Raw genomic sequence first — 56,083 nt, forward strand, 5'->3', positions numbered from 1 at the left:
CTCTCGCGCCGGCTCGAGCACCCGAGCGAGGTCGGCGATCAGATCGGAGACGTCTTCTATGCCGACCGACAGTCGAAGGGTTCCCGGCTGCACACCGAGGATGTCGCGCTCTTCGGGTGTTCTGTGCGAGTGGCTGGTGGTCGCGGGGTGCAGCACCAGCGAGCGCACGTCGCCGATGTGGGTCATGTGCGTGAAGACTTCCACGCTCTCGACGAAGTCGCGTGCGGCGTCGAGCCCTCCGCGGAGGGTGAACGTGAAGATCGACCCGTACCCGCCGTGGAGATACCGCTGCGCGAGAGCATGGTCGGGGTGAGTCTCGAGGCCCACGTGATCGACGCTCTCGACCGCATCCTGAGCGGCCAGCCAACGGGCCACCTCGAGCGCGTTCCGGGACTGGCGCTCGACCCGGAGGCCGAGGGTCTCGGCGCCCTGTCCGATCAGGAACGCGTTGAGAGGAGACGGCGAGGCGCCGAAGCGGGGAGCCACCGACTCGCGGGCGTAGGCGATCCGAGCGTTGCCGCCGTGGCGGGCGAAGACGCTCGGGAAGCCCCCGCGGCCGGGGAGCACCAGGTGCGGTGCGTTGTGACCGGCCCTATCCGCGTCGAAACGACCGTCATCGAGGATCACACCGCCGAGCACGGACCCGTGACCCGCGAGGAACTTCGATGCGGAGTGCACGACCATGGCGGCACCATGCTCGATCGGACGCAGCAGGAAGGGCGTCGCGAGCGTGTTGTCGACGATGAGCGGGATGGCGAACTCATCCGCGACCGCGCTCACAGCGGCGATGTCGAGGATGTCGTTCCGGGCGTTCGCGATCGACTCCGCGAACAGCGCGCGCGTGGTCGGGCGGATCGCTGCCTGCCACGCAGCAGGGTCGGCGATCTCGTCGATGAACGTCGTCTCGATGCCGAGCCGTGCGAGGTTGTCGAGCAGGAGCCCTCGGGTGCCCTCGTAGATGTGCGTCGAGGCCACGATGTGGTCTCCGGCTCCGGCCACGGTCAGCAAAGCGGTGACGACCGCGGCCTGTCCGCTCGCGACGAGCACCGCGTCCGCGGCGGATTCGAGGGCTGCGAGCTGTCGCTCGACGGCGCTCACCGTCGGGTTGCCCGTGCGGGTGTAGCCGAAGCCGGCGCCGGTGCCGAAGTGGTCTGCGGCGTGATCGAAGTCATCGAACTCGAAGCCCGCAGTCAGATAGATCGGCGTCGCCCTCGACGACGCGGCGCCCTGATTCCGGGCGGCGTGGACCGCTCTGGTGGCGAAGCCGGTCGTGTCGTCGGTCATGCGGATGCCTCTCGAATGTGCGGGTGACAGTAGCGTGTCACGCGGCGACTCCGGTCGCTGAAGCGGTGGTAATCTGACGTCATGCGGATCGTGCTCCTTCTTAGCGGCCGCGACGAGACCTCGTTCTGAGCCCCTCCTCGTCGCGGAGTCCATCGTGGGCCGAACCGCCAGCTTCAGGAGAGACGCAATGAACATCCCCGCAGCAGACACTGCTCCCGCACGTCCGAGGACCCTCGCTGAGAAGGTCTGGGACGACCACCTCGTCGTCAAGGGCGAGAACGGCGAGCCCGACCTCATCTACATCGATCTGCACCTGGTGCACGAGGTCACGAGCCCTCAGGCGTTCGACGGACTGCGATCGGAGGGCCGTCCGCTGCGTCGCCTCGACCTGACGATCGCCACCGAAGACCACAACACGCCCACGTGGGACATCGACAAGCCCATCGCCGACCTCACGAGCCGCACTCAGATCGAGACGCTGCGCCGCAACGCCGCCGAGTTCGGCGTCCGTCTGCACTCTCTGGGCGATGCCGAACAGGGCATCGTGCACGTCGTCGGCCCGCAGCTCGGGCTCACCATGCCGGGGATCACCGTGGTCTGCGGAGACTCGCACACGTCGACTCATGGGGCCTTCGGCGCCATGGCCTTCGGCATCGGCACCAGCGAGGTCGAGCACGTGATGGCGACCCAGACGCTTCCGCTCAAGCCCTTCAAGACGATGGCCATCACCGTCGAGGGCACTCTGCGCCCCGGAGTCACCGCGAAGGACATCATCCTCGCAGTGATCGCGAAGATCACGACCGGCGGCGGGCAGGGCTATGTCCTGGAGTTCCGCGGCAGCGCGATCCGCTCGCTGTCCATGGAGGGCCGGATGACCATCTGCAACATGTCGATCGAGGCCGGTGCCCGTGCGGGCATGGTCGCCCCCGACGAGACGACGTTCGACTACCTGAAGGGGCGTCCGCATGCTCCCCAGGGCCAGGACTGGGACGACGCCGTCGCCTACTGGCGCACCCTGCCGACCGACGAGGGTGCGACTTTCGATGCCGAGGTCTTCATCGACGCCGACGATCTCGAGCCCTTTGTGACATGGGGAACCAACCCCGGTCAGGGCAGCTCGCTGTCGGCGTCGGTTCCCGACCCGGCTCAGATCGCCGACGCCAACGAGCGCGCCGCCGCAGAGCGCGCCCTCGAGTACATGGATCTGACCCCTGGTACGCCGCTCAAGGAGGTGCCGGTCGATGCGGTCTTCATGGGCTCGTGCACGAACAGCCGCATCGAGGACCTCCGTGCGTTCGCGTCGATCATCGAAGGCAAGAAGAAGGCCGACGGCGTGCGTGTCATGGTCGTACCGGGTTCGGCCCGCGTCCGGCTGGAGGCCGAGGCGGAAGGCCTCGACAAGATCATCAAGGACTTCGGAGCCGAATGGCGGTTCGCCGGCTGCTCGATGTGCCTCGGCATGAACCCCGATCAGCTCGCTCCGGGCGAGCGCTGTGCGTCGACGTCGAATCGCAACTTCGAGGGTCGGCAGGGCAAGGGTGGTCGCACACACCTGGTGTCGCCGCTGGTCGCCGCGGCGACCGCGATCCGCGGCACGCTGTCGAGTCCCAGTGACCTGAACGAGATGGCGGAGGTCTGACCATGGAGAAGTTCGTCACCCACACCGGTATCGCCGCTCCGCTGAAGCGCTCGAACGTCGACACCGACCAGATCATCCCCGCCGTCTTCCTCAAGCGGGTCACCAAGACCGGCTTCGAGGACGCGCTGTTCCACGGCTGGCGCCAGGACCCCGAGTTCGTGCTCAACCAGCCCGCCTTCCAGGGGGCGTCGGTGCTCGTCGCCGGACCGGACTTCGGCACCGGATCGAGCCGAGAGCACGCCGTCTGGGCGCTGCGCGACTTCGGGTTCGCGGTCGTCCTGAGCCCGCGCTTCGCCGACATCTTCCGGGGCAACTCAGGCAAGCAGGGGCTCGTCGCGGCGACCATCTCGGAAGAGGATCTCGAGCGGATCTGGGCCGAGATCGACCGGAATCCCGGGGCTTCCATCACGGTGGACATCGAGGCGCGGGTCGCGTCGATCGGTGAGATCCAGGCTGACCTCGGGATCGACGATTACACTAGATGGCGGCTCCTTGAAGGGCTCGATGACATCGGGCTCACGCTGCGCAACGAAGACAAGATCGCGCAGTTCGAGGCCCGTCGCGAGTCGTGGCGGCCCCGGACCCTTCCCGTTCAGTGAACGGCGGGGCGGGGGAGCCGAGGGCGACCCCGCCCCGATCTCCGTTGAATGAAGTGAGGCTCCGAATGACGACACCTGTGCGCGACGCTCTTCCGGACGGAGTCCCCCCACTCACCGGTGACGTCCTCGCCGTTCGTGGAGGCCGCCCGCTGCGCGGCCGCGTCGACGTCAAGGGAGCGAAGAACCTCGCGACCAAGGCGATGGTCGCCTCGCTGCTCGGTGAGACCGTCAGCGTGCTGCGCGACGTCCCGGCCATCAGCGATGTCGCGGTGGTGCGCTCGCTGCTCGAGGTGCACGGTGTCCGGGTCTCCGACGGCGATGAGCCGGGTGCACTCGTCTTCGACCCGAGCGATGTCGAGTCGGCCCACTTCGAGGAGATCGACGCCCACGCCGGTGCCTCCCGCATTCCGATCCTGTTCTGCGGACCGCTCCTGCACCGTCTCGGTCAGGCATTCATCCCGGACCTCGGCGGATGCCGCATCGGCGACCGGCCGATCGACTTCCACCTCGACGCACTGCGCAAGTTCGGCGCCATCGTCGAGAAGCTGCCGAGCGGCATCCGTCTCTCCAGGGGCGGAGCCCGCCTGCACGGCGCCAACATCCACCTGCCGTACCCGAGCGTGGGTGCCACCGAGCAGGTGCTGCTGACCGCGGTCAGGGCCGAGGGGACGACCGAGCTGCGCAACGCCGCCATCGAGCCCGAGATCATGGATCTGATCGCCGTGCTGCAGAAGATGGGCGCGATCATCTCGTACGAGCCGAACCGCGTCATCCTCATCGAGGGCGTCGAGACACTGCGCGGCTACGACCACCGGTCGATCTTCGACCGCAACGAGGCGGCCTCGTGGGCATCCGCGGCGCTGGCCACCGACGGCGAGATCTTCGTCGGCGGAGCCAAGCAGCAGGAGATGCTCACCTTCCTCAACATCTTCCGCAAGGCGGGCGGCTGGTTCGACATCCAGGAGGACGGCATCCTCTTCCGCCGCGAAGGCGAGCTCAAGCCCGTCGTCGTCGAGACCGACGTGCACCCCGGCTTCATGACCGACTGGCAGCAGCCGCTCGTCGTGGCGCTGACGCAGGCGAACGGCCGCTCGGTCGTGCACGAGACGGTCTACGAGAACCGTCTCGGCTTCACCGATGCACTCGTCAAGATGGGCGCCGACATCGTCGTGCACCCGCGAGGGCTGCAGGACGGGCCGCGGCGCGTGCCGCGTCGTGACCTCGAGCAGGCGGCCGTCATCACCGGGCCGACTCCGCTGCACGCCGCAGACATCGTCGTGCCCGACCTGCGCGGCGGGTACAGCCACGTGATCGCGGCGCTGACGGCCGAAGGCGAGTCGAAGGTGTCGGGAGTCGACATCCTCAGCCGCGGCTACGAGAAGTTCCTCGCCAAGCTCGATGCCGTGGGCGCCGACTTCGACGTCATCCGGTGAGCCCGATGGGTTCCCGATCGCGCGAGACGACGCGGCCCAGCGTGTTCTGGCCGCTCGCGGCGATCGCCGTGCCGTTGATCTCGCTGCTCGCGAAGATCCGCATCACCGGTGCCGAGAAGCTTCCTCGTGAGGGTGCCTATGTGCTGGCTCCCAACCACTACTCGGAGTTCGATCCCCTCATCGTGGCACTCGCGGTGTGGCGGATCGGACGCGCGCCCCGATTCATGGCGAAGGAGAGCCTGTTCAAGGTCCCTGTGCTCGGATGGATTCTGCGCCGCACCGGAATGATCCCGGTGGCTCGTTCGTCGTCGGCATCCGCTGCGAAGCAGACGCTGAAGCAGTCGGCCGAGCTGGTGGAACACGGACGCGGAGTGATCGTGTACCCCGAGGGGACTCTGACGCGCGACCCCGACATGTGGCCGATGCGCGGCAAGTCGGGCGCTGTGCGGCTGGCACTGACCGACGGCATCCCGCTGATCCCGATGGCACAGTGGGGCACCCAGAACATCATGGGTCGTTACCAGAAGGGTCTGAGCCTGTGGCCACTGCGCAAGCGCGTGGACGTCATCATCGGCGACCCGGTCGACGTGTCCGACCTGCGCGGTCGCGCCGGCGAGTCTGCGGCGCTGAACGAGGCCACCGACCGGCTGATGACCGCGATCACCGCGTTGCTCGAAGAGCTGCGCGGTGAGAAGGCGCCGGCCGAGCGCTGGAACCCCGCCTCGCACGGACAGAAGGAGACGGGTCGCCTTGACTCCTAAGCGCAGCACGCCCGCGGGCCCCAGAGTCGCCGTGATCGGCGCCGGCAGCTGGGGCACCACATTCGGGAAGATCCTCGCGGACGGCGGTGCGCAGGTCACGATGTGGGCCCGCCGAGCCGAACTCGCGCACGAGATCGACGAGGCCAAGCGCAACTCGCGCTACCTGCCCGGCATCAACCTGCCGCGCACGATGGCGGCGACGCATGAGCTGGCGATCGCATTGCGTGATGTCGACCAGGTCTACCTCTCGGTGCCGAGCCAGTCGCTGCGCGAGAACCTCAAGGCGCTGCGACCGCTCCTGTCCGACAACGACGCGAAGATCGTCAGCCTCATGAAGGGTGTCGAACGCACCTCAGGGCTGCGGATGAGTCAGGTCATCGAGCAGGAGCTGCGGTGTGATCCCGATCGCATCGCTGTCGCCTCGGGGCCGAACCTCGCGCTCGAGATCGCCCGTGAGCAGCCGACGGCTGCCGTGATCTCCTCACGCAGTCAGGAGACGGCCGAAGAGGTCGCACGCGCCGCGCGCAACTCGTACTTCCGGACGTTCGTGAACACCGACGTGATCGGCACGGAGTTCGGGGGAGTGCTGAAGAACCTCATCGCGGTGGCGATCGGCATCGTCGACGGCGTCGGATACGGCGAGAACACCAAGGCGTCGATCATCACGCGCGGACTCGTCGAGATGACCGACTTCGCGGTAGCGAACGGCGCCCACCCCGAAACGCTCCAAGGACTCGCGGGACTGGGAGACCTCATCGCGACGTGCCAGTCTCCACTGAGCCGCAACAACACGGCCGGGCGCCTGCTCGGCCAGGGATACAGCTTCCAGGACGTCGTCAAGCAGATGCAGCAGACAGCCGAGGGCCTCGCGTCCGTCGCGCCGGTGCTTCAGCTCGCCCGCGAGTCCGAAGTGCACATGCCCATCGTCGAGCAGGTGAAGATGGTGCTCGACGGCAAGATGAACCCGCGTGACATCGCACCCCACCTGACGACGGACGACGACACCCCGCAGGGTGAGAGGACCAACCATGGACAAGCAGACGGTGGTGGTGCTCTTCGGCGGGCGCTCCAGCGAGCATTCGATCAGTTCCGCAACGGCGGGCGGAGTCCTGGGCGCGATTGACCGCGACCGCTATGCGGTGATCCCGGTCGGAATCACCCGCGAGGGAGCCTTCGTCCTCGAGGACGACGACCCGTCGAAGTTCCCGCTGGATGCCGCACATCTGCCCGAGGTCGCCGACAACGGCACCAGGGTGCTGTGGCCCGAGCCCGGCGGCGACCGGACGCTCCGTGTCGTGCGTCAGGACGGGACTGTCGAGGGCTTCGGCGAGATCGACATCGTGCTCCCGATCCTGCACGGCACTCACGGCGAGGACGGGACGATCCAGGGCTACTTCGACACTCTCGAAGTGCCTTATGCGGGTGGTGGAGTTCTCGATTCGGCGCTCTGCATGGACAAGCACTTCATGAAGATCGCGCTGCGCGCGGCCGGCCTCTCGGTGGCACCGGGGATCACGGTCCGCTCGCGGGAGTGGGAGCGGGATGCCGCGTCGGTTCGCGCCTCCGCCGTCGATCTCGGGATGCCGCTGTTCGTCAAGCCGGCGCGCGCGGGTTCCAGCGTGGGCGTCTCGAAGGTCGAAAGGCCCGACGAGCTCGACGCCGCGCTGGCCATCGCCTTCGCGGAGGACGACAAGGTCCTCATCGAGAGCGGAGTGGTCGGTCGCGAGATCGAGGTCGCGGTTCTCGAGATCGCCGACGGCGTACGCGCATCGCTGCCCGGCGAGATCGTGCTGACGTCCCGCGGGTTCTATGATTTCGAGGGCAAGTACCTCGGTGGCGACGGCGTCGACGTGGTGTGCCCCGCGCAGCTCGAGGATTCCGAGATCGCGGCCATCCAGGACGCCGCCATCCGAGCGTTCGAGGCTGTCGACGGCCGTGGCCTCGCCCGAGTCGACATGTTCCTCACTGCCGAGGGAGAGCTCGTCGTCAATGAGCTCAACACGATGCCCGGATTCACGCCGATCTCGATGTTCCCCAAGTGCTGGGTGGCATCCGGACTCAGCTACGGCGACCTGATCTCAGAGCTGATCGAAGCGGGCCTGCGCCGCTGATCGGGCGGCGTCCGCTCAGCCTTCGGCCGATCCCTCGTCAGGGGATTCCTCGGTGGGCACCCGGTCGGTGCACCGAGCCGTCGCCGGTTCGAGGCCGGACTGGATGCTCGTCGAGAGACTCTCGACCACCGTGCGGAAGTCGATCTCCTCGCCCCGGCGGATGATCACCTCGACGGCCGGGTCACGACCGTAGGTCACCAGACGCTGTCGTTCTTCCTCCTGGTCGAGCACGAGCCAGTCGACGCTGCCGATCGTGGTGCAGACTTCGGTCGAGGGCGCCGGCGGTTCGACGCCGCAGCGCAACACGACCGTCGGGTCGCCCCAGGTGCCGGTGGCCTGGGCATCGGTCCAGACGCGGTCCAGATCGCCGACGGCATCCGGAAGCAGCACGGAGACCTCCGCGCACGCCGGATTGTTCGCATCGTCGGCCGGCTCCAGATGGATCGTGGTCGAGCATCCGGAGAGCGCTGCGACGAGGACCAGCGACCCCGCGATGACGGCGAGACGACGAGAGCGGGGCATGCATCCAGGCTACCTTTGACTGCATGCCCTCCCGACCTCGCGACGATGATCCGACCCTCGGCGATCTTTCGGAGGGGGAGATCCTGCGGGCCATCCTGGCGAGGACCGCGCGGGCCAGTCACACGATCATCGGACCCGGCGACGATGCGGCGGTGATCGCGGCTCCGTCGGGGTCCGTGGTCGCCACGACGGACACCCTCGTGCACGGTCCTGACTTCCGACTCGCGTGGTCGTCGGGCTATGACCTCGGGTGGAAGGCTGCGGCAGTCAACCTCGCCGACGTGGCCGCCATGGGTGCGCGCCCGACCGCGCTGCTCGTCGCGCTGGCTGTTCCGCGCGATCTGAGGCTCTCTTTCGTCGAACGCCTCGCCGACGGATTCCGTGAGGCGTGCGCGGCCCTGGCGCCGGGCTGCGCCGTGGTCGGTGGCGATCTCACCGTCTCGGATGTCCTCACCGTTGCGGTCACCGCTCTCGGCGATCTCGAGGGCCGGGCGCCGGTGACGCGCTCAGGTGCGCGGGTCGGTGATGTGGTCGCGGTGGCCGGAGAGCTCGGACACGCCGCCCACGGACTCTCCGTCCTCTTCGGCAGGTTCCGTGATGGTGACACACCGGTCGCCGTCGATCCATCCGCGCTCGGACGGGGTGAGAGCGCGGCGCTGGCCGCCCAGCTCCGTCCGTCGCCCCCGATCGGCCTCGGACCCTTCGCCGCCACAGCCGGAGCGACCGCGATGATGGACGTCTCGGATGGTCTCGCCCTCGATGCGCGACGGATGGCGGCGGCCTCGGCCGTCACGATCGCCCTCGACAGCGCGACGCTCGGAGACTCTCCGCAGCGTGCCCTCGCCGGTGGCGAGGATCATGCGCTGCTCGCCACCTTCCCTCCGGGGACGCTGCCGTCGGGGTTCCGCGTCATCGGGACTGTGGCCCCGCGGGGCGAGCACGATCTGCTGGTCGACGACGCACCCGCAGACGTGAGCGGCTGGGACCCCTATCGCGACTGGGATTCGGCCTCGGGCTGAGGCGTCTCTGAGGCGAGAGCCGGCTCGGCCCACCAGAGAGCGGTGTCGCCGTATGCCTTCTCACGGATCAGCTCCAGGCCGGCGGCCTGCAGATCAGGAGGCGTGGAGCGGCGCGCACGCTCGATGATCACGAGGGCGTCAGGGGCGAGACACGGTGCGAGCGCGATGAGATCCGCGGTCATCGCGTCGTCCTCGAGGTCGTAGGGCGGGTCCGAGAAGACGAGGTCGTACGGACCTGAGGCTCGCAGCAGGAACGACCGGACCGTGCTCTGGTGCACCTTCGCGCCGTTCGCGCCGGCCTTCGCGACGGTGGCGACGTTGCGACGCACGACGGCCGTAGCCTCTCGGCCGTGCTCGACGAGGTCGGCGCTTGCCGCGCCGCGGCTGAGCGTCTCCAACCCCAGTGCACCCGATCCGGCGTAGAGATCCAGCACTCGGGCTCCGGCGATCGCGTCGGCCGATTCCAGCGCTCCGAAGAGCGACTCCCGTACGCGGTCGCTGGTGGGTCGCGTCCCCGCGTGGGGAACGTCGAGCCGCGCGCCGCGTGCCTTTCCGGCGATGATCCTCGTCACCCGTTCACGATACGACAGCCGGGGCGCACGTCGTGTCCGTGCGGCCTCCTAGACTCGGATCATGTCGCTCACGCTGGATTCGTCGCTCGAGGAGGCGCTGGGCTCCACGCCGGCGAAGTCTCTCGATCGGGCGTTCGGCATGAAGACGGTCGGCGATCTCGTGTCGCACTATCCCCGGCGGTATGCCGACCCCGGCGAGCTCACCCCCATCCGTGAGCTTCCGCTCGGTGAGACCGTGACGATCGTCGCCGAGGTGCTGTCGTCGAGTGCCAGGGCGATGCGCAATCGACGGGGCGCGATGGTCGACGTCGTGATCGGCGACGGCATCGGCAAGATGTCCCTGACGTTCTTCGCGAAGAATCTCGGGGCTGCCAAGTGGCGCTCCGAGGATCTCGCGGTCGGTCGGCGAGGCGTCTTCTCGGGCAAGGTCGGCGAGTTCAACGGGATGACGCAGTTCGCGCACCCTGAGTACGAGCTCTTCGACGACGAGGATGCGGCCAGGCGGCGTGCGGACGCCCGCGCAGCCGTGCTGATCCCCATCTATCCCGCGACGTCGACGCTGCAGACCTGGCAGATCGCGAAATTCATCACTCGCGTGCTCGACGGCCTCGGTGACGTGCCCGAGCCTCTGTCGGCGGACGTCCGTCAGCGGGAGGAGCTGCTGACCGCGAGAGAGGCGCTCGAGCAGATCCATCGACCGAAGACCCGCAACGACATCGATCCTGCAGTACGCACGCTGCGGATGCATGAGGCGCTCACGCTGCAGACCGCACTCCTGCAGCAGCGCGACGCGGTGCGATCGCTCTCGGCCACGGCGCGTGCGGCGAAGCCCGGAGGTCTGCTCGAGCGGTTCGACGCCTCGTTGCCCTACGATCTCACGCCCGATCAGCAGACCGTCGGCGAGCAGGTCGCGAAGGATCTCGTCGGCTCGTGGCCGATGAACCGGCTCGTGCAGGGAGAGGTCGGCTCGGGCAAGACGCTCGTCGCCCTGCGTGCGATGCTCCAGGTCGCCGAGTCCGGCGGCCAAGCCGCGCTGATCGCGCCGACCGAGGTCCTGGCGGGCCAGCACCTGCGGTCGATATCGAAGATGCTCGGGCCGGAGCTGGCTCCGCTCGTGATGCCCACACTCCTCACCGGGCAGATGCCGGCTGCGGCGCGGCGCAAGGCCGCCCTGCGCGTCGCCTCCGGGCAGGCCCTGATCGTCGTCGGCACCCACGCGCTGCTCGGCGAGAAGACGACCTTCGCAGATCTCGGGCTCGTCGTGGTCGACGAGCAGCACCGGTTCGGCGTCGAGCAGCGCGAGGCTCTCCGCGCCAAGGGCTCCAGCCCGCACGCCCTCGTCCTCACCGCCACGCCCATCCCTCGCACCGTGGCCATGACGGTCTTCGGAGATCTCGACACCTCGGTGATCCGCACGATGCCGAAGGGACGGGCGGGAATCGAGTCGTTCGTCGCCCCACTCGCCGAGCATCCCGGGTGGTTCAATCGCGTCTGGGAGCGCGCCGCCGAGGAGATCGCCCAGGGGCGCCAGGTCTTCGCAGTGTGCGCCGCGATCGACACCACCAAGAAGACGGCCGAGGCGGGTGAGCCCGCGCTCCTGCAACCCGAGGGCGCATCCGGTCCACGCTGGGGAGTGGTGCAGCTCGACGAGGCGCTGGCGACGCACCCGAAACTCGGCGGTCTGCGCCGAGCGGTTCTCCACGGACGCATGCCGTCCGACGAGAAGGATGCGGTGATGCAGGCCTTCGCGCGAGGCGAGATCGACCTGCTTCTGGCCACGACCGTCATCGAGGTCGGGGTCGACGTGCCCAACGCCTCGACCATGATCGTCCTCGATGCCGATCGCTTCGGCGTCTCCCAGCTGCATCAGCTGAGAGGCCGGGTGGGTCGAGGCGGTGTTCCGGGGCTGTGTCTGCTCGTGACAGAGGCGGAAGCCGGCTCGGTGGCGCGCGAGCGAGTCGACGCGGTCGCAGCGACCCTCGACGGTTTCGCCCTCGCCGAGGTCGATCTCGAGCTGCGCGGTGAAGGAGACGTGCTCGGCGCAGCACAGGCGGGCGTGCGGTCGTCGTTGAAGCTGCTGCGCGTGGTCAAGGACTCCGGTCTGATCGTCAGAGCTCGCGAGCTCGCCGAGGTGATCCTCGCAGCCGACCCCGGTCTCGACGCGAACCCGGGGCTCAGATCCGCCATCGAGCGACGAGTGAGCGACGACGATCGCGCGGCCCTGGCGAAGAACTGACCCGAGCACGGCGTGCCCTAGGCTGGTGGCATGAGCAGCCGGATCGCCGTCGTCCCGGGTTCCTTCGACCCGCCGACCCTGGGCCACCTCGACGTCATCCGTCGGGCCGCCAAGCTGTACGACGAGCTGCATGTGCTCGTCGTGCACAACCCCGGCAAGGAGGCGATGCTGCCCATCGCGGCGCGGCTGTCGCTCATCGAGCAGTCGATCGCCGATGAGGGCATGGACGGCAACGTGATCGTCGGATCGTGGAGCATGGGCCTTCTGGTCGACTACGCGCGCGATGTGGGTGCCGGCGTGCTGGTCAAGGGGATCCGCTCCCAGATCGACGTCGCCTATGAATCGCCGATGGCGATCGTCAACAGGCACCTCGCAGACATCGAGACGGTCTTCCTGCTGCCCGACCCGGCGCATGCTCTCGTGTCCAGCTCCCTCGTGCGACAGGTGGCGGGGCTCGGGGGCGATGTATCGCCTTTCGTCCCTCCTGCGGTCGCCGCATTCCTCGACACCGGGTCTCGCGGCATCTGACGTCGCGCTCCTGAGAGCCGCGCTCAGCCCGAAGCCAGCCTCCCACCGCATGTAGCCGGTACCATTGCTGGGTGCGTTCCCGAATGAGTGGTCCTTTCGTCCTCCCCGTCCGCGACATCGTCCGCAAGCCGGGAGAGATGCGCGAACACGAGTTCTCCGTGACCCTGAAGGATGCCTGGGGCGAGGGGATCGTGTCCTACGAGACAGGCTCCGAGCTCGACCTGGATGTCCGTCTCGAGTCGGTCCATGAGGGCATTCTGGTGTCGGGAATCGTCGACGCGGACTACTCCGGCGTGTGCGGTCGCTGCCTCATCGACATCGTTCGGCCCGTCGAAGTCGAGTTCCAGGAGCTTTTCGCGTATCCTGGTGAGGAAGAAACTGACTTCGAGGTTCAAGACGACCACGTGGATCTTGAAACTCTAGTCAGGGATGCGGCCGTATTGGCGCTTCCATTTCAGCCGGTGTGTCAGCCGGATTGCCCCGGGCTCGACCCGGAGACGGGCGAGAGGCTGACAGCGAGCACCGACAAGGAGCATGCGGCTCCCATCGATCCTCGGTGGAGCGCGCTCCAGAACATCACAGACCAAGACGGCACGGAAGAATCTCGTGCCGCCGAGAAAGAAGAGAGCTAGTCATGGCTGGTAACCCCCCGAAGCGCAAGGTATCCCGTTCGAACACCCGCTCGCGCCGCGCGCAGTGGAAGGCGGCGCCCATCGCTCTCGTCAAGACCGTCGAGAACGGCAAGACCGTCTACAGCCGCCCCCACCAGGCGAAGGTCGTCACCGACTCGCAGGGCACCGAGCTGTTCCTCGAGTACAAGGGCCGCAAGGTCGCCGACGTCTGAGTCGCGACTTCACTTCCGTGACTGAGGTCCCTGGGGGGACGAGACCACTCCCAGAGAAGCTCCGCGTCGATATAGACGCGGAGCTTCTGGAGTTGGCGCTCACCCATCGCTCATATGCGTATGAGCATGGTGGCATCCCTCACAACGAACGTCTCGAGTTCCTCGGCGACTCCATTCTCGGCCAAGCCGTCACCGTGATGCTCTTCACGACCCATCCAGGGCTCGATGAGGGCGAACTCGCCAAGCGGCGCGCCAGTGTCGTCTCGACGGTCGCTCTCGCAGAGGTGGCGAGAGGCATCGATCTGGGCAGCCACCTGCGGCTCGGTCGAGGCGAGGAGCAGACGGGCGGACGCGACAAGGATTCGATCCTCGCCGACACGATGGAAGCCGTCATCGGTGCGACCTACCTGTCGGCGGGTCCTGAGGCGGCCACTGAGCTCGTGCTCCGTCTGACCGCGCCGCTCCTCGCCGACCCCGAGCGCTATGGCGCCGCCATGGATCCGAAGACCAGTCTTCAGGAGCTTGCGGCGCGGGTCGGTGCCACCCCACCGCAGTACTCGGTGGAGGCGAGCGGTCCCGATCACGATCGTCGCTTCCTGGCGACCGTGAGCGTCGGCGATGTGGCGATGACGGGCAAGGGCAGCAGTAAGAAGACTGCAGAGATGGCGGCCGCGCTCAGTGCGTGGCGCTTCCTCAACGAGCGTGCCTGAGCTCCCCGAGGTCGAGGTGGTGCGAGCCGGTCTCGCTCCTGCCGCGGTCGGTTCGGTCATCACGGGGGTGAGCGTGTTCGATGAGCGCGCCCTGACACGTCATGCCGCGGGGGCATCGGACTTCGTGTCGCGCCTGGAAGGGCGCGTGTTCACCGCCGCCGAGCGTCGAGGCAAGTTCCTCTGGCTTCCGCTCGACGCGGAGGGTTCCGCTTTGATCGCGCACCTCGGGATGAGCGGGCAGATGCTGCTCCGCGCGCCGGATGCCGAAGCGGAACGCCACGAGCGCATTCGCATCGGCATCGAGCACCCGCAGCACGGAGAGCTCGCCATCGTGTTCGCCGATCAGAGGACCTTCGGGTCGCTGGCGGTCGACAGCCTCGTGCCGGACGGGCCGACGATGATCCCCACCCAGGTCGTGCACATCGCGCGCGATCCCCTCGACCCTCTCTTCGACGACGGCATCCTGGTGCGCACGCTCCGAAAGCGGGGCAGCGCGGTCAAGCGCGTGCTGCTCGATCAGCAGGTGATCAGCGGGGTGGGCAACATCTACGCCGACGAGGCGCTCTGGGCGGCGCGCATCCACCCCGAGACTCTCGCGAGCGCGCTGTCGACACCCGCGATCGGTCGGCTCCTCGCTGAGATCCGCGTGGTGCTCGCGAAGGCGCTGGCCGAGGGAGGCACGAGCTTCGATTCCCAGTACGTCAACGTGAACGGCCAGGCCGGCTACTTCGCGCACTCCCTCAACGCCTACGGTCGCGGCGGTCAGCCATGCCCCCGGTGCGGAACGCTGATCCGCCGACAGGCTTTCATGAACCGGTCGAGTCACTTCTGCCCGCGCTGCCAGCGCCGACGCTGAGGCTCATGCCGTCTCAAACGACCGGGCGAGCAGAGGCCGGGTCGCCCGCGTACTCGCCCACACGATGCCGATTCCCACCGCGAGCACGATGCCGATCGTCAGCAGCGACTCGGGAGCGGTGATCAGGGCGATCCCGAGCAGGGGGAACACGAGCACGGCCGCGCAGGTCGCCGATCCGATCGCGGTGACGAGCAGCGGTGACATGATCGCGCGGCGACGTGCGCTGTCGACGGTGTCGAGGGGCATCCCGAGGTGGTGGAGGCTTCGGTGCAGATCGCGCTGATCGAGCACGGAAGCGGCCTGATTCACCCCCACGGATGCCGCGACCATCACGAAGGAGGCGACCAGCGTGATGACGAGACCGGTGCGCATGTCCACGGCGAGTGCTGCATCGGCATCCGTCGCCTCTCCGCTGTTCATCACGTTCATCAGTGCGACGCCGGTCCCGGCGAAGACGGCCATGAAGCTCGCCATCGCGATCCCGCTCACCTGACGCCATGCGGCCTTGGGTGAGTCCAGCACCAGACGGGCGGCGAGCAGCCGGTCGGCCCGCTCGGCCCGGCGGAGCTGACGTGATGCGCTGACCTTGAGTACCCACGGCCCGATCACGTTGAGCACGGCGAGCGCCACCGCGAACAGCGCTGCGAGAACGGTGATCGTCACTGCGAGCCCCGCGACGGACGGGAAGACCTTGACGAGGACGAAGACCAGAGCGAGCACCGAGATGCCGATGATCGCCCGGAACCAGTGCACGGTGGAGACCGTCGTCCGCATGCGCACCCCGAGCGGTGAGACGATCACGCGTCGGAGACCGAGCACGGCGCTGCCGGCCGCCACGAGAAGGACCCCGCCCACGACCGCCAGGATGCTGAGGGGAGACAGCATCACGGCGTCGGTGCCGAGAGCAGTTCCACGGAACGGGATGAGCCCGACCAGGGGAGCGGTCGCGAGATGGACGAGCACTCCGGCGACGGCACCTGAGGCCGCCACGAGCACGGATTCGATCACGGTGGCCACGCTGACACCCATCGGAGTCACGCCCAGAAGTCGCAGTGTCGAGAGTCGCTCGTCGCGACGGCGGGCTGAGAGGCGAGCAGCCGCCCCTCCGAGATTCGTCAGCGGTACGACGAGGAGGACGAGAGCGATCGCTGCCAGTGCCTGGTAGACCGGAGCGTAGTCGTCGGTCCAGGTCCAGAACGACTGTGCTCCGCCCACGACTGTCAGCACCAGAGCCGTGACGACTCCGAACGCGACCACAGGAAGCGCCAGGACGGCGTTCTCACCCTTCGCGGGTCGGAGAAGGAGGGTCAGGACGCGGGCGTTCATGCCGTCACCGCCGGCGAGACGATCTGTCCGTCGCGAACCGCCACGACTCGCGAGCATCGAGCGGCGACGTCGGCGTCGTGGGTGACGACGAGGAGCGTCCGCCCCTGCCCGGTCGTCGACCAGAGCAGTGCGTTCATCACGTCCTGCGAGGTGTGCGAGTCGAGCGCTCCGGTCGGCTCGTCGGCGAAGACGAGATCCGCGCCGGTGGCCTGGGCCCGTGCGATGGCGACGCGCTGCGCCTGCCCGCCGGAGAGCTCGCCGATGCGGCGGTCCTCCATCCCGGCGAGCCCCAGCGCGGCGAGCCAGGACGCCGCGTGGGCCGTGGCATCCGCTCTCTTCACGCCGTTGATCATCGATGCGAGCGCCACGTTCTCGACGGCGGTGAGCTCAGGGATGAGGAGTCCCTGCTGGAAGACGAACCCGAAACACTCCCTGCGCAGCCGGGAGCGAGCACCTTCCCCGAGCCCCGCGACCTCCACAGGCTCCCCGGTCGAGGGCTGGAAGGTCACGGTGCCGGAGTCCGGCGTGACGATACCGGCGAGCACATGGAGGAGAGTGGTCTTGCCCGATCCGGAGGCGCCCATGATCGCCACCGACTCGCCGCGGTGGATCGTGAGATCCACCCCGGCGAGTGCGCGGGTCGTGCCGTAGGACTTAGTCAGGGAGCGTGCGTCGAGGACGGAGTCGTTCATGCCTCCAGCCTCGCGATTCGGCCAGGGGCGCTGCGTCGGCCGGGCGGATGATCCGCTCGCGTCCGCGTACACCGATCGGATGATCTCGTTCAGATCCGTTTTTGCCACGCGCCGGCGTAAGAGACCGGCACGAACCCGATCGACTCGTTGATGCTCAGCATCGGGCGGTTCTCCTCGGCGTTGAACGTGGAGACTGCGGGGGAGAACGTCATGAGCTCTCGCCAGTGCAGGAGGTTCGCGCACTTGACGACGGTGCCCAGCCGGTGCCCGCGGTGCTCGCGAGACACCAGCGTGCCCAGCTGGTGGGTGATCCCTGAGCGGTCCGCTCCGACGAGCAGCTCGTTGTATGCCACGATGTCCCCGCTCGGCACGTGCTGCACCGCGACGATCGACAGTGCCTGACCGGCTCCGGTGAGCCGTCGCTCTCGGCGGACGACACGCTCCGCGTCCCACTCCTCAGCGACGAAGTCCATCTCGCCGCTCGGGGCGTCGGTCGACAGGCGAGCGAGGATCGACGCATAGCCGTCGCGGAACTCCGGCGGTGTCGGAGCCATCCACTGGAGCACTCGATAGTCGTCGCCCGCGGCCGCCTGCGCAGATCGCAGAGCGACCTGAAGCGGAGCGGGGTCCGAACGCAGATCGAGCTCGCTGTTGCGCTCGACCTGCTCGAGATCGTATCCGCGGGCCTCCAAGGCGTCCGACAGCGGGATCGCCGGGATGCGACCCCACCCCGTCCTCGGCGAGATCATCCGCTCGGACTCGATCGGTCGGTGCAGCGTCCACATCTGCACCAGAGACCGACCATGGGCACGAGCCTCCGACTCGGCGAGCGTCAGGAGGGCATCCTCGACGCCGATTCCCCAGTGCTTCTCGGGCACGAGGAGGTCCGCCTCCGCCGCCTTCGCATCCGCCTCCTGGGCATAGGCGATCGTGATCATCCCCACGATCTCGTCGCCGTTCCTGGCCACGAATCCGGTCTGCAGGGTGTCGGTGGAGTCCTGCCACGACGCGAGCAACTGGGCGGCGTCGGGTGCGATGTCGGGCAGACCCACCATCTCATCGCAGATCTGCCGGTTGAGCTGACCGTAGGCGCGGAAGTCCGCGCCGTCGGGGGCGTCCAGCGCGACAGGGACGATGAGCGGCTCGATGGTCAGTGCGGTGGTCGTCATGACAGTTCCTTCTTCCAGGCTCCTTCATAGGCGATGGCGGTGAACCCCATCGCCTCATTGATGGAGAGCATGGGCCGGTTCTCCTCGGCGTTGTACGTGATCACGTCGCGGGATTCGGGCGCGAGGCCCGTCCACGACAGGAGAGCGTCGCACTTCACGAGCTGTGCCAATCGGTGTCCGCGATGCTCTTTGAGCACCAGAGTGTCGTGCTGATGGGTGGTCGCGCCGAGATCGGGTCCGATGCGGAGCTCGGTGAACGCACTCAGCTCGCCGGTCCCGACGTGCTGGGCGACGGTGACCTGGATGATCTGGCCCATCTCCGCCACGCGTTTCTCGGACTCGATCAGGCGTTCTGCATCCCAGACCTCCTCGTCCGCCTCGAGATCGGCAGACGGTGCATCGGTCGACATGCGCGATTTGAGCCACGCGTAGCCATCGACGTGCTCGGGGGGCGTCGGCAGCATCCACCTGATCACGCGATAGTCCTGAGACGACGCGCGTGCCTCGTCGCGCAGCTGCTCGGCGTGACGAACCGTCTCGGGATCGATCTTGAGTCGACTCACCCGGCAGACCTGCTCGAGGCTGAACCCATGGCGGACGAGGAATCGCGCGACATGATCGTCGGGAACGCTGCCGAAGCCGGTCCGGGCCTGGAGTCTCGGACCCTCGCTCGCCGGTTGTTCCGTCCAGTTCTGGATGACCGTGCGGTCGTGGAGCCTGGCGAAGGCTTCGACGTGCGGGAGGATCGCTGTTCCGATTCCCCGACCCCAGACCCGAGGGTGGAGCTCGATCGAGGCGATGGCCACACGCGAGCCTTCTTCGTGCGGGATGTCGATGACCGTGCGTCCGACCATCTCTCCTTCGACGCGCACCGTCCACACCGCGGTCGTGCGCTCCWTGCGGGAGCGCAGGATCGGGAGCAGCGCCTCCGGCGTGAGGTCCTGTTCGGTGCGGCCGGTGAGCTCGCGGTAGACGGCGTTGCGCACACGGGCGAGCTCGCGGAACTCGACGGCGTCGGCCGCATCCGCCCGTGCAGGCAGCACGAGCGGATGCAGCGACGCATCTGCGGTGAGCGGAATGCTCATGGTGATCTCCAGGTCAGCGCAGCTGACGCTGCAGGTCGTACGTGAGCAGGGCATATGTCTCGCCCTCGCTGCGGGTCCGCCGATCGAGATGCAGCGCGTCCGCCTCGAGGGCGGTGACGCGGTGCGTCGGGCGAGGGCGCTGAGCCCGCTGGAGAAGCCAGAGGCCGATCCTGAGCGATAGACGATCTGCCAGCGCCAGGCGCCGCAGTTCATCAGGTGCGGGAATATGAAGGACCTGCTGGTCCTCGGTATCCGGAGGGTGGGGGATGCTGCGATACAGCGTGGTGTTCACGGTGATTCCTTCGAGATGGGTGGTGGTGTTCGGTGAGGAGAGCGCTGTCGCGGCGCGCCGAGAAGACGGCCGGCGGAGCGCGGCGAGAGTCGAGAGCCCAGCGCGCCGGAAGGCGATCGCCGGGGTCGGCGGTGATCCGTGATCCGAGAAGGATCAGAGGGTGGGGCGCGGAGACACGCGAACGAGAAGCCCCGTCACCGATCGGAGACCGGTGGGTGAGTGGGGGGCAGAGTTCTCGGGCTGCGGTTCTACGAGAGAGCGCCGAGACGGACGCCGGTGGTTACCGAGTGCGCAAGGCGCGGCGCGAATGGCGCGGCGAGGCCAGTGGCCTGAGCGTTGAGCTGAGTGATCATCGGTAACCTCCTTTTCGTGTGGCGATCCGGAGGTTACCGTAGCGAAACCCGGGCGTGTCCGTCAAGCATCCCCGGCGTGGCCCGGCGTGTCGCGGCCGATTCCCGTTCGCTCCGCTCCCGCGCGGGATGCCGGTTCTGAGCCGTTATTCCGGTAGCGTATGGGCGTGAATCACCCGGAGAGCGCGGTAGCCGCATGCATCTGAAGAGCCTGACCCTCAAGGGGTTCAAGTCCTTCGCGCAGCCGACCAGTTTCGTGTTCGAACCGGGCGTCACCTGCATCGTGGGTCCCAACGGATCGGGCAAGTCGAACGTCGTCGATGCCCTCGCCTGGGTGATGGGTGAGCAGGGAGCGAAGACTCTGCGCGGCGGCAAGATGGAGGACGTCATCTTCGCCGGCACGTCCACGAGAGGGCCGCTCGGTCGGGCCGAGGTGCAGCTCACGATCGACAACAGCGACGGCGCCCTGCCGATCGAGTTCGCCGAGGTCACCATCAGTCGCACGCTGTTCCGCAACGGCGCCAGCGAGTACGCCATCAACGGCGAGAACTGCCGTCTGCTCGATCTTCAGGAACTGCTCAGCGATTCCGGTCTCGGACGCGAGATGCACGTCATCGTGGGGCAGGGGCGCCTGGACACGGTGCTCCAGGCGTCTCCGGAGGATCGGCGCGGCTTCATCGAGGAAGCGGCCGGCATCCTCAAGCATCGGCGTCGCAAGGAGAAGACCCTTCGCAAGCTCGATGCGATGGAGACCAACCTGACGCGTCTCAGCGATCTCGCCGGCGAGATCCGGCGCCAGCTGAAACCCCTGGGCAGGCAGGCGGAGATCGCGCGCGAGGCGCAGACGATCGCTGCGGTCGTGCGTGATGCCAAGGCTCGGATCTTCGCGGATGACGTGGTGGCGCTGCGCACGGCGCTGGCCGATCACACGCGCACCGAGCATGAGCGGCACACCGAACGGCTCGTGCTGTCGGATCAGGCAGAGGCGGTGCGGGCGAGCATCGCACGCCTTGAGCAGGATCAGAACTCGGCGGCGGTCGATCAGGCGAGAGGCGTGGCCTTCGGTCTCGAGCAGGTGCAGGAGCGGATGCGCGGGCTGTACACCCTCGCCAATCAGCGACTCGCGCTCCTCGGCTCGGAAGAAGACGATGCTGCCGTGACGGCCATCACTGTCACGCAGACCACGATCGACGAGGCGAAGGCGGAGATCACCGAGATCTCCGCCGGCCTCGGCGACGCTCAGGACGCGGCGAGCGTGGCGAGCCGCGAGGTGGTGAATGCGCGGGCGGAGCTCGACACTCTCGACGTGGACATCGCCGAGCAGAGCGCGCTCGTGTCGGAGTACGACATGCGGCTCAGCTCGTTGCGAGGCACGGCGGATGCGGCCGCGTCGGCCCTCGCTGCGGTGCGCGGTGCGGTCCTGCGCCAGGAGAACGCGCTCGAGGCGGCGAACGCGCGTCGCCGAGACGCCGCCGAAGCCCTCGAGGCGATCGACGACGCGGAGGCGCCGGAGGGCACGGCGGCAGAGCACTCCGCCGCATATGAGAGCGCGCAGCGTGCCGCGACGGCGGCCGAGGCCGAGCGAGAGACGCTCCGCGAGCGCCTGCACGCGGCCGAGCGCGAGGTCGACGCTCTCACGGCCAAGGCTGCGGCACTCGGAAGCGCGCTCGCGATCTCAGGAGGCGCCGCCGAGATCGTGAAGGCGGGAGCCACGGGTGTTCGTGGCCTCGTGGGTGACTCGGTGCAGGTCAAAAACGGGTTCGAGGCCGCGATCGCAGCCGTGCTGGGTTCGCTGGCCGAGGGCGTCCTCGTCGAGAGGGCCTCCGACGCCTTCGAGCTGGCACAGGACGCGTCCGACCAGCGCAGGGGAGTGGTGGATTTCGTCGTCGCCGATGCTGCGCGTCCGTCGATCGAGCTGCCCGCTCTCGAGGGCGTGACGCCCGCGATCGATACGGTCACGGCTCCGGACGGGGTCCTCGGAATCCTGTCGCACGTCGTCATCGCCGCGAGCCTGGACGCGGCGCGCAATGCACGACTCGCGCTCGACCTCGCGGGCGATACGACCACGACGATCGTCACGACGGCGGGCGATGTCGTCACCGCGCAGACGCTGCGCACCGGATCCGGCGGCGAACGCTCCCGTCTCGAGCTCGCCGCCGAACGGGACGCGGCGAACGAGCGCCTGGCAGAGGTGCAGGTCATCGTCGATTCACTGCGCGAGGCTCGCGCAGACGCGAACGAGGCCGTGGAGACATCACGTCGCCAGGCGAAGGACGCGCTCCGGGCGCTGCGCGAGCACGACGCCGCGCTGGCGACCCACGCGGAACAGGTGAACCGCGTCACTGTCACCCACGAGTCGGCTGTCGCCGAGTGCGAGCGGCTCGAATCAGGACTCGCGCAGGCACAGAGCGCGGTGCAGGATGCGGAGGCGAAGGCCGACGCGGCCAAGGCCGAGTTGGATGCGGCCATCGCCGCCCCCCGGCCGGTGCTGGACGCCTCGGCGCGTGACGGTCTGCTCGAGGCGCTCGAGACGGCGCGCGAAGGTGAGGTCCGAGCGCGTCTGGAGATCGAGACGCTTCGTGAGCGTGTTCGTGCTGCCCAGGCTCGCGTCGCCGGACTCGAACGGCAACGCGAGCAGGAGCGGGACGCCGCAGCCGAGGCTGCGCGCCGGGCGGTCATCCGACGCGCACAGCGCGAAGCGGCATCCGGAGTGGCTCAGGAGCTGCCCCGCATCCTGGACTCGATCGATCGGTCGGTCACCGAGGCGCGCGTCGCATTGGCCGAGGCCGAGGCCGCGCGATCGGCGCAGAACCAGGAGCTCACTGCTCTTCGAGCGCAGGAGACCTCCTTGCGCGAGCGGCTCGCCGGGCTCACCGAGAGCGTGCACGGCCTCGAACTGCAGATCCACGAGAAGAAGCTGCACCTCAACAGTCTGCTCGAGCGCGTGGCATCGGAGCTCGCGCTCGACGAAGATATTCTCGTAGCGGAATATGGCCCCGATCAGCTCGTTCCCCGTGATCCCGGAGCCGACCAGGCTGAGGACGACCTGCTCGACGACACGGCGATCCCGTTCGATCGGCGGATTCAGCAGCGACGGCTCGCCGAGGCCGAACGCAAGCTCGCTCAGCTCGGACGGGTCAACCCGCTCGCGCTCGAGGAGTTCGCGGCGCTCGAGCAGCGCCACGCGTTCCTCACCGAGCAGCTCGCCGACCTGACGCAGACGCGACAGGACCTGCGCACGATCATCGCGGACCTCGATGAGCGCATGCAGACGATCTTCGCGAGCGCGTTCGAAGACACGAGGGTCGCGTTCGGGGAGGTCTTCCCTCTGCTGTTCCCCGGCGGAACCGGAAGCATCTCGCTCACGGATCCCGAGAACATGCTCACGACCGGCATCGAGGTCTCTGTACGGCCGGTCGGGAAGAAGATCGAGAGGCTGTCACTGCTCTCGGGCGGTGAACGTTCCCTCGCTGCAGTCGCTCTGCTGGTCGCGATCTTCAAAGCCCGCCCGAGCCCGTTCTACATCCTCGACGAGGTCGAGGCGGCGCTCGACGACGCCAACCTCGGCCGCCTGCTCACCGTGTTCGAGCAGCTTCGCGAGAGCTCGCAGCTGCTCGTCATCACCCATCAGAAGCGCACGATGGAGATCGCAGATGCGCTCTACGGGGTCTCGATGCGTCAGGACGGGGTGTCGGCGGTCGTCGGACAGCGCGTGGGCGACCGCGCGGCGGCCGGCTGACAGCGCTACCCGTAGGCTGGAGTCATGGCGGAGAAGTCGTGGTCCCTCACTCGTGCGCTGCGCGGGATGTTCGTCAAGCCCACTATCGACGAGACGACATGGGAGGACCTCGAGACGGCCCTCCTCACTGCCGACTTCGGCCCCGACATCAGCGAGCGGGTCGTGGAAGAGCTTCGTGAGAAGGTCGAGCGCTACCGCACGACCGATCCGCAGGATCTCCAGCGGATGCTCCGCGAGACGCTCGAGGAGCACTTCGCGAAGTTCGACACGACCCTGAAGCTCACCGAGCGGCCGGCGGTCGTTCTGGTCGTCGGCGTCAACGGCGTCGGGAAGACCACCACGATCGGCAAGTTCACCAAGTTCCTTCGCGGGTTCCAGCGCAGCGTGGTCGTCGGAGCAGCCGATACGTTCCGTGCGGCCGCCGTCGATCAGCTGGCCACCTGGGCACAGCGCGGCGGAGCGGCGATCGTCCGCCCCCAGCAAGAGGGTCAGGATCCGGCATCCGTGGCCTACCAGACCATCGAGTTCGCCCAGCGCGAGGGCATCGAGATCGCGATCATCGACACGGCCGGCCGACTGCACACCAAGGGAGGGCTCATGGACGAGCTCTCGAAGATCCGCAGGGTGATCGAGAAGCAGGCTCCCATCAGCGAGGTCCTGCTCGTCCTCGATGCCACCACGGGTCAGAACGGTGTGATGCAGGCCGAGGCGTTCCTCGAGCATGCAGGGGTCACCGGACTCGTCCTGACCAAGCTCGACGGCTCGGCGAAGGGCGGCTTCGTCCTCGCCGTGCAGGAGCGCACCGGCATCCCCGTCAAGCTCCTCGGCCAGGGCGAGGGCATCGATGATCTGACCGGTTTCACCCCCCATGTCTTCGTCAAGTCGCTCGTCGGCTGATTACGGGACTACCGCCGCGAGCACGAGGCTGGTTTCATAGCGTTATGGCGATCGAACACGACTACTTCGGACTCCTGTCCTCAGGGCCCGACGGCTCGATCTTCTGGTCTGAGACGGTGGAGCTCGGTGACCAGAGCGTCACCGTCGATCTCACCGCTCCTGACCAGGACGATGTCTCTGCCGACGCGCTCGACATCGCCGCTTCGCTCATCGCGGGGATCGAGAACGTCGACGATGTGTCCCGGCGGGGCATGCTCGCGGAGGTCGATGACCGCACCAGCGAGGTCACCGAGTACATCCTGCAGCAGCAGGAGGCCTACGGAGACGAACTCGAAGAGGTGCTGGTCGACGTCAGCGGTGACGCCGCCGTCGACATCATCCGCTCGCTGCGACTCATGAGCATGACGATCCTCGCCGACGAACACGGCGGGTCGGAGCCGTTCGCGGTGCTGGAGTACGCGCTCGACGCGACCACCACCGACGATGTCCTGCTGGTGAACCTGGGTTCCGACGGCAGCGTGCAGTCGGTGATGAGCGCCGACTGACGCTCACCGCCTCGGTATCGCTCAGACTGCCTGAGCGAAGCCGAGATCCGCGCTCTCGGCGATGTGCGCCAGGTGCGGTGGTATCTCGCGCCCCTTCGAGACCATCGACTGCGCCCACAGCCGGCCGGCACGGTACGACGAGCGCACGAGAGGCCCGGCGAGCACGCCGAGGAAGCCGATCCGCTCCGCCTCCTCCTTGAACTCGACGAACTCCGCAGGCTTGACCCATCGGGCCACGGGCAGGTGGCGAGGAGAGGGGCGCAGATACTGCGTGATGGTGATGATGTCGCAGCCGGCGTCGTGCAGGTCGTTCAGCGCCTGGACGACCTCTTCAGGTTCCTCGCCCATCCCCAGGATCAGGTTGGACTTGGTGATGAGGCCTGCGTCCCGCGCCTGGGTGATCACATCGAGCGAACGCTCGTACCGGAACGCCGGGCGGATGCGCTTGAAGATCCGCGGCACGGTCTCGACGTTGTGCGCGAAGACCTCGGGACGGGCGTCGAAGATCTGCCCGAGGAAGGCAGGGTCGGCGTTGTGCTCGTTGGCGAGCAGCTCGACGCCGGTGTTCGGGTTGAGCTCGTGGATCTTCCGCACCGTCTCGGCGTTGAGCCAGGCTCCGGTGTCGGGCAGATCGTCTCGTGCGACGCTGGTGACCGTCGCATAGCGGAGGTTCATGCGCACGACGCTCTCGGCGACACGGCGTGGCTCGTCGGTGTCATAGGCATCGGGCTTGCCCGTGTCGATCTGGCAGAAGTCGCACCGTCGGGTGCACTGCGATCCGCCGATGAGGAAGGTCGCCTCCCGGTCTTCCCAGCACTCGAAGATGTTGGGGCAGCCGGCCTCCTGGCAGACGGTGTGAAGGTCTTCGCTCTTGACGAGCGAGTGGAGCGCCGTGTACTCGGGCCCCATCTTCGCCTTCGTCTTGATCCACTCCGGTTTGCGTTCGATGGGAGTCTCGGCGTTGCGGATCTCGAGGCGGAGGAGCTTGCGTCCCTCTGGTGCGGCGGTCATGCGTGTGCTCCTGCGTGTGCGGCTGTCGAGTATTCGGCGAGGAAGGCGGCGGACACCGAGTCGACGATGTCGGCGGGGGAGACGTCCGCTCCGACGACCTCGCTCACGGTGGTGACACCGGCGTCGGTGATCCCGCACGGGATGATGCCTCTGAATCCTGCGAGGCTGTTGTCGCAGTTGATCGCGAAGCCGTGCATCGTCACTCCCTGCTGCACGCGCACCCCGATCGCCGCGACCTTGTCCTCCGACAGGGGGCGGCGAACCCACACCCCGCTGCGCCCCTCGACCTGGTATCCGTCGACGCCGAGTGGCTGGAGCACGTCGATCAGGATGCGCTCGAGGCGACGCACGTGCGCGACGACGTCCATCGGCTCGGGCAGCCGGACGATCGGGTAGCCCACGAGCTGCCCTGGTCCGTGCCAGGTGATCTTGCCGCCGCGGTCGACGTCGATCACCGGTGTGCCGTCCGTCGGGCGTTCCTGCGGCTCGGTCCGCTTGCCGGCGGTGTACACCGCCTCGTGCTCGAGCAGGATGAGCGTGTCCGGGCGAGTGCCGTCGACGACGTCGGCGTGGATGCTGCGTTGCAGGTCCCACCCGGCGGGGTAGGGGACGAAGCTCGGAGCGAGTCCGGGGGTGAGGATGTCGAGCATGGGAGGCCCTCTCGATCAATTGATGGATTGCGTCTAAGAATACTCCTCCGTGACGGTCGCGGCGCGCAGGAGCGACGCGCGGTAGCGTGTCTGCATGAGCAGCACGAGCCGAGCAGGGCGCCCGAAGGCCTCTTCGCGCGAGACCCTCGCCGAGGCCGCCTGCGAGCTCTTCCTCGAGCGGGGCTACGACGCCACCTCTGTCGCCGACATCACCCAGCGTGCCGGAGTGAGCCGCTCGAGCTTCTTCAACTACTTCTCCTCGAAGAGCGATGTGCTCTGGTCCGGCCTCGACGACCGCATCGGCCGTGCGGTCGACGACCTGGTCGTCGTGCCCGAAGACCGCGACGGCACGCATGTGCGGCGCATTCTCTCGGAGCTCGTCGAGGACTTCGCACCGGACAGCCTGGCTCTCGCGATGACGAACTCGTCGGCCATGGGGCTCGACGACGAACTCGAGCAGGATGCCGCGCTTCGCCAGGCTCGCCTCGCGGCGGCGCTGGCCGATCTCGCTCGCCGGTCGGGGGTCACCGCTCTCACCGCGGACATCGCCGCGGCCACCTGGGCCGCCGCCGTGGTCGCCGCCGTGCGAGCGTGGGCGGAGAGCGGTGCGGGACGAGGTTCCGTGGGGGACCGATTCGCCGACGCTGTGCGGGCGATCGGCCGATTGCCGTGGGGTGGCACGGAAACCTGATCTCCCCGCGGACGAAACCGCGCGAGCCGGACAGGTCAGGAATGAGAGACCCCTTTCCCGACCGAGGAGACATGATGGCCACCGACCCGCTCGACGAGATGCTCGACTGTTCCGCACCGACGACGGCGAGACCGGAACCCGGAGACATCCGGGCCATGATCCTCGCGGCGCGCGAGGAGACGCGGCCACCTCGTCGCGGACGTCGGAGAGCCGTGCTGACCACGGCGCTGGCGCTCTTCCTCGTCGGCGGCGCCGGTGTGGCCGCGGCGTCATCGGATTGGCTCTGGAGCCCGGGCCTCGAGGATGCGGATCGGACCTACAGCTACACCTCGCCGACCTGGGGACAGTGCGAACTGCGATTCAGCGCGCTCGACACGCACGACATGTTCACGAACGACGAGGTCAACCGCATCGTCGACGACTGGTTCGCGAGCACGGATGTCGAAGCGGCGGCCGCGCCTCTCGTTCCGGGGATCCTCCACGAGCTGGAGGAGAGTCGTGCCGGCGACCCTGCGGTCGATCCCGACCCTCGGCAAGCCGATCTCGATGCCTGGACGGCGCACACACAGGCCGTCGACGAGCTCGTGCACGCGGAGCTCGCTGCGAACGGCTTCGCCAGCGAGGCGCTAGGGGGCACCGAGTCGCACAGTCAGGTGCACTGCGACGGCGAGGACTGGGGGGACGGGGAATGAGCCGCGACGCAGCCCTGACCCGGGTGCTGGAGGAGAGCGCGACCGACCTGCTCGCCTACCTCTCGCGTCGGGTGGGCCCCGACGACGCCGCGGACCTCCTCGGGGAGACCATGGTGATCGCGTGGCGTCGGTCATCCGACCTTCCCGATGAACCGGAACGCGCGCGGATGTGGGTCTTCGGCATCGCACGAGGCACGCTCGCCAACCACGACAGGGGGCAGCGGAGACGGTGGGCGCTCGCGGATCGGCTTCGGCTGCAGCGGCAGGAGCATCACAGCTCACCTGCCGCTGACGAGGGGCTGGAGGTGCGTGACGCGATCGCACGGCTCGATCCCGACCTTGCGGAGATCGTGCGGCTCGTGCACTGGGATCGACTGTCTCTCGTGCATGCGGCGGAGCTTCTCGGCATCCCTTCGTCGACCGCACGCGGCCGTTACGCGCGCGCGAGAGAACTGCTCCGGGCCGAGCTCGCGGTCGGCGCGGCTCCGAACGCGGAGAACGGTGCCGGATTCGCGTAAACTCGGTGTCACCATGGCTACCTTTGGCACGCTCTCCGATCGGCTCACCGAGACCTTCCGCAACCTTCGCACGAAGGGAAAGCTCACCGCGGCCGACGTCGACGGCACTGTGCGCGAGATCCGTCGCGCGCTGCTCGACGCCGACGTCGCACTGGCGGTCGTCAAGGAGTTCACCGCGAAGGTGCGCGAGCGCGCCCTCGGCGATGAGGTCAGCAAGGCGCTGAACCCCGCGCAGCAGGTCGTGCAGATCGTCAACGAGGAGCTGGTGCAGATCCTCGGCGGTGAGCAGCGTCGTCTGCAGTTCGCCAAGACCGCGCCGACCGTCATCATGCTCGCCGGCCTCCAGGGCTCGGGCAAGACCACCTTCGCCGGCAAGCTCGCTAAGCAGCTCGAGAGCGAGGGACACACGCCCCTTCTCGTCGCGGCCGACCTGCAGCGTCCGAATGCGGTGAACCAGCTCCAGGTCGTCGCGCAGCAGGCCGGCGCGACCGTCTACGCGCCCGAGCCGGGCAACGGAGTCGGTGACCCCGTCAAGGTGTCGCGCGACGGTGTGGAGCACGCGCGCCGCCACCAGCACGACGTGGTCATCATCGACACGGCCGGTCGCCTCGGCGTCGACGCCGACCTGATGAAGCAGGCATCCGACATCCGCAAGGCGACGGACCCGGATGAGGTCCTGTTCGTCATCGACGCCATGATCGGCCAGGACGCCGTCAACACGGCGAAGGCCTTCCAAGAGGGAGTCGACTTCACCGGTGTCGTCCTGACGAAGCTCGACGGTGACGCTCGCGGTGGTGCGGCGCTCTCCGTCGCCTCCGTCACCGGCCGCCCCATCATCTTCGCGTCCACCGGCGAGCGACTCGAAGACCTCGAGCCGTTCCACCCCGATCGCATGGCCAGTCGCATCCTCGACCTCGGCGACATCCTCACCCTCATCGAGCAGGCCCAGCAGGCCTTCGATGAGGAAGAGGCCGTCAAGATGGCCGAGAAGCTCGCGACCGAGCAGTTCACCCTCGAAGACTTCCTCGACCAGCTTCAGCAGATGAAGAAGATGGGCTCGATGAAGAAGATGCTGGGGATGCTCCCCGGCATGGGGCAGATGAAGCAGCAGCTCGAGGACTTCGACGAGCGCGAGATCGATCGCACCGAGGCGATCATCCGGTCCATGACACCGGGCGAACGACGCAACCCGAAGGTGCTCAACGGTTCGCGTCGTCTGCGCATCGCGCGCGGTTCGGGAATGACCGTCACGGACGTCAACCAGCTCGTCCAGCGCTTCGATCAGGCGGCCAAGATGATGAAGACCGTCGCACGCGGCGGCACTCCGAACATCCCGGGAATGGGTTCCATGCCCGGAATGGGCAAGCCTGGTGCGTCGTCGAAGCGCGGCAAGAAGGGCAAGTCCTCGGGCGGTTCCCGCTCGGGCAACCCCGCCAAGCGCGCAGCCGAGAACGCGGGAATCACCTCCGCGGCCGCCCCGACCGGCTCCGGTTTCGGTCTCGGCGGCACCAAGGCGCCGAGTGAAGCCGACCTCGCGGAGATCCAGAAGCTGTTCGGCAAGAGCTGACCGGACTCATCGGCGTGCCGCCGCGAGCGGCCCCCGCGTCGATGGAGCGACCTCTCTGCGAGGCTTCCGCAGCGCAGCGAGCTGCCCGGTGACGAGCGCGCTCAGAACGAGGGAGAGTCCGAGCGCCTGGACCGGGGCGAACGTCTCGCCGGCGAGCAGCGTTCCCAGTGTCGTCGCGACGACGGGGGAGAGCAGGGCGAGCAGGCCGGGGGCGATGACGGGCAGCTCCTGGATGCCGCGGAACCAGAGCGTGTACGCGATGAGACCGCCGACCGCGCCCAGCCAGAGGTAGCCGAGTATCGCGCCGCCGTCGATGGAGGGAGGGAATCCCTCGAAGACGAGTGTCAGTGGCAGCAGGAACAACCCGCCAGCCGTCAGCTGCCAACCCGCGTACGCGACCGGCCCGACACCGGCGGGGCGCCCCCAGCGCTTGGTGAGGATCATCCCGAGAGCCGTAGCGGTGACGCCGCCGACCGCTGCGATGATGCCGACGGGGTCGAGCTCCGCGGCCGGGCCCAGCACCACGAGAGCGACACCGCCGGCACCGACTGCGGCGGCGGCTGCCGTCAGAGGGCGGATCCTGTCGCGGAGCACGAGCGCCCCCAGACAGAGGATGATCAGCGGCTGCACGCCGGCGACTGCTGCTGCGACGCCGCCGGGCAGACGCTCTGCGGCCAGGAACAGCAGCGGGAAGAACGCTCCGATGTTGAGGATGCCGAGAGCCAGCGACTTCAGCCACCAGCCTCGCGGCGGCAGCGCGCGGCCCAGACCGAGAGCCACGAGACCCGCGGGGAGCGATCGGAGGAGACCTGCCAGCAGCGGATGACCGGCGGGCAGCATCTCGGTCGTCACGAGGTAGGTCGTGCCCCAGGAGATGGGGGCCAGGGACGTGAGGAGCAGCAGAGTCAGCCGGTTCATGTCTCTCAGCCTGATCCCGATGGACACATGAGTCCAACGCATGCTTGTCACGGGATCCATGAATGAGGATCATGGATACGTGGATCTGCAGCAGCTCAAATACGTCGTCGAGGTCGCGTCCTCGTCGAGTTTCACGCGCGCGGCCGAGCGCTGTTTCGTGACGCAGTCGGCCCTCAGCCACCAGATCGCGGCGCTGGAGCGCGAACTCGGCCAGCGCCTGTTCGTGCGTTCGAGTCGCAGCGTCAGGACGACGGAGGCGGGGGAAGCGTTCCTCGTTCATGCGAGGGCCGCGCTGGCTGCAGCGGACCAGGCGCGTGAGGCCGCAGCGGCGGCCGCGGGTCGGGTCGTCGGCACGCTTCGTCTCGGTGTGATCCCGACGGTCACCGCGGTCTCCGTGCCTGACGCGATCTCGCGGTTCAGAGCGGAGCACCCGGAGGCGCGGGTGCAGCTCAGCATGGGCAACAGCGATGCCTTGGCAGCCGCGGTGCGCCGAGGAGAGCTCGATGTCGCGATGCTGGGCCTGCACGAGGACGTCCGCCCCGGTGGCGTGGCCTCGCGAGAGCTCGCCCGCGAGCGCCTGGTGGCCGTCGTGCCGTCGACCCACCGACTCGCACGGCGCGAACACCTCGCGTTGGAAGACCTTGCCGAAGAGGTGTTCGCGGACTTCCCCGCGGGCACGTCAGGGCGCGCGCAGAGTGATGCCGCCTTCGGTGTCGCCGGTGTGCTTCGCGATGTGTCGTTCGAAGCGGACTCGGCCGAGCTGATTCTCGGACTCGTGTCGGCTGGGCTCGCGATCACGCTGTTGGCGCCGGGCGTCGCCGCCGCGGCTGCGCCCCATGCGGTCGCCGTGGAGATCGTCGGAGGACCGGTGCGCGTCGAGTACGTCGCCTGGGACGCACGGTCGCCGAGGGCGGTCGCCACCGCGTTCCTCCGGGTCATCGGGCCGATGACGCCTCGCGTCGAAGACGAAGCGGGCCCGGAGGAATCCTCCGGGCCCGCCTCCTCAGAGTCCTGAGGTCAGATCACGTCCTCGTCGACCCAGTCCATCGACTTGGTGACGGCCTTGCGCCACAGGCGCAGCTGGCGGTCACGCTCGCCGTCCTCCATCGACGGTTCCCAACGACGATCCTCCTGCCAGTTGGCGGAGAGGTCGTCGAGACCGTTCCAGAAGCCGACGGCCAGACCGGCGGCGTACGCGGCACCCAGCGCGGTGGTCTCCGCGACGACCGGGCGCACGACGGGCACACCGAGCACATCGGCCTGGAACTGCATGAGCGCATCGTTCGCGACCATGCCCCCATCGACCTTGAGTTCGGTGAGGTCGACGCCGGCATCCGCGTTGACCGCGTCGAGAACGTCGCGGGTCTGGAATGCGACGGCTTCGAGCGCTGCGCGAGCGATGTGGTTCTTGTTCGCGTAGCGGGTGAGGCCGACGATCGCACCGCGGGCGTCCGAACGCCAGTAGGGTGCGAACAGGCCGGAGAACGCGGGGACGATGTATACGCCACCGTTGTCGTCCACCTGCTTCGCGAGTTCTTCGACCTCGGGAGCGGAGCTGATGATCCCGAGCTGGTCGCGGAGCCACTGGATCAGCGATCCGGTGACAGCGATCGAGCCCTCGAGCGCGTAGTGGGTCGGTCCGTCCCCGAGCTTGTAGCCGACGGTGGTGAGCAGCCCGTTCTTCGAGTGGACGATCTCCTCGCCCGTGTTGAAGATGAGGAAGCATCCGGTGCCGTAGGTGTTCTTGCTCTCGCCCTGGTTGAACGCGGCCTGACCGAACGTCGCGGCCTGCTGGTCACCCAGGATGCCGGCGATCGGCGTCTCCCGGAGCAGAGACGAGTCCTCGGCGGCGCCGTACACCTCGGAGGAGGAGCGGATCTCCGGCATCATCGAGCGCGGCACTCCGAATGCCTCGAGGATGTCGTCGCGCCACTCGAGCGTCTCGAGATCCATGAACATCGTGCGTGAGGCGTTGGTGACATCGGTGACGTGCACACCGCCGTCGACGCCGCCCGTCAGGTTCCACAGCACCCAGCTGTCGGTCGTGCCGAAGACGAGGTCGCCCGCCTCGGCCTTCTCCCGTGCGCCCTCGACGTTCTCGAGGATCCAGGCGATCTTGGTGCCCGAGAAGTAGGTGGCGAGGGGGAGGCCCACGACGGGCTTGAACCGCTCGACGCCGCCGTCGGCCGCGAGGCGGTCGACGATCTCCTGCGTGCGGGTGTCCTGCCAGACGATCGCGTTGTAGACGGCCTTTCCGGTCGTCTTGTCCCAGACCACTGCGGTCTCACGCTGGTTGGTGATTCCCACGGCGGCGATGTCGTGACGTGTCAGGTCGCCGCGGCTCAGCGCGAGGCCGATGACCTCCTGCACGTTGCGCCAGATCTCCGCAGGGTCGTGCTCGACCCAGCCGGCCTTGGGGAGGATCTGCTCGTGCTCCTTCTGTCCGGTCGCGACGATGCTGCCCTTCTTGTCGAAGATGATCGCGCGGCTGGAGGTGGTGCCCTGATCGATGGCGATGATGTAGTCGGCCATTGTGTTCTCCTTTGAAGTCAGGTTCGGGTTCAGGCGAGGTTGAGCAGAACGGGCGCTGCGACGGCGGCGAGGACACCACCGAGCAGCGGACCGACCACCGGGACCCACGAGTACGACCAGTCGCTCGATCCCTTGCCCTTGATCGGCAGGATGGCGTGGGCGATACGGGGTCCGAGGTCGCGAGCAGGGTTGATCGCGTAGCCGGTGGGTCCACCGAGCGATGCACCGATAGCGACCACGACGAGCGCGACGGGCAGGGCGCTGAGTGGTCCGAGGCCTCCGGGGACGCCGATCTCGATGTCGCCGTAGTCGGCGAATGCGAAGATCGCGAACACCAGGACGAAGGTGCCGATGACCTCGGTGACGAGGTTCCAGCCGTAGGAGCGGATCGCCGGGCCGGTCGAGAAGACGCCGAGCTTGTTGGCGGGGTCGGGCTCCTCGTCGAAGTGCTGCTTGTAAGCCAGCCAGGTGAGGATCGCACCGACGATCGCACCCAGCAGCTCGGCGCCGGTCGCCACCGCGAACTGCGAGAAGTCGATCTTGCCGGCGACGAGAAGGCCGATGCCGACCGCCGGGTTGAGGATGGCGCCGGAGTACGCCGAGACGAGGACACCCACGAAGACCGCGAGACCCCATCCCCAGTTGACCATCAGGAAGCCGCCGCCGAAGCCCTTGTTCTTGGCAAGAGCGACGTTGGCGACGACACCACATCCGAGGAGGATCAGCATTGCGGTGCCGAYGAACTCCGAGAGGAAGTAGAGACCGAGATTCACTTCAGTCATGTCTTCATTGACCTTTCTTGAGTGCCAGAGCCCCATAGCTCTGGCACTTGTTGGGAGTTACGCCGCGTGGAGGGCGGCGTTCGGATGTCTCGTCAGCCGCGTGCGCGGGACGAGATCTGGAGTCCATGTCGTTCGTTGAGCATCCTGCGCGTCTGGTCGAGCTCTGCATCCTGGCGTGCACGATCCCAGTGGAGCAGAGGAGCCAGGGCTGCGGCAAGCTCTTCGAGCACATCCGCGTCGGCGTGACCGGTGAATGCGATGCTGGTGCGTCGCATGACGACATCCTGCAGACGCGCCACCATCTCGTTCTCCACCATCCAGGCGAGTTCCCGGGTGGAGAGGTCATCGCCCGCGAGGGGAGCGTCATCACCCTGCTCGATGAACTCCCAGACCTGAGCCGCACGTGTTCCGTAGCGGGCGAGAAGGCGCTCGGCGCGGTCGCCGGCACCCGAGAGGTTCTCCTGGATCCAGATTCGACGAGCCTTCTCGGTGCGCGGGAAGTCGCGGCCTCCGCCGATGGCCCGGCCGGCGGTCGACACCGTGCGAGTGCGGCCGATCAGATCGAGCACCACGTCGGACAGCGACTCGCCGAGCGCGCGGAACGTCGTCCACTTTCCGCCGACGAGGCTCACCAGAGGAGCCGCGCCCTTGTCGTCGACCTCGATGCGGTAGTCGCGGGACACGAATCCAGGGGCCGTGTCCTCGTGGCGAGGAAGCGGGCGGATGCCGGAGAAGTTGAAGACGATCTGCTCGCGCGTCACGTCGATCGTCGGGAACACGTGGTGGATCAGGTCGAAGAAGTAGTCGATCTCCTCCTCCGTGCACACGGCTGCCTCGCGCGGATCGGCGTCGATGTCCGTCGTCCCGACGAGCACGCGCCCCTTGAGGGGGTAGATCAGCACGATGCGGCCGTCAGAGTGCTCGAAGAAGATCTCGCGGCCACGCGTCGCCTCGAGAAGCTCGGGGTGATCCAGAACGATGTGAGACCCCTTGGTCCCGCCCATGAAGCGCGTGTCGTTGCCGAGCGCGTCGTTGGTGAGGTCTGTCCACGGCCCTGATGCGTTCACGACGACATCTGCGGCGACCGAGAACTCCGTGCCGCTCTCACGATCGCGGAGGACGATCTTCTTGCCGTCGCGGGCGATCGCCTCGACGTAGTTCAGGGCGACGGCGCCCGGATGAGCTGCGCGCCCGTCCTGCAGCACGTCGAGCGCCAGACGCTCGGGATCGTGCATGGAGGCGTCGTAGTAGGTGGCCGTGTACTTGATGTTCGGGTCGAGCGAGGGGAGTTCGGCGAGCGAGCGCTTGCGACCGAGGAAGCGGTGACGAGGGACCATGCCCCCATCGCGCGAGAACGTGTCGTAGATCGTGAGCCCGACCTTGATGAGGAACGCTCCCCGCTCCTGGGGCTTGCCGCTCTTGTGCGTGAGAAAACGCAGGGGGGCGGACAGGATGCCCGAGAAGGTCGAGTAGATCGGGATCGTGGTCTCGAGCGGCTTCACATAGTGCGGCGCGATCTTGAGCAGGCCGTTTCGCTCCTCGACGGATTCACGGACGAGTCGGAACTCGCCGTTCTCGAGGTAGCGGATGCCGCCGTGGATCATATGGCTCGATGCCGCGGAGGCGCCGGAAGCGAAGTCTCCTCGTTCGACCAGCAGGACGTCGACGCCCTGAAGTGCGAGGTCTCGGAACGTCGAGATCCCGTTGATCCCGGCTCCGATGACAAGGACGCTCGTGCGTCCGGACTCACGGACGGCGCGGACTTCGGCGCGTTCCGGTGATGAGTGTGTCGACTCGATCATCTTCGACCCTTCTCTGTGCGTGCCCCCAGCTTCGACCCATGTGGCCAGCGCGCGCAAGCCCGCTGCACATATGTGCAAAGATCGAGGCGAGGAGGCCCTCATGACCCAGCCTGACGCGGGATCCCGCGACTCCAAGCTGATCGCCGCGCTCACCGCAGCGCAGCTCTACTACATGCAGGACAAGACGATGGAGGTGATCGCGCAGGAGCTGAAGACCTCGCGATCATCCGTGTCCCGTCTGCTCAGCTTCGCTCGCGAGAGCGGGCTCGTCGACATCCGGATCAACTCTCCTCTGGAGCGATTGGGGATGCTCGAGCAGCGCATCAGAGACAGGTACCGCCTCGTCGCGCACGTCGTACCCATCCCCGAGATCGTCAGCGAGGTGGAGCGGCTCGAGCGTGTGGCCCTGACAGCGGGGCGGCTGCTCTCGCAGTTCGTCGACTCCAACATGATCGTGGGCGTCGCGTGGGGATCGACGATCAGCGCTGTGAGCCGCGGTCTCACGCAGAAGGAGACGCACAACACGACGTTCGTGCAGTTGAACGGCGCGGGCAACACGCAGACGAGCGGCGTCGAGTACTCGAGCGACATCCTGCAGCGCTTCGGCAGCGCGTTCGGCGCGCAAGTGCAGCAGTTCCCCGTGCCGGCGTTCTTCGACGATCCGTCGACGCGCGAGGCGATGTGGCGCGAGCGCAGCACCCGGAGAGTGCTCGATCTGCAGTCGAAGATGGACATCGCCGTGTTCAGTCTCGGCTCTCCCGCCGCGGAGGTGCCCAGCCGTGTGTACGTCGGAGGGTATCTCGGACGCGACGACTACCGGAGCCTCCGCGAAGACCATGCGATCGGCGACGTGGCGACGGTCTTCTTCCGCGCAGACGGCTCGTGGAGGGACATCCGTGTGAACGCCCGCGCCACCGGTCCGGGCCTCGACAGACTGCGAAGGGTGCCCAGGCGCGTGTGCGTGGTCTCGGGAGTTCCGAAGCTCGCGAGCCTCCGCGCAGCGATCGCCGCCGAGCTCATCACGGATGTGGTCCTCGACGAGGGGCTCGCGCGCCGACTCGTGGAGGACTGACCTCTACGGCTCGTCGGTCGACGATTCGGGGCCGGAACGGAACTCCCGGATCAGGTGCTGCACGACCGCACCGAGGTCGCCGCCCGTCGCGTTCGCGATCGTCAACTGCCGTTCGTAGCTCGCGCCGTTCGTGAGTATCGTCTCGATGCTGCCGAACTCTCGCCCGCAGCCGAGTTCGACCGCGACCGGCGCGAGCTCGTCGAGGACCTCGGACAGATGCTCCCGCACCGGCCGCTGGGTGCCCGCCGAATCCACGATCACCCTGGCGTCGAGGCCGTAGCGTGCCGCGCGCCATTTGTTCTCGCGGTGGTACCAGGCCGGCATCTGTGCGAGAGTGCGACCCTCGTCGAACTGCCGGGAGAGATGCTCCACCAGGACCTGGACGAGGGCGGCCACCGCTGCCAGCTCGGGCAGGGTCGAGAGGCCGTCGCAGGCCCGCACCTCGATCGTCCCCCACCGCGGAGCGGGGCGGATATCCCAGCGCACCTCGGTCGCATCGGCCATCACACCGGTGCGCACCATGTCGTCGAGATAGGCCTCATAGTCGGACCAGTCGTCGAGTGGCCAGGGGAGTCCGGCCGTGGGCAGCTGCTGGAAGACCAGGGCGCGGTTGGACGCGTACCCGGTGCGCTCACCGGCCCAGAACGGACTCGACGCGGCAAGCGCCTGCAGATGCGGGAGGTATGCCGCGAGGGCGTTGATGATGGGGATGACCTTGCGCTGATCCTCGACGCCGATGTGGACGTGGATCCCCCAGATCATCATGTTGCGGCCCCACCATTGGGTCCGCTCGATCAAGGTGTGGTAGCGGGTCTTGTCGGTCACTTCCTGCTGGTACCACTGTGCGAACGGGTGGCTGCCTGCGGAGAGCAGTTCGATGCCGGCGGGATCCGTGGCCGAGCGCACGGCAGAGATCGCGTTGGCGATGTCGTCGACCGCGTGCGCCACCGAATCGCCGATGCCGCTGGTGACCTCGATGGTGTTGGTGAGCAGCTCACCCGTCACCGTATGGCGTTCGTCGGCGCTTTCGTGCTCGAGTGCCGACAGCAGCTCAGGGGCGCGGCCTACGAGATCACCGCTCACCGGGTCGGCGAGCATGATCTCCCATTCGAGGCCTACTGTGGACCGGGCCGATGACGCGAAATCGAGCTTCACGAGCACAGTCTGACATGCGGTGCAGACGACACGGCAACCGCCGTGTCGTCCCGTTTCGCTCCTTGGCCGCGGATCTGGCAGAATAGAAGGTCGGACGACGTGCTCGACCCTCTATCCAGCACTTGTCCTCCCTATTTGAGCTTCCGCCGGGTGTGCACCCCACTCTCCAGGCGATCGGTTCGTTACCTTCCACACAATTCAGGAGAATCGTGGCTGTCAAGATTCGTCTCAAGCGCCTGGGCAAGATCCGTGCGCCGTACTACCGCATCGTCGTCGCCGACTCGAAGACCAAGCGTGATGGTCGCGTGATCGAGGAGATCGGCAAGTACCACCCCACCGAGGAGCCCTCGTTCATCGAGATCGACTCCGACCGTGCGCAGTACTGGCTGTCCGTCGGTGCTCAGCCGACCGAGCAGGTCGCAGCGCTGCTCAAGATCACGGGCGACTGGGGCAAGTTCAAGGGCGACAAGGACGCGAAGTCCACCCTCAAGGTCAAGGAGCCCAAGGTTCCGTTCGAGATCGACGCGTCCAAGAAGTCCGTCGTGAAGCCCAAGGTCGAGAAGAAGGCCGAGGCTCCGGCCAAGGCCGACGCGGAGGCCGCTGAGGCTCCCGCCGCCGACGCCGAGTAATTCGTCGTGCTCGCCGCCGCGCTCGAACACATCGTCAAGGGGATCGTCGATCACCCCGAGGATGTCCGCATCAACGCTTCCACCTCGCCGAGAGGCGATCTCCTCGAGGTGCGCGTGCACCCCGACGACCGTGGACGCGTGATCGGGCGCGGCGGCCGCACCGCGAAAGCACTGCGCACGCTCATCTCCGCTCTTGCAGACGGGCGTCGTGTGCGTGTCGATGTCGCGGATGACTGACGTGGTGTCGACAGACCGCAACCAGGGCAAGAATCAGCTGCGGGTCGGGCGCCTCGTCAAGGCCCACGGTCTCAAGGGCGCTCTGAAGCTGGAGCTCTACACCGACAATCCCGAGCGTCGTTTCACTCCAGGGGCCGAGTTCACGTTGCAGGTGCCTGAAGCATCTCCGTGGCACGGCAAGACGGTCGTCGTTCGCGAGTACCGGGTGATGAACGGCAACCCCGTCGTGTTCTTCAAGGACGTCGACGATCGTGAGGGTGCAGAGACCCTCGTCCGAGCGATCCTCTGGATCGATCAGGACAACGACGAGGTCGAGGACAACGCGTGGTTCGACCACCAGCTCACTGGGCTCGATGTCGTCCGTGATGGTGTCGTGGTGGGCAGAGTCGCTCGGGTCGAGCACTTCCCGGCGCAGGACCTGCTCATCGTCAGGTCAGGCGACCAGGACATCATGGTGCCTTTCGTCGAGGCGATCGTTCCGACGGTCGACGTGAGAGCAGGACGCGTCATCGTGACGCCGCCCGCTGGACTCTTCGAAGAGCTTCCCGACGCTTCCGAGGCGACGGAGGCGGGGGAGTCCTCGGACTCCGACGCCACCGAGTGACCACGGGTACGGTCTGCCCGTGCGCATCGACGTCCTCTCCATCTTCCCGTCGTACTTCGACGGCCTGACGCTCTCCCTGCTCGGGAAGGCGCAGAGCGCCGGCATCCTCGACCTGCGCGTCCGGGACCTTCGGGACTGGACCTCCGACCGCCACCGCACCGTGGACGACACCCCGTACGGGGGTGGAGCGGGGATGGTCATGAAGCCGGAGCCCTGGGGGCTCGCGCTCGATGAGCTGGCGTCGTCGGCTCCTTCCGATGAGGGCCGTCGGCCGACCATCATCTTCCCTTCTCCCGCGGGCGAGGTCTTCACCCAGGCCACGGCTCGTGACCTCAGCACCCGCGATCACCTCATCTTCGGATGCGGCCGGTACGAGGGCATCGACGAGCGGGTGTTCGAGTATGCGGCGTCGCTCGGCGAGGTGCGACTCGTCAGTCTCGGCGACTACGTCCTCAACGGAGGAGAAGTCGCGACCATGGCGATGATCGAGGCGATCGGACGTCTGATCCCCGGTGTCGTGGGCAACCCGGAGAGCCTCGTCGAGGAATCGCACGAAGACGGACTCCTGGAGTACCCGTCTTACACGAAGCCCTCGGTGTGGCGGGAACGGGCCGTACCCGAGGTGCTGTTGAGCGGCAACCACGCCGTGATCGCCTCCTGGCGTCGCGATCAGCAGATCGAGCGGACGCGTCGCCGTCGGCCGGATCTGCTGCCGGACGACGAGAACTAGAGCATCCGCTCGGTTCCGCGGTCGATCTCGAACACCACGTCCTGCGGGTGCCTCAGCGACAACGCGGAATGCGCGTCCAAGCCTCGGAGGTGTGCTCGCAGCAGCCGGCCGAGCATCTCGTGACTGACGAGCAGAGGAACGCCCCTCGAAGCCCATCCGCAGGATGTCAGCGCCCGGCGCGCGCGTCCTCTCGCCTGGGCATAGCTCTCGCCCCCGGGAAACGCCCAGCCGTATCGGTTCGCCGCGCGGTCTTCGCGCGCCCTGGGGAATCGCTGATCGATCTCGTCCCAGGTCAGGCCGGCCATCTCGCCGTGGTCGAGGTCGGCGAGCTCCGGCACTTCGATGAGGTCTGCGCCGATCCGATCAGCGATGATCGCTGCCGTGTGTCGTGCGCGGCCCAGCGGGCTGAAGCACACGGTCGTGATGCCGCGATCGGCGACCCGCTCCGCAACGCTCTGCGCCTGTCGGATGCCGTCCTCGGTCAGGGGCGAGTCGAGCTGCCCCTGCAGCCGATGCTCGAGATTCCATCGGGTCTGCCCGTGCCGAGCCAGGAACAGATGCTCTGGCACGTGGCGATCCTCCGGAATCATGCACTCAGGATGGCACAGTCGCACTGTCGCAGGACGGGTGAGATCGCGGGCGCCTGATAGCGTCGCAGCATGGTCGACGACGCGCTGGCGAAATCGTTCACCCTCACCGGTGCAGACTACGACCGTTACCGTCCAGGCTTCCCTCCTGCTGCAGCCGGCGTGGTGATGCCTCACAGCGTGCGCACGGCGCTGGATCTGGGTGCAGGCACCGGGAAGTTCACAGAACTGCTCGCGGGATGGGCAGAGCGTGTCGTCGCAGTCGAGCCGTCGGAGCCGATGCTCGAGATCCTGCGCTCGAAGCTGCCCGGGGTCGAGGCGCATCTCGGCAGCGCCGAGCGGATACCGATGGAGTCCGAGGTCGCTGATGTCGTGACGGTCGCGCAGGCCTTCCACTGGTTCGACGAGGAGGCCGCGTGTGCGGAGATGGCGCGAGTGCTCACACCGGGGGGAACCCTCGGACTCATCTGGAACCGTTTCGATCCGACGTGCGCGTGGGATCGCGCGGCGCACCGGATCGCGCACCCCGCGGTGGGGGATGCAGACGTCACCACGAGCACCTCGACACACGAGCTTCCCGGCTTCGACTTCGTGCGCCACGAGCAGATCCACTCGACGGAGCGGATTCGACGCGACGCGTACCTCGGTCGCTGGTCGACCGTGAGCACCTTCCTCGTCGCCGATGAGGCAGCGCGCGCGGAGATGTTCGCCGCCATCGAAGCGGTGCTGGATTCAGATCCCGAGACACGCGACCACGACGAGTACGACCTGCCCATCGTCACGGATGTGTTCGTCTACCGCCGCGCGTGAGGAACACGAGCGGAGCATCGGGAGTCAGCGGACGCCGAGGAACGACCTGTCGGTGAGGATGATGGGGCCATCCGCCGTCACTGCGACGGTGTGCTCCGAATGGGCGCCCCGGGATCCGTCGACGCTCCGAAGGGTCCAGCCGTCGGGATCGGTGACGAGCTCGTCTGTCGTCTCGAGCAGCCACGGTTCGAGAGCGAACACCAGGCCCTCGCGCAGCGGGAACCCGCGCCCGGCCCGGCCGTCGTTGGGAACGTGCGGGTCGCCGTGCATGATGCGCCCCACGCCGTGTCCGCCGAAGTCGGTGTTGATCGAGTACCCCTCGCCGCGCGACACCGCCGCGATGGCCGCCGAGATGTCGCCGATACGGTTGCCGACGACCGCTGCGCCGATCGCCGCATCGAGCGCGCGCTCCGTCGTGTCGATGATGCGCAGGTCTTCCTCTCGCGGGGTGCCCACGACGAACGAGAGGGCCGAGTCCGCCACCCAGCCGTCCACGGACACCGCGAAGTCCAGCGACACCAGGTCCCCGTCGCGAAGCGTGTAGTCATGAGGGAGCCCATGGAGCACCGCGTCGTTGATCGACGTGCAGATCACCTTGCCGAACGGGCTGGCACCGAAGGACGGGTGGTAGTCGATGTAGCACGACTCCGCTCCGGCCTTACGGATCATGTCGTGCGCTCGACGGTCGATCGACAGCAGATTCGTGCCGACCTTCGTCTCGTCGCGCAGGGTTGCCAGGGTCTCAGCCACGAAGCGACCGGCGGCGCGCATCTCGTCGATCTCGGCAGGGGTGCGCAGTTCGATCATCGGGTGTCCTCTCGTCCACTCCATTCTCCCCGATCTCCCGGACGCGGGCGTCCGCGCAGAGACCGCGCGCTCACAGCGAACACCGTGACGATGTCGAGCCCCGCGTCGTACGATTTGAGGCATGTGGTTGCGTCAGGCGTTCTTCCGGTGGCTGATTCCGGCCGCGTTCCTGCTGCCGCTCTGGCTGCTCGTGGGGTGGGGCGTCTTCCAGGGCGGATGGGCGATCCTGTGGGTGCTGTTCATCGCGGTGCCCTCGGTCTTCGTCGGTCAGCTGCTCCTCACGCTCCTGACCCGATCGCGTCCGTCGGTGCGCGTCGAGCGGGCGGTCTCCTGGTGGGATGTCGGCGGCTTCACGATCTGGCATGGGCTGACCATCGCGGTCGGGTGCTTCATCGACGGCGCCTTCGGCTGGCTGCTCGCGGCAGCGGTGGTGGTCGGCATCGGCCTGTTCTGGCTGCAGCTCTGGCAGCTGTGGAACGAGGCGAAGGGGAGCGGAGCACGGATCCGCGAGACCATCGCGTGGTCATCCGTGCCGGGTGTCGATGAGCCGGTGCCAGAGACCCGCGCACACGAAGTCATCGTGGTCCGCGAGAAGGACACACGGGACTGAGGACGCGGCGCACGGCGTTTTGGCCGTGTGCGGCATCCATGGCAGAATGAATGTTTGTGCCGTGACCGGTTCTGCCTCAGGGGAGCCCACGGACGCTTCGGCTCCGTTCAGCACACCTCTTCTTGTTCCTACTTACATCATGCAACCGACCTGAGGCGAGTGCAGAGAGAGACGATCATGCAGATCCTCGACGCCGTCGACGCAGCATCGCTGCGTTCAGACGTTCCCGTCTTCAACCCCGGTGACACGGTCAACGTGCACGTAAACATCACCGAGGGCACCCGCTCGCGTATCCAGGTCTTCAAGGGAGTCGTCATCGGCCGCCAGGGCGATGGAGTGCGCGAGACCTTCACCGTTCGCAAGATCAGCTTCCAGGTGGGCGTCGAGCGTACGTTCCCGGTGCACTCCCCGGTGATCGACCACATCGAGGTCGTCACCCGCGGTGACGTGCGTCGCGCGAAGCTCTACTACCTCCGCCAGCTGCGGGGCAAGAAGGCGAAGATCAAGGAGAAGCGCGACAACTGACGCGCAGGTTCTCCACAGCACCCCGGGACACGATGTCCCGGGGTGCTGTGTTATCCCCGGGGTGTGCGACCCTTGATGATGCCGTCTCCGTGCGGTGCGAGACTGTGAAGGAACCCTCATGACGACTGACTCCGCCGCCGCGTCCACTCCACCGACGAAGCGGCGTCGCGGGTTCCTCGTCTTCCTGCGAGACGTCCTCGTGATCGTCGTGATCGCGGCGCTCGTCTCCTTCGTCGTGAAGACTTTCGTCGTCCGCTCCTTCTACATTCCGTCGGCCTCGATGGAACGCACCCTGATGGTGAAAGATCGCATCCTCGTCGATGAGTTGACACCCCGGTGGAACGACTACGAACGCGGCGATGTCGTCGTCTTCAAGGATCCCGGCGGGTGGCTCGACGGGCAGCCGCAGACTCCGGCTCAGCCTCCGCTCATCGAAGCGTTCGACTGGATGCTCAACGTCATCGGGATCTCTGCCACGGACTCTCAGGATCACCTCGTCAAACGGGTGATCGGATTGCCGGGCGACCACGTCGTCTGCTGCAACGCGCTCGGGCAGATCACGGTCAACGGTGCGCCCATCGACGAGCTCGGCTACCTGAATCTCCCGGACGGCGACACCGCTGCGTCCAACGAACCCTTCGACGTGGTCGTGCCGGAGGGGTCCCTCTGGCTGCTCGGAGACAACCGGGATCGTTCGCGGGACTCGCGGGCGCATCAGGATCTCCCCAGCGGCGGATTCGTGCCGATCGAGAACGTCGTCGGCAAGGCGTTCTTCACGACATGGCCCTTCGACCGTATGGGAACGATCGACGGCCACCACGACAGCTTCAACGGCGTCCCGGATCCGGAATGAGCGTCGTCGCTCCGAAGCTCACTCTCGAGCGCAGGCTGCTGAGTGAGTGCGATCTCATCATCTCCCTCGACGAGGTCGGACGCGGCGCGCTTGCCGGGCCGGTGGCGGTCGGAGCTGCCGTGATGGATGCGGCCGGTGCGCGCCGTCGCGTGCCCGAAGGACTCCGGGATTCGAAGCTCGTCACTGAGAGGCGTCGACCTGACGTCGCTGCGAGGGCCGCGGCATGGGTGCAGGCATCGGGAGTCGGCTGGGCGAGTGCGGCCGAGGTCGACTCGGTGGGCATCATGCGGGCGCTCGGGCTCGCGGCATCCCGCGCCGTGCAGAGCGTGGTCGATTCGGGAGTGGTGCTCGACGGAGCGCTCGTGCTGCTCGACGGCAATCACGACTACGTCTCGCCCGTGCATCCGGTTCCGCTGCGCGTGCGGCCCGTGGTCAAAGGAGACCGTGACTGCGCGTCGGTCTCAGCGGCATCGGTGATCGCGAAGGTGGCGAGAGACACCTACATGGCCGAGCTCCACGAGAGCCACCCCGCGTATCAGTGGGACAGGAACAAGGGATATGCGAGCCTCGAGCATCGCGATGCGATCAGGAGCCTCGGGCTCTCCCCGCATCACCGATCATCCTGGGCCATCGCAGATGTCCCGACTCTGTTCTGAGCCTGCGTGCGGCATCGCAGTGTCGCCGACTCTAGGATGGAGGGATCATGGATGAGGAAGCCTTCGACGACTACGACCGCGAGCTCGAGCTCGCGCTGTTCCGCGAGTATCGCGACGTCGTCGCACAGTTCCAGTATGTGGTCGAGACCGAACGGCGGTTCTACCTCGCCAATGAGGTGAATGTCGTACGCCGCGATACCGAGCACGACTTCTACTTCGAGATCTCGATGAGTGACGTCTGGGTGTGGGACATCTACCGTGCCGACCGCTTCGTGAAGGCCGTGCGGGTGCTGACGTTCAAAGACGTCAACGTCGAAGAGCTGCAGCGCCGCGAGTTCGAACTGCCGCAAGAGCTGTCGCTCGACGGGGAGTGACCTCTTCTGCACGGCTCAGGTTTCTGACGGGCTGTCCCGAGGGACTGGGGCTGCGGCTCATTCGGAGCGCTGATCGGCGCGGGCGCTCGACAGGCTGTCACCATGGCAGCGAAAGACGAGCTCGGTAGACACGGTGAAGAGCAGGCGGTTCGATACCTGACGGGCATCGGATATGAGGTGCTCGACCGCAACTGGCGATGTGCGCAGGGCGAGATCGACATCGTCGCCTGTCGCGGCCGCCATCTGGCAGTCGTAGAGGTCAAGACAAGACGCACCATCGCTCACGGGCACCCGTTCGAAGCGGTGGACGCCCGCAAGGTACGCCGGTTGTGGCAACTGGCCCATGCGTGGGCCGCCGATCATCCCGACCAGGCCGGCGGCCTCATGATCCGGATCGAGGCGATCGGGATCATCGGCGCTGACCCCGCGCACAGCACCCTCGAACACCTCGTGGACGTGTCGTGAAGACGGCTCGCACCTGGGCGGTCGCGCTCACCGGGGTCGATGGACACATGGTCGAAGTCGAAGCGGACATCTCGAATCAGACGCCCGATTTCAAGATCATCGGGCTGCCCGACAAATCACTCGGCGAAGCTGTTCAGCGGGTCCACAACGCGTGCAAGAACACCGCGCTCGATCTTCCGCGTCGTCGACTGACGGTGAACCTCTCGCCCGCGAGCCTCCCCAAGCAGGGAGCGGGCTTCGACCTCAGCATCGCCGTCGCTGCGCTGGCAGCCGGGGGAGCGCTGTCGAGCCGGTCCATCGCCCGCGTGGTGCATCTCGGTGAGCTCGGGCTCGATGGTCGGCTCCGGCCCGTTCCCGGAGTGCTGCCGTCGGTGTTCGCTGCTGCACGCGCGGGTTTCGACACCGTGATCGTCCCCTGGGGCAACGAGGCCGAGGCGAGGCTCGTGCCGGGAATCGAGGTGCGCCCTGCGGCGAGCCTCTCGCAGGTGGCGGTGTGGCATGGTGCAGAGGTCGACGTGCTCGAGGCGGATCCGGTCGCGGCCGCAGCGATTGCGCGCGAGCGTCCCGAAGAGTTGGACCTCGCCGACGTCGTGGGGCAGGAGAACGCCGTGCGTGCGCTGATCGTCGCCGCGGCGGGAGGACACCACATGATGCTCAGCGGCCCGCCGGGGGCAGGGAAGACCATGCTCGCACGACGGCTGCCTGGCATCCTTCCGAGTCTTACCGAAGACGAAGCGCTCGAGGTGGCGTCGATCCRCTCGCTCACGGGCGAGTCGGTGCAGGCTCTCGACGTGATGCCGCCGCTGGAGTCGCCGCATCACAGTGCATCGGTCGCGGCGCTCGTCGGAGGTGGAACGAGGTCTGTGCGCCCCGGGGCGATCTCTCGGGCGCACAGGGGTGTGCTCTTCCTCGACGAAGCGGCGGAGTTCTCGAGAGTGGCGCTCGACGCGATGCGACAACCGCTCGAGTCGGGTGTGATCGAAGTGAGTCGAGCGGGGATCACGGCTCTGTTTCCAGCGAGGTTCCAGCTCATCGTGGCGCTCAATCCCTGTCCGTGCGGCAACTACGGGGTTCGTGGCGCGGAGTGTGTGTGCCCGTCGTTGGCGATCCGGAGATACTCGACGAGACTCTCGGGTCCGCTGCGAGACCGCATAGATGTCGAGCTGCACGTCTCTCGGGTTTCCGCCTCGCAGGCGATGGTGGGGGACCGCACCGGAATGACGAGCGAGATCGCTCGTGCGCTGGTCATCGAGGCGCGAGAGCGAGCCTGTGCGCGATGGCGGGGAACCCCATGGCTTCGAAACAGCGAAGTGCCCGGCGCTCGGCTGAGACAGCTCGATCTGCGCATCCCAGCCGATGCACGGGCGCCGCTGGACCGGGCTCTCGAGCGGGGGACGCYCACATTGCGCGGCTACGACAGGGTGCTGCGGCTGGCGTGGACGATGGCCGATCTCGCTGGACTCGACAGGCCGGGACGCGACGAAGTGGGCCAGGCGCTGTTTCTCAAGACGGGGTACGCATCATGATCGAGTCACTCACAGGTGACGCCGGTGTCCGAGAGTCGCTCGAACAGCTCAGGCCCTCCGGAGGTGCGGTGGAGGCGCTCGCCCGGGTGTCTTGGTCGGTCCTCACCGAGCCGGGCGATGGTGTGGCCGGGGCGCTCATCGAAGAGCTCGGTGCTTCGGACGCGCTCCGGCTCGCATTGGGCGCCGGGAACGCGGCGGGCCCAGAAGTCAGCAGCCGGGCACTCGCCGACGGGCGGGCGCGGTGGAAGACCCGAGCCGACGCGCGGAGCGTGGTCGATGCGCTGCGCGGCGCCAGGGACGTCGGAGCCCGACTTCTGATTCCGGGTGATGCTCACTGGCCGACTTCTCTCGACGACCTCGGGGTGCATGCGCCGGCCGTTCTCTGGGTGCGCGGTGACCCGCGGCTGCTGAGCGCGGCCCCCAGAGTCGCGATCGTCGGAGCCCGCGCCGCGAGCGCATACGGCGAGATGCTCGCGGGTGACTTCGCCGGCGAGCTGGCCGCAGGTGGCGCGGTCGTGGTGTCCGGGGGAGCGTACGGCATCGACGGCGCAGGTCACCGTGCCGCACTCGGAGTCGGCGGAAAGACGGTCGCGTTCCTCGCCGGTGGGGTCGACCGAGCGTATCCTCAGGGCCATCAGCAGCTTCTTCGCCGAATCGTCGAGACCGGCGCCGTGGTGAGCGAGGTCCCGTGCGGCACTGCGCCGACGAAGTGGCGGTTCCTGTCGCGCAACAGACTCATCGCTGCGGTGAGCGACGCGACGGTGGTCGTGGAGGCAGGATGGCGAAGCGGATCGTTGAACACTGCTGGACAACCTGGGCTGCTGAGAAAGTACTACCAAAGCTAGAGCGAAGTTTGCTTAGGCGAGACAGGTGCGCATGTATTGGTCAGCTTGAGCTCGTCGAGGCGTTGAAGGAAGGCGAGATGATCGCGGAGCTCTTCTGTCTCCGCGATCTTTTCCGCGGAGAGACCGTGATGGCGTAGCACGCGGTCTCCGATGTGCAGCTCGTCGCTGTCGACGAGGCCGACGAGGAACTCGATGGTCCGTTTGCGCGCGGCGAAGTTGCTTGAGAACTCGACAGTGACCTCAAGATCGGGGTTCGCTGACGTTTCTCCCAGGTCCAGCGAGAGACCTCCGTCGAGGGTGATGCGCGAGGTGACAGGCGTGAGGCGTTGTACGGTCGCCCTTTCGAAGACAGCGGCTCCTGACGAGATCCTGACGCGGCCGTCGCGGGGCATATAGTCCTGCGGCACCACTTCGATGCCCCCATCGACAGGCACTCGGTCACCGGTTTCTGTAGTGATTTCCATCGCGAAGACGGTGTCACCAGGGGTGAGGCTTCTGGGCTCGCGGAAGATCGGCTCCTCGACCGTAAATAGCGTGATCTTCTTCATCGTCTCGAAGACTCGCATGGTGTTGCGCTGCAGTGGATTCTGACGGGTTCCGGCTACCGCGACATCGACGATGCGCTCGATATCTTGAGGAAGCCTGGGAAGTTTCATGAGCGCGACTGACACGGTTTTTTGGTCCTCGGGCACAAGGTCCAGAATCCGTCGGATCTCGAACGGTGTGAGGACGGCGTACTTCGGGTCGTTCTTTTCGCTTCGTTGGTCGATGTCGACGACGAAGAGTAGGACCCCGTTGTTGTTCTGGTGTGCGCGGAGCACGTGAGTCTGCAGCGGATAGGACAAGGGTGCTCGGCGCGTAGCGACTCGACCCTTCACCTGGACCGGGACACGTGCGCGCCAGTTCGCGTTCGCCTTTCTCGCCGAGTCATACACATCGATGTGCCCATCAGTCAGCGGCACACGGTCGAAGCTCTCGATGATCGCCTCGAGGCGACTGCAGCGGTTCATGATCTTCGTGATCTCGGCGACGGCCTCAGACTCTGTGCTCACCGGCTCTGCCCGCCGCTCGCTGCCCCTGCGACGCGTGTCCGCTGGAAGCGAGTCTCCTGACGGAGTAGGTGCAGGAAGATGTTCGAGACCACTCCATCAGAGTAGCGTCGGCGAGCTACGCCGAGGGCCCCGCATCACTGAGAGTGCCGCCCCGGCGCCCCTCACGCGGATGTGCGACGTTAGGTGCTCGGGATGAGCGCAAGCCCGCTAACTAGATCCTTGTCATCGTCAGAGCTTGCGGTTCCAGTCCTCGAGAACGAAGTCTGAGCATGCGGGCCGTGCCTCCTTCTCGTAGCAATGCGAGAAAATGAAACCGGCCTTGATTTCCTCGCGACTCATCGACTCAACGTCAACGAGCGCCCAATCGGCATCCTCTCGGTGAGCGAAACCTCCTGCATACAAGTCCTCAACTCCGGAGCACGCGTCATAGATCGGATCGATCAGCGCAACGAATCGTGCTTCTTCGTCGGCGAGCATCGCGTCGAGGGTTACTTGCTCTTCGTCAGTGACGGCGCCGTCGGCATAGATCGCGTCGTACTCCGCACCAAACAGGGGATGCGTGGCGTAGTGCTGGTCCATTGCGCTGCTGGCCGCAGCGAATGCGTCGTCACACTTCGGAGTGGCAGCTTCCGGTGCTAACTCCCGGTTCAGGTTCACGATGAGGATGACACCGACGACTGCTGCCGCTAACCCAACAATGCTGAACAGCGGCCCCATGACGCGCTTCTTCGCTTGAAGGGGAGGAGCTTCATCCGCGGTGGCCAAGGCAGGTGAAGGCGGCGGCTGCAACGGTCGAGCAGCCGGACGTTGGTCGTAAGGGCGCTCTTCGTCCATCAGACCGTCTCCACGACCGCAGTCAGTGAATAGCCGTGCAAAATCCCTGACCCTGTCACACTCACAATCCGGCAGGGCGGATAGTTCGAGAGGGCTTCCTGCAGCTTCTCCGCCGCAGCCTGCACCGGCTCCTGACCGCGCTTGAGGTCGTACGGGCCCGTCACGACGACGATGGTTTGTTGTGGAATAAGTGGCACAGTTGAGCTCCTTCGGGCGGTCACCCTCATCTAACACCAGGGCAACCCGAGTCCGATGACGCTCTAGACGATGCGTGCGGTATCAACCAGTCGACCGAAGCGACGTAACCAGGCTCGATGGTAGTCGGGTGCGGAATGTCGACGCCCCACAGTCTCACCCGCGGCGACAATATCGGCATAGCGCGACAGCAGACCATCCCACTTGACGTCATGCGGACGACGCGTAATCACTGGAAGAGCATCAGCAGCGAGGCTCGACTTTCGCGTGTTGCACATCGCATGCAAGGTTGTGAGGTTCCCCGCCTCGCTCGACCCGCCACTGGAGTGGGCGACAACATGATCAGCCTCCGGCGCAAGCGCCCAATAGACGGGATGGACGGTGCCGCGACGATAGTGGGGGTGGTAAGGCAACTCGTCAGGGAACACGTCGCTGATTGCGACAAGGATGCAGCGAGGGATCGTCCGGCCACCGCAATACGAGCAGACGAAGCCGTCGCGAAGGAAGACTTCCGCCCGTGTGCGATCAGAGACCGGACGTGAGCTCACCCCAGTGCCGGGAACGCTGCTCCCAGCGTGGAGGGACAACCTCCCCATCCACACTTCGCCAGCGATGGGCTCCAGAAGCCGACGCGCGTAGTCGACTGACTCTGGCAGCGCTGTCGTAGCCGAGGTCAATACACTGCTATACCACACGTCCGCACTGACGCTGAGCTCGTGGATTTCCCGCCTCACCCAACCCTCCTCAATGAACGTCCGCCACCGTCTCTCGGGAGCCACGACTGCGCATCAGTGCGGAGACCCCGAGAGGTGGCGAAGCGTGCCACGCCCTGACCATTGTTCGGCTCGAAAGGGACTACGCCCGGACCCAGATGCCCGGCTTCGACGAACTCGCAAGGCGGCTTCCCGGCTGCGTCAGCTGCCAGGGCCCATGCATGCATCTCCCGCGGTTTAGTCGGGGTCTCGAGCTCCATGATGGCAAGGATCTCACGAGCCCAGAGCGACGTTCGCGTGGGCTCGTGATCTGCTGATGATGTGCGCTGGCCGTGAGTCACATTCCCCTACGACTCAGCCCTCAGCCGGTATGAGCCCAGCAACGAAACGCGCGGCGTCGCAGCGGATGACACCCGCGGAACTCCTTCGTAGCGGCAACGCCTCCGCCGACCGGTCAACGGAAGCTGCTCTCGCGCAACGCGACCTGTCCGCGACAAGTCACCGCATGGATGCGAGCGCAGCGCGTTCAACCGCGAGAATCAGTACCTCCATGCGCGCTCCTCTCGTGGCAGTCCCTCGCAACACAAATGTGCGTACGCTGACAAAGCTGAGGCGACGTGTCGCATCGGTAGGGTTCTAGCGAGCCGAGAATTGGGGGAACTGTGAGTTTCACGAAACTCCTGGACGACCCCGACTCACCGCTTCGGGCGTATCTCGACGGGGCGTCGCCGCGAATCGCGGGTATCCAGAGGCAGGGGATTGGTGCGCGCAGCGTCGCGGATGCGTTGGGCCTAACGACGCTCGCCGGAGCCCCTGCGCTGGTGCCCGCGCGTCCGGGTCTCCCGAACCAGCTGGTTGGCACTGCGTTCGATTTCCGTGCCCGCATCGCTCTCGGCGGGTTCGATCCAACCGACTCGGCTGCAGCAATCGGCCGAATCCTTCTACCCGCGTACGTGGACAGCGTCAAGAATGGCGCCCATCGCGCAGCAGTGCTGAGCGGCGCATTCGACGTCGCGCAGCGCCTTCTCGTGAACCCCCGGGATCACACTGACTTTGACCGGGCGTCCGTCGTGCTTGGCTATTTGGAGCCCGTCTACCGGGTGGGCGCGAAAGGGCTGATTGGATCAGTCGGTGACGCGTGTGACCGTGCCGCGGACGGTCAGGAATTCGTCGACGCGATCGACCCGTCCGTCGTCTTCGAGATCGGTTCCCTGGAAGCTGCGGGACGACATCAGTTGACAGCGTGGCGTGAGCAGATCACCGCAGGCAAACGTTTCGCGCCCAACCCTTCGTTCCCCGGAGCGGCGCTCGTTGGAGGCGCTGACGCCGACTGGCTCGTCGGAGAGACACTCATCGACTGCAAGGTTTACGGTTCGCTGAGCGTTCCAAAGCTCCGCGACTTCCTCCGTCAGCTCCTCGGGTATGTGCTCCTTGACCTCAACGATGAGTTGCATATCCGCTCGATCGGTGTCTGGCTCCCGCGCCAGGGCCTCACACCGACATGGTCGCTGGAGGAGCTGCTCAGCGGAGACCCTGACGAGCTTCTGCCCTCGCTGCGAGAAGGACTCTCGCGGGCATTGAAAGGCAGCGCGCTGGCCACGTCCGTCCCGATCACGGAGCGTCGTCGTCACCAACTTCTCGCCGAGAATCGGCACACCCCGTTCGTGATGCTCACCGAGCTCGCTCGGAGTGCGGACCCCGATATTCGGTTCCGTGTAGGCCGCAATGTTGTCACGCCCGAACAGTCGGTTCGCATCCTCGCGCATGATCGGCTCGCGCGTGTCAGGGAAGGCGTCGCTCGAAATGAGGCGGCCCCAGCGGATGTGCTCGCGGTGCTCGAGAACGACTCAAGCGTGGGTGTGCGTCGGGCCGTGGCCTCGAACCCGGGAGCACCGGTTTCGGCCGTCCCATCGGCTATCGGTTCGGCCTGGGGTGGTGGTGTCACTGCCACTGCGCAACAGGCCGTTGTTCGGGATGAGTGTGCCGCGTCAATCGACGTCGTGCCGCGTCGGTCTGACGAAGCACTGGACTTTGCGTGGCTGTACGACGTCGTCGCGAAGCTGGCGAGTGGTGGTCGGACGACGGACAACCTGACAGCGTTCGATGATCGCGCGTGGCGTTTGTCACTTCCGGCGCCGAGCCAGGTGTGGGCGTTCCGTCAAGGCCGGTCGGTCTGCATTCCCGCGGCGTTGAGGTACGGTCTGCCGCCCGAGATCACCACGGATTTGTTGCGACATGATCGCCCGCCGTACCTACGTATGTTGGCGGCGGGCAGCCTGCCTGTCGATGATGAAGCGATCCTTCGAATGCTCCTCGAAGATCCGGATCCAGATATTCGTCTGCGCACTCTTGAACGGACGTGCATTGTTCTTCCCGACACTGCTTCAGGGGCACATGTTCGTGTTCTTCTCAGCGAAATGGCGGCCTCTCGCGACCGTCGCATGATCTTTCTGGGCGGCGGTGATGCCGTCCGTGGGTCACAAATCAATGCAGCGGAGCGCGACCGCGTCATACTCGAACTCATCGCGGGCCACCCTCTGACGGCGCCGGAGTCACTTGCTTCGATCATCGACGAGGCATCCCCGAAAGCACTGACCGCTCTGCTGGTCAACGGTTCACTGCCGGCATCCTCGAGGGCGGCGGTGGAGGAGCGCATGCAGACCACTCGGTTTGTGGAAGCACGCGAATGGTTCGCGATGTCCTCAGCGACCCCCGCCGCAGTGCTGGATGCGCTCGCATCTGACCGCCTCACCGCCGTGCGCCTTGATGTGGCCCTCAACCCAAGCGCATCGGCCGACACACTCCGCCGTCTCGGGCGCGATCGATCTCCCGACGTCAGACGTGCTGTCGTCGACAACCCGTCGACGTTGTCGGCCGACGCGCTCGACATCGCCCGAACCATGCTGGGACGCAGCAAAGAAGACAACCTCCAAGAATCGATAGCAACGATCTCCCGGCGTGAAGACCTGTCCTCCCTCAGCGGCATGGTGGAAGCAGCTCTAGACCGGCTATCGAGGGGGCGCACCGAGGACCGAGTCTTCGCTGCTGGACACCCGAGAACGGCAGGTGCCACGATCCTTCGACTCTCAAAGAGCACATCCGCCGCTGTGCGCCAAGCATGCGCGGAGAATGTTAAAGCACCCTCGGCCGCCTTGAAACGACTAACCAGTGACGTGGAGGAGGACGTGCGGCTGGCCATCGCCCAACACCTGAGAGCACCCCTTGCCAGCTTGGACCTGCTCGCGCGGGATGACGACGCACGCGTGCGTGCGAGCGCGGCCATAAACGAGAACACGCCCGCTGAGCTGTTGACGATGCTGCTCGCTGACGACGACCAGCGCGTGCGGGACGCCGCCGCGGAGACCTCGTCGAAGGAGCCACCGGAGGCTGAGCGTGCTCGTGCGGACAGGCCACAGCCGGCATCCCTCACCCCAGAGCAGATTCATCAGATGGCAGCGAGCAAGCATGCAAAGGTGCGCATGGACGCCGCCTACAGCCCTGCTGCAACACCGGACGTACTTGCCTTCCTCGGCGGTGAGCGACGGAGCGTTCAGGTGCGGCGAGTGGTAGCTGCGAACCCGAAAACTCCACCCGAGGTTCTGGCATCACTCGCCTCTGAGGCTGACGCGGACGTCTTGAAGTCGATCGGTTTCAATGAAGGAACCCCCGTCGATACGCTCAGGAATCTTGCCAATCGAAGCCTCGACCTCGCCTTATTGGTCAGCCTGAATCCCGCGGCGCCTAACAGCCTTCTTGAAGAACTCGGTGGAGACCCTGACCCTCTGGTCAGATACGTCGCGCAAACGGTGAGTCATACACGAGGGGCAGTGACGGACGGCTCAGACTTCGATATAGACCGTCAACCTCTCGGTCCAGCGTGAGGCCTCGTTCAGGCCGACAGCCACCGCGGTGCCGCCGGCGTTGTTGGTCGCTAACAGCACGTCGCCGCTCGGATGGAGCACCGCCTTGTCCCTCCGCGATCTATATGCTCCTGGCGCGGCGAACACACGGCATTGGCGCGTTCGCCTCAGCGAGTCTGCCCCTTGGCGGCGGTCACGCGGACCTAAGCGCGTCGACGCTGCGGGAAGCCTGAATACTGCCAGGATAAGGCTGTTCGCCCAATGACGGGCGTGTTCCAAAGGGGGGATTGTATGGCTCGACCAAAAGCAGCTGCGCAAGCAACGACGCTGTATCGCTTGCGGCACACAAAAAATCTAGAGGACGCCGTCAAGGCCAAGTATCGAAATGATGCGGCGATTACCACTGACAAGTGCAAGGTCGGGCCCCGAGACGCTGTGATGATCCACGGGCCTATCGGAGCGGGTGGGACTGTGAAGTGGGCTGCTCGCGTCCACCAGCTGACAGGCGCAACTGTGACGACAGCGAACACTACCGCGGCAGGCGTTCTACTTCTCAGGCTCACTGATGATAA

At 66.9% G+C, this 56,083-nt stretch carries 58 protein-coding genes (2 of these 58 only partly in view); 37 read left to right on the plus strand and 21 right to left on the minus strand.

Translation table 11 applies throughout. The annotated features are described in order from the left end of the window. Window positions 1-1,284, minus strand: partial view of an O-acetylhomoserine aminocarboxypropyltransferase/cysteine synthase family protein gene (locus tag AC04ME_RS13120; protein WP_475435372.1) — the 5' portion only. Its footprint begins 12 nt before the window's first position; the window shows 1,284 of its 1,296 coding nt (coding positions 1-1,284); its start codon is at window positions 1,282-1,284; its stop codon lies beyond the left edge, outside the window. 187 nt (window positions 1,285-1,471) lie between these two features. Here AC04ME_RS13120 and leuC point away from each other — a divergent pair, with 187 nt between their 5' ends. The 6 genes from leuC to AC04ME_RS13150 all read left to right on the plus strand — a co-directional run bounded on the left by leuC (window position 1,472) and on the right by AC04ME_RS13150 (window position 7,827). Then, window positions 1,472-2,923, plus strand: a complete 1,452-nt coding sequence (gene leuC / locus AC04ME_RS13125; RefSeq protein ID WP_042541706.1) for a 3-isopropylmalate dehydratase large subunit — start codon at window positions 1,472-1,474, stop codon at window positions 2,921-2,923. A 2-nt stretch (window positions 2,924-2,925) separates the two neighbouring features. Then, window positions 2,926-3,522, plus strand: coding sequence for a 3-isopropylmalate dehydratase small subunit (gene leuD, locus AC04ME_RS13130; protein WP_042541705.1), 597 nt, complete (start codon window positions 2,926-2,928; stop codon window positions 3,520-3,522). A 65-nt stretch (window positions 3,523-3,587) separates the two neighbouring features. Continuing rightward, window positions 3,588-4,955: a UDP-N-acetylglucosamine 1-carboxyvinyltransferase gene (gene murA, locus AC04ME_RS13135; protein ID WP_475435374.1), complete on the plus strand. Its 1,368-nt coding sequence runs from the start codon at window positions 3,588-3,590 to the stop codon at window positions 4,953-4,955. Between the two features lie 5 nt (window positions 4,956-4,960). After that, complete coding sequence (locus AC04ME_RS13140; RefSeq protein WP_475435376.1) at window positions 4,961-5,716, plus strand: lysophospholipid acyltransferase family protein; 756 nt, start codon at window positions 4,961-4,963, stop codon at window positions 5,714-5,716. After that, window positions 5,706-6,839, plus strand: a complete 1,134-nt coding sequence (locus tag AC04ME_RS13145; protein ID WP_056376675.1) for an NAD(P)H-dependent glycerol-3-phosphate dehydrogenase — start codon at window positions 5,706-5,708, stop codon at window positions 6,837-6,839. The genes AC04ME_RS13140 and AC04ME_RS13145 overlap by 11 nt, the downstream gene beginning before the upstream one ends. Next, window positions 6,745-7,827, plus strand: a complete 1,083-nt coding sequence (locus tag AC04ME_RS13150; protein WP_475435378.1) for a D-alanine--D-alanine ligase family protein — start codon at window positions 6,745-6,747, stop codon at window positions 7,825-7,827. The genes AC04ME_RS13145 and AC04ME_RS13150 overlap by 95 nt, the downstream gene beginning before the upstream one ends. A 15-nt stretch (window positions 7,828-7,842) precedes the next feature. On the opposite strand, the gene AC04ME_RS13155 is transcribed toward AC04ME_RS13150, so the two are convergent. Continuing rightward, on the minus strand, window positions 7,843-8,349 hold the full coding sequence (locus AC04ME_RS13155; protein WP_475435380.1) for a DUF3515 family protein: 507 nt from the start codon (window positions 8,347-8,349) through the stop codon (window positions 7,843-7,845). A 23-nt stretch (window positions 8,350-8,372) separates the two neighbouring features. Here AC04ME_RS13155 and thiL point away from each other — a divergent pair, with 23 nt between their 5' ends. Beyond that, complete coding sequence (gene thiL, locus AC04ME_RS13160; protein ID WP_475435382.1) at window positions 8,373-9,368, plus strand: thiamine-phosphate kinase; 996 nt, start codon at window positions 8,373-8,375, stop codon at window positions 9,366-9,368. Here thiL and rsmD read toward each other — a convergent pair. After that, window positions 9,338-9,940 (minus strand): 16S rRNA (guanine(966)-N(2))-methyltransferase RsmD, encoded by a 603-nt coding sequence (gene rsmD, locus AC04ME_RS13165; protein ID WP_475435384.1) that lies wholly within the window; start codon window positions 9,938-9,940, stop codon window positions 9,338-9,340. The two genes, thiL and rsmD, sit on opposite strands and share 31 nt — an antisense overlap. 61 nt (window positions 9,941-10,001) lie before the next feature. Between rsmD and AC04ME_RS13170 the strand changes: the two genes are divergently transcribed. The 6 genes from AC04ME_RS13170 (at window position 10,002) to mutM (ending at window position 15,114) form a co-directional block, all read left to right on the plus strand. After that, window positions 10,002-12,176, plus strand: coding sequence for an ATP-dependent DNA helicase RecG (locus AC04ME_RS13170; RefSeq protein WP_194286026.1), 2,175 nt, complete (start codon window positions 10,002-10,004; stop codon window positions 12,174-12,176). Window positions 12,177-12,206: 30 nt separating this feature from the next. Further along, window positions 12,207-12,704 (plus strand): pantetheine-phosphate adenylyltransferase, encoded by a 498-nt coding sequence (gene coaD, locus AC04ME_RS13175; protein ID WP_042541696.1) that lies wholly within the window; start codon window positions 12,207-12,209, stop codon window positions 12,702-12,704. 83 nt (window positions 12,705-12,787) lie between these two features. Next, complete coding sequence (locus tag AC04ME_RS13180; RefSeq protein ID WP_475435437.1) at window positions 12,788-13,336, plus strand: YceD family protein; 549 nt, start codon at window positions 12,788-12,790, stop codon at window positions 13,334-13,336. 2 nt (window positions 13,337-13,338) lie between these two features. Then, window positions 13,339-13,548 (plus strand): 50S ribosomal protein L32, encoded by a 210-nt coding sequence (rpmF, locus tag AC04ME_RS13185; protein WP_042541694.1) that lies wholly within the window; start codon window positions 13,339-13,341, stop codon window positions 13,546-13,548. Window positions 13,549-13,565: 17 nt separating this feature from the next. Then, window positions 13,566-14,258 carry a ribonuclease III gene (rnc, locus tag AC04ME_RS13190; RefSeq protein ID WP_042541693.1) on the plus strand — a complete coding sequence of 231 codons (693 nt, stop codon included), beginning with the start codon at window positions 13,566-13,568 and terminating at the stop codon, window positions 14,256-14,258. Next, the gene (gene mutM, locus AC04ME_RS13195; RefSeq protein ID WP_042541692.1) at window positions 14,251-15,114 is read left to right on the plus strand and encodes a bifunctional DNA-formamidopyrimidine glycosylase/DNA-(apurinic or apyrimidinic site) lyase; all 864 of its coding nucleotides are present in this window, start codon (window positions 14,251-14,253) and stop codon (window positions 15,112-15,114) included. Before rnc ends, mutM begins: the two co-directional genes overlap by 8 nt. A gap of 3 nt (window positions 15,115-15,117) precedes the next feature. Here the strand turns inward: mutM and AC04ME_RS13200 are convergent, their stop codons facing one another. The 5 genes from AC04ME_RS13200 to AC04ME_RS13220 form a co-directional block, all read right to left on the minus strand. Next, window positions 15,118-16,440, minus strand: coding sequence for a permease (locus tag AC04ME_RS13200; RefSeq protein ID WP_475435387.1), 1,323 nt, complete (start codon window positions 16,438-16,440; stop codon window positions 15,118-15,120). Then, a complete protein-coding gene (locus AC04ME_RS13205) occupies window positions 16,437-17,132 on the minus strand; it encodes an ABC transporter ATP-binding protein (protein WP_475435389.1) in 696 nt (231 codons plus the stop codon). The genes AC04ME_RS13200 and AC04ME_RS13205 overlap by 4 nt, the downstream gene beginning before the upstream one ends. 89 nt (window positions 17,133-17,221) lie before the next feature. Then, window positions 17,222-18,301, minus strand: coding sequence for a GNAT family N-acetyltransferase (locus tag AC04ME_RS13210; protein ID WP_475435391.1), 1,080 nt, complete (start codon window positions 18,299-18,301; stop codon window positions 17,222-17,224). Then, the gene (locus tag AC04ME_RS13215; RefSeq protein ID WP_475435393.1) at window positions 18,298-19,386 is read right to left on the minus strand and encodes a GNAT family N-acetyltransferase; all 1,089 of its coding nucleotides are present in this window, start codon (window positions 19,384-19,386) and stop codon (window positions 18,298-18,300) included. Before AC04ME_RS13215 ends, AC04ME_RS13210 begins: the two co-directional genes overlap by 4 nt. Window positions 19,387-19,399: 13 nt before the next feature. Then, a complete protein-coding gene (locus AC04ME_RS13220) occupies window positions 19,400-19,678 on the minus strand; it encodes a hypothetical protein (RefSeq protein WP_042541687.1) in 279 nt (92 codons plus the stop codon). A 546-nt stretch (window positions 19,679-20,224) separates the two neighbouring features. Here AC04ME_RS13220 and smc point away from each other — a divergent pair. Genes smc through AC04ME_RS13235 form a run of 3 tightly spaced genes read left to right on the plus strand, consistent with a single transcriptional unit; the run spans window position 20,225 to window position 25,209 of the window. Continuing rightward, a complete protein-coding gene (gene smc / locus AC04ME_RS13225; RefSeq protein WP_475123591.1) occupies window positions 20,225-23,767 on the plus strand; it encodes a chromosome segregation protein SMC in 3,543 nt (1,180 codons plus the stop codon). Window positions 23,768-23,791: 24 nt separating this feature from the next. Beyond that, complete coding sequence (gene ftsY / locus AC04ME_RS13230; protein ID WP_042541685.1) at window positions 23,792-24,664, plus strand: signal recognition particle-docking protein FtsY; 873 nt, start codon at window positions 23,792-23,794, stop codon at window positions 24,662-24,664. Between the two features lie 44 nt (window positions 24,665-24,708). Next, on the plus strand, window positions 24,709-25,209 hold the full coding sequence (locus AC04ME_RS13235; RefSeq protein ID WP_042541684.1) for a DUF2004 domain-containing protein: 501 nt from the start codon (window positions 24,709-24,711) through the stop codon (window positions 25,207-25,209). A 21-nt stretch (window positions 25,210-25,230) separates the two neighbouring features. On the opposite strand, the gene lipA is transcribed toward AC04ME_RS13235, so the two are convergent. Next, window positions 25,231-26,220, minus strand: a complete 990-nt coding sequence (gene lipA / locus AC04ME_RS13240; protein WP_042541683.1) for a lipoyl synthase — start codon at window positions 26,218-26,220, stop codon at window positions 25,231-25,233. Further along, window positions 26,217-26,870, minus strand: a complete 654-nt coding sequence (gene lipB / locus AC04ME_RS13245) for a lipoyl(octanoyl) transferase LipB (protein ID WP_042541682.1) — start codon at window positions 26,868-26,870, stop codon at window positions 26,217-26,219. The genes lipA and lipB overlap by 4 nt, the downstream gene beginning before the upstream one ends. A 94-nt stretch (window positions 26,871-26,964) precedes the next feature. Here lipB and AC04ME_RS13250 point away from each other — a divergent pair, with 94 nt between their 5' ends. From AC04ME_RS13250 to ffh, 4 genes are all read left to right on the plus strand, one after another. Continuing rightward, a complete protein-coding gene (locus AC04ME_RS13250) occupies window positions 26,965-27,561 on the plus strand; it encodes a TetR/AcrR family transcriptional regulator (protein ID WP_042541681.1) in 597 nt (198 codons plus the stop codon). A 74-nt stretch (window positions 27,562-27,635) separates the two neighbouring features. Then, window positions 27,636-28,253, plus strand: a complete 618-nt coding sequence (locus AC04ME_RS13255; RefSeq protein ID WP_042541680.1) for a hypothetical protein — start codon at window positions 27,636-27,638, stop codon at window positions 28,251-28,253. After that, the gene (locus AC04ME_RS13260; RefSeq protein WP_042541679.1) at window positions 28,250-28,771 is read left to right on the plus strand and encodes an RNA polymerase sigma factor; all 522 of its coding nucleotides are present in this window, start codon (window positions 28,250-28,252) and stop codon (window positions 28,769-28,771) included. The genes AC04ME_RS13255 and AC04ME_RS13260 overlap by 4 nt, the downstream gene beginning before the upstream one ends. Before the next feature lie 13 nt (window positions 28,772-28,784). Beyond that, window positions 28,785-30,338 (plus strand): signal recognition particle protein, encoded by a 1,554-nt coding sequence (gene ffh / locus AC04ME_RS13265; RefSeq protein WP_042541678.1) that lies wholly within the window; start codon window positions 28,785-28,787, stop codon window positions 30,336-30,338. A 6-nt stretch (window positions 30,339-30,344) separates the two neighbouring features. Here the strand turns inward: ffh and AC04ME_RS13270 are convergent, their stop codons facing one another. Then, window positions 30,345-31,256 (minus strand): EamA family transporter, encoded by a 912-nt coding sequence (locus tag AC04ME_RS13270; protein ID WP_475435397.1) that lies wholly within the window; start codon window positions 31,254-31,256, stop codon window positions 30,345-30,347. A 79-nt stretch (window positions 31,257-31,335) separates the two neighbouring features. On the opposite strand from AC04ME_RS13270, the gene AC04ME_RS13275 reads away from it, so the two are divergent. Then, complete coding sequence (locus AC04ME_RS13275) at window positions 31,336-32,271, plus strand: LysR family transcriptional regulator (protein ID WP_475435399.1); 936 nt, start codon at window positions 31,336-31,338, stop codon at window positions 32,269-32,271. Window positions 32,272-32,273: 2 nt separating this feature from the next. On the opposite strand, the gene glpK is transcribed toward AC04ME_RS13275, so the two are convergent. The 3 genes from glpK to AC04ME_RS13290 all read right to left on the minus strand — a co-directional run bounded on the left by glpK (window position 32,274) and on the right by AC04ME_RS13290 (window position 36,372). Continuing rightward, window positions 32,274-33,788: a glycerol kinase GlpK gene (gene glpK, locus AC04ME_RS13280; protein ID WP_042541676.1), complete on the minus strand. Its 1,515-nt coding sequence runs from the start codon at window positions 33,786-33,788 to the stop codon at window positions 32,274-32,276. Between the two features lie 29 nt (window positions 33,789-33,817). Beyond that, on the minus strand, window positions 33,818-34,570 hold the full coding sequence (locus tag AC04ME_RS13285; protein WP_475435400.1) for an MIP/aquaporin family protein: 753 nt from the start codon (window positions 34,568-34,570) through the stop codon (window positions 33,818-33,820). 92 nt (window positions 34,571-34,662) lie between these two features. Then, window positions 34,663-36,372 carry a glycerol-3-phosphate dehydrogenase/oxidase gene (locus tag AC04ME_RS13290; protein WP_475435402.1) on the minus strand — a complete coding sequence of 570 codons (1,710 nt, stop codon included), beginning with the start codon at window positions 36,370-36,372 and terminating at the stop codon, window positions 34,663-34,665. Between the two features lie 100 nt (window positions 36,373-36,472). On the opposite strand from AC04ME_RS13290, the gene AC04ME_RS13295 reads away from it, so the two are divergent. After that, complete coding sequence (locus tag AC04ME_RS13295; protein WP_042541673.1) at window positions 36,473-37,444, plus strand: sugar-binding transcriptional regulator; 972 nt, start codon at window positions 36,473-36,475, stop codon at window positions 37,442-37,444. A gap of 3 nt (window positions 37,445-37,447) precedes the next feature. Here the strand turns inward: AC04ME_RS13295 and AC04ME_RS13300 are convergent, their stop codons facing one another. Next, a complete protein-coding gene (locus tag AC04ME_RS13300; protein ID WP_311879215.1) occupies window positions 37,448-38,599 on the minus strand; it encodes a glutamate--cysteine ligase in 1,152 nt (383 codons plus the stop codon). 209 nt (window positions 38,600-38,808) lie between these two features. Here AC04ME_RS13300 and rpsP point away from each other — a divergent pair, with 209 nt between their 5' ends. The 4 genes from rpsP to trmD are packed head-to-tail and all read left to right on the plus strand — an operon-like array spanning window position 38,809 to window position 40,799. Beyond that, window positions 38,809-39,228, plus strand: coding sequence for a 30S ribosomal protein S16 (gene rpsP, locus AC04ME_RS13305; RefSeq protein WP_042541672.1), 420 nt, complete (start codon window positions 38,809-38,811; stop codon window positions 39,226-39,228). Between the two features lie 6 nt (window positions 39,229-39,234). Beyond that, the gene (locus tag AC04ME_RS13310) at window positions 39,235-39,465 is read left to right on the plus strand and encodes an RNA-binding protein (protein ID WP_042541671.1); all 231 of its coding nucleotides are present in this window, start codon (window positions 39,235-39,237) and stop codon (window positions 39,463-39,465) included. After that, window positions 39,458-40,069: a ribosome maturation factor RimM gene (gene rimM, locus AC04ME_RS13315; protein WP_042541670.1), complete on the plus strand. Its 612-nt coding sequence runs from the start codon at window positions 39,458-39,460 to the stop codon at window positions 40,067-40,069. The genes AC04ME_RS13310 and rimM overlap by 8 nt, the downstream gene beginning before the upstream one ends. Window positions 40,070-40,088: 19 nt before the next feature. Next, complete coding sequence (trmD, locus tag AC04ME_RS13320) at window positions 40,089-40,799, plus strand: tRNA (guanosine(37)-N1)-methyltransferase TrmD (RefSeq protein ID WP_079112742.1); 711 nt, start codon at window positions 40,089-40,091, stop codon at window positions 40,797-40,799. Here trmD and AC04ME_RS13325 read toward each other — a convergent pair. Next, window positions 40,796-41,368, minus strand: coding sequence for a histidine phosphatase family protein (locus AC04ME_RS13325; protein ID WP_079113968.1), 573 nt, complete (start codon window positions 41,366-41,368; stop codon window positions 40,796-40,798). The two genes, trmD and AC04ME_RS13325, sit on opposite strands and share 4 nt — an antisense overlap. Before the next feature lie 90 nt (window positions 41,369-41,458). On the opposite strand from AC04ME_RS13325, the gene AC04ME_RS13330 reads away from it, so the two are divergent. Beyond that, window positions 41,459-42,196, plus strand: coding sequence for a class I SAM-dependent methyltransferase (locus tag AC04ME_RS13330; RefSeq protein WP_475435406.1), 738 nt, complete (start codon window positions 41,459-41,461; stop codon window positions 42,194-42,196). 24 nt (window positions 42,197-42,220) lie between these two features. Here AC04ME_RS13330 and map read toward each other — a convergent pair whose 3' ends face one another. After that, window positions 42,221-43,003, minus strand: a complete 783-nt coding sequence (gene map / locus AC04ME_RS13335; RefSeq protein WP_079112744.1) for a type I methionyl aminopeptidase — start codon at window positions 43,001-43,003, stop codon at window positions 42,221-42,223. A gap of 121 nt (window positions 43,004-43,124) precedes the next feature. Here map and AC04ME_RS13340 point away from each other — a divergent pair, with 121 nt between their 5' ends. The 8 genes from AC04ME_RS13340 (at window position 43,125) to AC04ME_RS13375 (ending at window position 48,857) form a co-directional block, all read left to right on the plus strand. Beyond that, window positions 43,125-43,613, plus strand: coding sequence for an MFS transporter permease (locus AC04ME_RS13340; protein ID WP_079112745.1), 489 nt, complete (start codon window positions 43,125-43,127; stop codon window positions 43,611-43,613). Between the two features lie 177 nt (window positions 43,614-43,790). Continuing rightward, entirely contained in the window at window positions 43,791-44,138 is a 348-nt protein-coding gene (gene rplS, locus AC04ME_RS13345; RefSeq protein WP_042542128.1) for a 50S ribosomal protein L19, read from the plus strand. Window positions 44,139-44,256: 118 nt separating this feature from the next. Then, entirely contained in the window at window positions 44,257-44,991 is a 735-nt protein-coding gene (lepB, locus tag AC04ME_RS13350; protein ID WP_042541665.1) for a signal peptidase I, read from the plus strand. Continuing rightward, complete coding sequence (locus AC04ME_RS13355; RefSeq protein ID WP_309688190.1) at window positions 44,988-45,647, plus strand: ribonuclease HII; 660 nt, start codon at window positions 44,988-44,990, stop codon at window positions 45,645-45,647. Before lepB ends, AC04ME_RS13355 begins: the two co-directional genes overlap by 4 nt. 47 nt (window positions 45,648-45,694) lie before the next feature. Continuing rightward, on the plus strand, window positions 45,695-46,021 hold the full coding sequence (locus AC04ME_RS13360; RefSeq protein WP_042541663.1) for a DUF2469 family protein: 327 nt from the start codon (window positions 45,695-45,697) through the stop codon (window positions 46,019-46,021). Window positions 46,022-46,123: 102 nt separating this feature from the next. Further along, window positions 46,124-46,486: a YraN family protein gene (locus AC04ME_RS13365; RefSeq protein ID WP_042541662.1), complete on the plus strand. Its 363-nt coding sequence runs from the start codon at window positions 46,124-46,126 to the stop codon at window positions 46,484-46,486. Next, on the plus strand, window positions 46,483-48,012 hold the full coding sequence (locus tag AC04ME_RS13370) for a YifB family Mg chelatase-like AAA ATPase (protein WP_475435410.1): 1,530 nt from the start codon (window positions 46,483-46,485) through the stop codon (window positions 48,010-48,012). Before AC04ME_RS13365 ends, AC04ME_RS13370 begins: the two co-directional genes overlap by 4 nt. After that, entirely contained in the window at window positions 48,009-48,857 is an 849-nt protein-coding gene (locus tag AC04ME_RS13375; RefSeq protein WP_475435412.1) for a DNA-processing protein DprA, read from the plus strand. Before AC04ME_RS13370 ends, AC04ME_RS13375 begins: the two co-directional genes overlap by 4 nt. On the opposite strand, the gene AC04ME_RS13380 is transcribed toward AC04ME_RS13375, so the two are convergent. The 4 genes from AC04ME_RS13380 to AC04ME_RS13395 all read right to left on the minus strand — a co-directional run bounded on the left by AC04ME_RS13380 (window position 48,854) and on the right by AC04ME_RS13395 (window position 51,534). Next, window positions 48,854-49,909, minus strand: a complete 1,056-nt coding sequence (locus AC04ME_RS13380) for a hypothetical protein (protein ID WP_475435414.1) — start codon at window positions 49,907-49,909, stop codon at window positions 48,854-48,856. The two genes, AC04ME_RS13375 and AC04ME_RS13380, sit on opposite strands and share 4 nt — an antisense overlap. A gap of 228 nt (window positions 49,910-50,137) precedes the next feature. After that, a complete protein-coding gene (locus AC04ME_RS13385; protein ID WP_475435416.1) occupies window positions 50,138-50,743 on the minus strand; it encodes a hypothetical protein in 606 nt (201 codons plus the stop codon). Next, a complete protein-coding gene (locus tag AC04ME_RS13390; protein ID WP_475435418.1) occupies window positions 50,743-50,940 on the minus strand; it encodes a hypothetical protein in 198 nt (65 codons plus the stop codon). The genes AC04ME_RS13385 and AC04ME_RS13390 overlap by 1 nt, the downstream gene beginning before the upstream one ends. Before the next feature lie 63 nt (window positions 50,941-51,003). Beyond that, entirely contained in the window at window positions 51,004-51,534 is a 531-nt protein-coding gene (locus AC04ME_RS13395; RefSeq protein ID WP_475435439.1) for an HNH endonuclease, read from the minus strand. A gap of 1,070 nt (window positions 51,535-52,604) precedes the next feature. On the opposite strand from AC04ME_RS13395, the gene AC04ME_RS13400 reads away from it, so the two are divergent. Both AC04ME_RS13400 and AC04ME_RS13405 read left to right on the plus strand, forming a co-directional pair. Then, the gene (locus tag AC04ME_RS13400) at window positions 52,605-55,532 is read left to right on the plus strand and encodes a hypothetical protein (protein ID WP_475435420.1); all 2,928 of its coding nucleotides are present in this window, start codon (window positions 52,605-52,607) and stop codon (window positions 55,530-55,532) included. A 270-nt stretch (window positions 55,533-55,802) separates the two neighbouring features. Continuing rightward, a protein-coding gene (locus tag AC04ME_RS13405; RefSeq protein ID WP_475435422.1) for a DUF6119 family protein crosses the window boundary here: on the plus strand, window positions 55,803-56,083 show its 5' portion. 1,342 nt of this gene lie beyond the right edge of the window; 281 of the gene's 1,623 nt are visible here — the first part of the coding sequence; its start codon is at window positions 55,803-55,805; its stop codon lies off the right edge, out of view.

It is taken from the genome of Microbacterium sp. LjRoot205, from assembly GCF_056175745.1.

Coding starts and splice junctions, on each gene's coding strand:
- leuC (WP_042541706.1), top strand. CDS start 1,472: ATGAACATCCCCGCAGCAGACACTGCTCCCGCACGTCCGAGGACCCTC.
- leuD (WP_042541705.1), top strand. CDS start 2,926: ATGGAGAAGTTCGTCACCCACACCGGTATCGCCGCTCCGCTGAAGCGC.
- murA (WP_475435374.1), top strand. CDS start 3,588: ATGACGACACCTGTGCGCGACGCTCTTCCGGACGGAGTCCCCCCACTC.
- AC04ME_RS13140 (WP_475435376.1), top strand. CDS start 4,961: ATGGGTTCCCGATCGCGCGAGACGACGCGGCCCAGCGTGTTCTGGCCG.
- AC04ME_RS13150 (WP_475435378.1), top strand. CDS start 6,745: ATGGACAAGCAGACGGTGGTGGTGCTCTTCGGCGGGCGCTCCAGCGAG.
- AC04ME_RS13155 (WP_475435380.1), bottom strand. CDS start 8,349: ATGCCCCGCTCTCGTCGTCTCGCCGTCATCGCGGGGTCGCTGGTCCTC.
- thiL (WP_475435382.1), top strand. CDS start 8,373: ATGCCCTCCCGACCTCGCGACGATGATCCGACCCTCGGCGATCTTTCG.
- AC04ME_RS13170 (WP_194286026.1), top strand. CDS start 10,002: ATGTCGCTCACGCTGGATTCGTCGCTCGAGGAGGCGCTGGGCTCCACG.
- coaD (WP_042541696.1), top strand. CDS start 12,207: ATGAGCAGCCGGATCGCCGTCGTCCCGGGTTCCTTCGACCCGCCGACC.
- AC04ME_RS13180 (WP_475435437.1), top strand. CDS start 12,788: ATGAGTGGTCCTTTCGTCCTCCCCGTCCGCGACATCGTCCGCAAGCCG.
- rpmF (WP_042541694.1), top strand. CDS start 13,339: ATGGCTGGTAACCCCCCGAAGCGCAAGGTATCCCGTTCGAACACCCGC.
- AC04ME_RS13200 (WP_475435387.1), bottom strand. CDS start 16,440: ATGAACGCCCGCGTCCTGACCCTCCTTCTCCGACCCGCGAAGGGTGAG.
- AC04ME_RS13205 (WP_475435389.1), bottom strand. CDS start 17,132: ATGAACGACTCCGTCCTCGACGCACGCTCCCTGACTAAGTCCTACGGC.
- AC04ME_RS13210 (WP_475435391.1), bottom strand. CDS start 18,301: ATGACGACCACCGCACTGACCATCGAGCCGCTCATCGTCCCTGTCGCG.
- smc (WP_475123591.1), top strand. CDS start 20,225: ATGCATCTGAAGAGCCTGACCCTCAAGGGGTTCAAGTCCTTCGCGCAG.
- ftsY (WP_042541685.1), top strand. CDS start 23,792: ATGGCGGAGAAGTCGTGGTCCCTCACTCGTGCGCTGCGCGGGATGTTC.
- AC04ME_RS13235 (WP_042541684.1), top strand. CDS start 24,709: ATGGCGATCGAACACGACTACTTCGGACTCCTGTCCTCAGGGCCCGAC.
- lipA (WP_042541683.1), bottom strand. CDS start 26,220: ATGACCGCCGCACCAGAGGGACGCAAGCTCCTCCGCCTCGAGATCCGC.
- lipB (WP_042541682.1), bottom strand. CDS start 26,870: ATGCTCGACATCCTCACCCCCGGACTCGCTCCGAGCTTCGTCCCCTAC.
- AC04ME_RS13250 (WP_042541681.1), top strand. CDS start 26,965: ATGAGCAGCACGAGCCGAGCAGGGCGCCCGAAGGCCTCTTCGCGCGAG.
- AC04ME_RS13255 (WP_042541680.1), top strand. CDS start 27,636: ATGGCCACCGACCCGCTCGACGAGATGCTCGACTGTTCCGCACCGACG.
- AC04ME_RS13260 (WP_042541679.1), top strand. CDS start 28,250: ATGAGCCGCGACGCAGCCCTGACCCGGGTGCTGGAGGAGAGCGCGACC.
- ffh (WP_042541678.1), top strand. CDS start 28,785: ATGGCTACCTTTGGCACGCTCTCCGATCGGCTCACCGAGACCTTCCGC.
- AC04ME_RS13270 (WP_475435397.1), bottom strand. CDS start 31,256: ATGAACCGGCTGACTCTGCTGCTCCTCACGTCCCTGGCCCCCATCTCC.
- glpK (WP_042541676.1), bottom strand. CDS start 33,788: ATGGCCGACTACATCATCGCCATCGATCAGGGCACCACCTCCAGCCGC.
- AC04ME_RS13290 (WP_475435402.1), bottom strand. CDS start 36,372: ATGATCGAGTCGACACACTCATCACCGGAACGCGCCGAAGTCCGCGCC.
- AC04ME_RS13295 (WP_042541673.1), top strand. CDS start 36,473: ATGACCCAGCCTGACGCGGGATCCCGCGACTCCAAGCTGATCGCCGCG.
- rimM (WP_042541670.1), top strand. CDS start 39,458: ATGACTGACGTGGTGTCGACAGACCGCAACCAGGGCAAGAATCAGCTG.
- AC04ME_RS13330 (WP_475435406.1), top strand. CDS start 41,459: ATGGTCGACGACGCGCTGGCGAAATCGTTCACCCTCACCGGTGCAGAC.
- map (WP_079112744.1), bottom strand. CDS start 43,003: ATGATCGAACTGCGCACCCCTGCCGAGATCGACGAGATGCGCGCCGCC.
- AC04ME_RS13340 (WP_079112745.1), top strand. CDS start 43,125: ATGTGGTTGCGTCAGGCGTTCTTCCGGTGGCTGATTCCGGCCGCGTTC.
- rplS (WP_042542128.1), top strand. CDS start 43,791: ATGCAGATCCTCGACGCCGTCGACGCAGCATCGCTGCGTTCAGACGTT.
- lepB (WP_042541665.1), top strand. CDS start 44,257: ATGACGACTGACTCCGCCGCCGCGTCCACTCCACCGACGAAGCGGCGT.
- AC04ME_RS13355 (WP_309688190.1), top strand. CDS start 44,988: ATGAGCGTCGTCGCTCCGAAGCTCACTCTCGAGCGCAGGCTGCTGAGT.
- AC04ME_RS13360 (WP_042541663.1), top strand. CDS start 45,695: ATGGATGAGGAAGCCTTCGACGACTACGACCGCGAGCTCGAGCTCGCG.
- AC04ME_RS13365 (WP_042541662.1), top strand. CDS start 46,124: ATGGCAGCGAAAGACGAGCTCGGTAGACACGGTGAAGAGCAGGCGGTT.
- AC04ME_RS13375 (WP_475435412.1), top strand. CDS start 48,009: ATGATCGAGTCACTCACAGGTGACGCCGGTGTCCGAGAGTCGCTCGAA.
- AC04ME_RS13385 (WP_475435416.1), bottom strand. CDS start 50,743: ATGGACGAAGAGCGCCCTTACGACCAACGTCCGGCTGCTCGACCGTTG.
- AC04ME_RS13395 (WP_475435439.1), bottom strand. CDS start 51,534: ATGGGGAGGTTGTCCCTCCACGCTGGGAGCAGCGTTCCCGGCACTGGG.